The sequence below is a fragment of the Pseudonocardia sp. ICBG1293 genome, from assembly GCF_020131355.1.
In the GTDB taxonomy this organism is placed as follows: domain Bacteria; phylum Actinomycetota; class Actinomycetes; order Mycobacteriales; family Pseudonocardiaceae; genus Pseudonocardia.
Window position 1 is genome coordinate 166200 of record NZ_JAHLEL010000006.1, and the last position, 57090, is coordinate 223289.

49 protein-coding genes and 6 pseudogenes (2 of these 55 running past the window's edge) are annotated in these 57090 nt (G+C 74.5%); 26 read left to right on the forward strand and 29 right to left on the reverse strand.

Features of this window, described 5'->3' with window-relative positions:
- Positions 1 to 567 carry the 5' portion of a LysR family transcriptional regulator gene (locus KPF47_RS01400; protein WP_224386387.1) on the reverse strand. 354 nt of this gene lie to the left of the window's left edge, so the window shows 567 of its 921 coding nt (coding positions 1–567); it begins with the start codon at positions 565 to 567; its stop codon lies beyond the left edge, outside the window.
- Between the two features lie 108 nt (positions 568 to 675).
- Positions 676 to 1854 (reverse strand): FAD-dependent monooxygenase, encoded by a 1179-nt coding sequence (locus KPF47_RS01405; RefSeq protein WP_224386388.1) that lies wholly within the window; start codon positions 1852 to 1854, stop codon positions 676 to 678.
- A gap of 165 nt (positions 1855 to 2019) precedes the next feature.
- Between KPF47_RS01405 and KPF47_RS01410 the strand changes: the two genes are divergently transcribed.
- Positions 2020 to 2736, forward strand: coding sequence for an alpha/beta fold hydrolase (locus KPF47_RS01410; RefSeq protein ID WP_224386389.1), 717 nt, complete (start codon positions 2020 to 2022; stop codon positions 2734 to 2736).
- Positions 2737 to 2954: 218 nt separating this feature from the next.
- Here KPF47_RS01410 and KPF47_RS01415 read toward each other — a convergent pair whose 3' ends face one another.
- A complete protein-coding gene (locus KPF47_RS01415; protein ID WP_224386390.1) occupies positions 2955 to 5429 on the reverse strand; it encodes a hypothetical protein in 2475 nt (824 codons plus the stop codon).
- A 336-nt stretch (positions 5430 to 5765) separates the two neighbouring features.
- Here KPF47_RS01415 and KPF47_RS39650 point away from each other — a divergent pair, with 336 nt between their 5' ends.
- The 4 genes from KPF47_RS39650 (at position 5766) to KPF47_RS01440 (ending at position 11121) form a co-directional block, all read left to right on the forward strand.
- Positions 5766 to 7034 carry a MarR family transcriptional regulator gene (locus KPF47_RS39650; protein WP_308015286.1) on the forward strand — a complete coding sequence of 423 codons (1269 nt, stop codon included), beginning with the start codon at positions 5766 to 5768 and terminating at the stop codon, positions 7032 to 7034.
- Between the two features lie 172 nt (positions 7035 to 7206).
- The gene (locus tag KPF47_RS01430) at positions 7207 to 8166 is read left to right on the forward strand and encodes an MBL fold metallo-hydrolase (RefSeq protein WP_224386391.1); all 960 of its coding nucleotides are present in this window, start codon (positions 7207 to 7209) and stop codon (positions 8164 to 8166) included.
- A gap of 23 nt (positions 8167 to 8189) precedes the next feature.
- A complete protein-coding gene (locus KPF47_RS01435) occupies positions 8190 to 9947 on the forward strand; it encodes an FAD-dependent monooxygenase (protein WP_224386392.1) in 1758 nt (585 codons plus the stop codon).
- Positions 9922 to 11121 (forward strand): homogentisate 1,2-dioxygenase, encoded by a 1200-nt coding sequence (locus tag KPF47_RS01440; RefSeq protein ID WP_224386393.1) that lies wholly within the window; start codon positions 9922 to 9924, stop codon positions 11119 to 11121. The genes KPF47_RS01435 and KPF47_RS01440 overlap by 26 nt, the downstream gene beginning before the upstream one ends.
- Before the next feature lie 12 nt (positions 11122 to 11133).
- Here KPF47_RS01440 and KPF47_RS01445 read toward each other — a convergent pair whose 3' ends face one another.
- On the reverse strand, positions 11134 to 11877 hold the full coding sequence (locus KPF47_RS01445) for an arsenic resistance protein (RefSeq protein ID WP_308015287.1): 744 nt from the start codon (positions 11875 to 11877) through the stop codon (positions 11134 to 11136).
- Between the two features lie 29 nt (positions 11878 to 11906).
- A complete protein-coding gene (locus KPF47_RS01450) occupies positions 11907 to 12938 on the reverse strand; it encodes a serine protease (protein ID WP_224386394.1) in 1032 nt (343 codons plus the stop codon).
- A 338-nt stretch (positions 12939 to 13276) separates the two neighbouring features.
- On the opposite strand from KPF47_RS01450, the gene KPF47_RS01455 reads away from it, so the two are divergent.
- Positions 13277 to 14716 (forward strand): DUF11 domain-containing protein, encoded by a 1440-nt coding sequence (locus KPF47_RS01455; RefSeq protein ID WP_224386395.1) that lies wholly within the window; start codon positions 13277 to 13279, stop codon positions 14714 to 14716.
- 291 nt (positions 14717 to 15007) lie between these two features.
- Here KPF47_RS01455 and KPF47_RS01460 read toward each other — a convergent pair whose 3' ends face one another.
- Positions 15008 to 15925 carry an SDR family NAD(P)-dependent oxidoreductase gene (locus tag KPF47_RS01460; protein ID WP_224386396.1) on the reverse strand — a complete coding sequence of 306 codons (918 nt, stop codon included), beginning with the start codon at positions 15923 to 15925 and terminating at the stop codon, positions 15008 to 15010.
- Positions 15926 to 15997: 72 nt separating this feature from the next.
- Positions 15998 to 16900 (reverse strand): annotated as a pseudogene (locus KPF47_RS01465) (SDR family NAD(P)-dependent oxidoreductase).
- A gap of 100 nt (positions 16901 to 17000) precedes the next feature.
- Here KPF47_RS01465 and KPF47_RS01470 point away from each other — a divergent pair.
- Complete coding sequence (locus tag KPF47_RS01470) at positions 17001 to 17666, forward strand: TetR/AcrR family transcriptional regulator (RefSeq protein ID WP_224386397.1); 666 nt, start codon at positions 17001 to 17003, stop codon at positions 17664 to 17666.
- A 300-nt stretch (positions 17667 to 17966) separates the two neighbouring features.
- Here KPF47_RS01470 and KPF47_RS01475 read toward each other — a convergent pair whose 3' ends face one another.
- Together KPF47_RS01475 and KPF47_RS01480 are read right to left on the reverse strand one after the other, a co-directional pair.
- Positions 17967 to 18410, reverse strand: coding sequence for a TetR/AcrR family transcriptional regulator (locus KPF47_RS01475; RefSeq protein WP_224386398.1), 444 nt, complete (start codon positions 18408 to 18410; stop codon positions 17967 to 17969).
- A 9-nt stretch (positions 18411 to 18419) separates the two neighbouring features.
- Positions 18420 to 18911, reverse strand: coding sequence for a nuclear transport factor 2 family protein (locus KPF47_RS01480; RefSeq protein ID WP_224386399.1), 492 nt, complete (start codon positions 18909 to 18911; stop codon positions 18420 to 18422).
- A gap of 176 nt (positions 18912 to 19087) precedes the next feature.
- Between KPF47_RS01480 and KPF47_RS01485 the strand changes: the two are divergent.
- The 5 genes and pseudogenes from KPF47_RS01485 to KPF47_RS01505 form a co-directional block, all read left to right on the forward strand.
- Positions 19088 to 20757: pseudogene (locus tag KPF47_RS01485) on the forward strand (FAD-binding dehydrogenase).
- A 56-nt stretch (positions 20758 to 20813) separates the two neighbouring features.
- Positions 20814 to 21794: a 2Fe-2S iron-sulfur cluster-binding protein gene (locus KPF47_RS01490; RefSeq protein WP_374108785.1), complete on the forward strand. Its 981-nt coding sequence runs from the start codon at positions 20814 to 20816 to the stop codon at positions 21792 to 21794.
- Between the two features lie 37 nt (positions 21795 to 21831).
- The gene (locus tag KPF47_RS01495; RefSeq protein ID WP_308015288.1) at positions 21832 to 23016 is read left to right on the forward strand and encodes a cytochrome P450; all 1185 of its coding nucleotides are present in this window, start codon (positions 21832 to 21834) and stop codon (positions 23014 to 23016) included.
- A 58-nt stretch (positions 23017 to 23074) separates the two neighbouring features.
- Positions 23075 to 23972, forward strand: a pseudogene (locus KPF47_RS01500) (IS5 family transposase).
- A gap of 93 nt (positions 23973 to 24065) precedes the next feature.
- A pseudogene (locus KPF47_RS01505) lies at positions 24066 to 24644 on the forward strand (IclR family transcriptional regulator); the annotation flags it as partial.
- 101 nt (positions 24645 to 24745) lie between these two features.
- On the opposite strand, the gene KPF47_RS01510 reads toward KPF47_RS01505, so the two are convergent.
- Entirely contained in the window at positions 24746 to 25576 is an 831-nt protein-coding gene (locus tag KPF47_RS01510; RefSeq protein WP_224386401.1) for an alpha/beta fold hydrolase, read from the reverse strand.
- Positions 25577 to 25646: 70 nt separating this feature from the next.
- The gene (locus KPF47_RS01515; protein ID WP_224386402.1) at positions 25647 to 26870 is read right to left on the reverse strand and encodes a CdaR family transcriptional regulator; all 1224 of its coding nucleotides are present in this window, start codon (positions 26868 to 26870) and stop codon (positions 25647 to 25649) included.
- 124 nt (positions 26871 to 26994) lie between these two features.
- On the opposite strand from KPF47_RS01515, the gene KPF47_RS01520 reads away from it, so the two are divergent.
- Complete coding sequence (locus KPF47_RS01520; RefSeq protein WP_224386403.1) at positions 26995 to 27774, forward strand: SDR family NAD(P)-dependent oxidoreductase; 780 nt, start codon at positions 26995 to 26997, stop codon at positions 27772 to 27774.
- Positions 27775 to 27798: 24 nt separating this feature from the next.
- Here KPF47_RS01520 and KPF47_RS39810 read toward each other — a convergent pair whose 3' ends face one another.
- Together KPF47_RS39810 and KPF47_RS01525 are read right to left on the reverse strand one after the other, a co-directional pair.
- The gene (locus KPF47_RS39810; protein WP_308015289.1) at positions 27799 to 27933 is read right to left on the reverse strand and encodes a hypothetical protein; all 135 of its coding nucleotides are present in this window, start codon (positions 27931 to 27933) and stop codon (positions 27799 to 27801) included.
- Positions 27934 to 28014: 81 nt separating this feature from the next.
- Positions 28015 to 28431: a TetR/AcrR family transcriptional regulator gene (locus tag KPF47_RS01525; RefSeq protein ID WP_308015291.1), complete on the reverse strand. Its 417-nt coding sequence runs from the start codon at positions 28429 to 28431 to the stop codon at positions 28015 to 28017.
- 154 nt (positions 28432 to 28585) lie between these two features.
- Here KPF47_RS01525 and KPF47_RS01530 point away from each other — a divergent pair, with 154 nt between their 5' ends.
- Positions 28586 to 29380: an SDR family NAD(P)-dependent oxidoreductase gene (locus KPF47_RS01530; RefSeq protein WP_224386404.1), complete on the forward strand. Its 795-nt coding sequence runs from the start codon at positions 28586 to 28588 to the stop codon at positions 29378 to 29380.
- A 28-nt stretch (positions 29381 to 29408) separates the two neighbouring features.
- Here the strand turns inward: KPF47_RS01530 and KPF47_RS01535 are convergent, their stop codons facing one another.
- Positions 29409 to 30221 (reverse strand): YhjD/YihY/BrkB family envelope integrity protein, encoded by an 813-nt coding sequence (locus KPF47_RS01535; protein ID WP_224386405.1) that lies wholly within the window; start codon positions 30219 to 30221, stop codon positions 29409 to 29411.
- A 36-nt stretch (positions 30222 to 30257) separates the two neighbouring features.
- Here KPF47_RS01535 and KPF47_RS01540 point away from each other — a divergent pair, with 36 nt between their 5' ends.
- A complete protein-coding gene (locus KPF47_RS01540) occupies positions 30258 to 30956 on the forward strand; it encodes a CDP-alcohol phosphatidyltransferase family protein (protein WP_224386406.1) in 699 nt (232 codons plus the stop codon).
- Here the strand turns inward: KPF47_RS01540 and KPF47_RS01545 are convergent.
- Together KPF47_RS01545 and KPF47_RS01550 are read right to left on the reverse strand one after the other, a co-directional pair.
- Positions 30838 to 32421, reverse strand: coding sequence for an NAD(P)/FAD-dependent oxidoreductase (locus tag KPF47_RS01545; protein WP_224386407.1), 1584 nt, complete (start codon positions 32419 to 32421; stop codon positions 30838 to 30840). The genes KPF47_RS01540 and KPF47_RS01545 overlap by 119 nt on opposite strands.
- Positions 32418 to 33644 carry a glycosyltransferase family 2 protein gene (locus KPF47_RS01550; RefSeq protein WP_224386408.1) on the reverse strand — a complete coding sequence of 409 codons (1227 nt, stop codon included), beginning with the start codon at positions 33642 to 33644 and terminating at the stop codon, positions 32418 to 32420. Before KPF47_RS01550 ends, KPF47_RS01545 begins: the two co-directional genes overlap by 4 nt.
- Positions 33645 to 33682: 38 nt before the next feature.
- Between KPF47_RS01550 and KPF47_RS01555 the strand changes: the two genes are divergently transcribed.
- From KPF47_RS01555 to KPF47_RS01565, 3 genes are read left to right on the forward strand one after another with little or no spacing between them, the layout of a single operon-like run.
- Positions 33683 to 34537, forward strand: a complete 855-nt coding sequence (locus KPF47_RS01555; RefSeq protein ID WP_224386409.1) for a carotenoid biosynthesis protein — start codon at positions 33683 to 33685, stop codon at positions 34535 to 34537.
- Positions 34534 to 36081 (forward strand): FAD-dependent oxidoreductase, encoded by a 1548-nt coding sequence (locus tag KPF47_RS01560; RefSeq protein WP_308015292.1) that lies wholly within the window; start codon positions 34534 to 34536, stop codon positions 36079 to 36081. Before KPF47_RS01555 ends, KPF47_RS01560 begins: the two co-directional genes overlap by 4 nt.
- An 8-nt stretch (positions 36082 to 36089) precedes the next feature.
- On the forward strand, positions 36090 to 36884 hold the full coding sequence (locus KPF47_RS01565; protein ID WP_224386410.1) for an endonuclease/exonuclease/phosphatase family protein: 795 nt from the start codon (positions 36090 to 36092) through the stop codon (positions 36882 to 36884).
- Between the two features lie 5 nt (positions 36885 to 36889).
- Here the strand turns inward: KPF47_RS01565 and KPF47_RS01570 are convergent, their stop codons facing one another.
- Complete coding sequence (locus KPF47_RS01570) at positions 36890 to 37579, reverse strand: TVP38/TMEM64 family protein (protein ID WP_224386411.1); 690 nt, start codon at positions 37577 to 37579, stop codon at positions 36890 to 36892.
- Between the two features lie 312 nt (positions 37580 to 37891).
- On the opposite strand from KPF47_RS01570, the gene KPF47_RS01575 reads away from it, so the two are divergent.
- On the forward strand, positions 37892 to 38308 hold the full coding sequence (locus tag KPF47_RS01575) for an STAS domain-containing protein (RefSeq protein WP_224386412.1): 417 nt from the start codon (positions 37892 to 37894) through the stop codon (positions 38306 to 38308).
- A gap of 89 nt (positions 38309 to 38397) precedes the next feature.
- Here KPF47_RS01575 and KPF47_RS39815 read toward each other — a convergent pair whose 3' ends face one another.
- The 3 genes from KPF47_RS39815 to KPF47_RS01590 form a co-directional block, all read right to left on the reverse strand.
- Positions 38398 to 38967 (reverse strand): C40 family peptidase, encoded by a 570-nt coding sequence (locus tag KPF47_RS39815; RefSeq protein WP_308015293.1) that lies wholly within the window; start codon positions 38965 to 38967, stop codon positions 38398 to 38400.
- Positions 38968 to 39116: 149 nt separating this feature from the next.
- Positions 39117 to 39851, reverse strand: a complete 735-nt coding sequence (locus tag KPF47_RS01585; protein WP_224386413.1) for a hypothetical protein — start codon at positions 39849 to 39851, stop codon at positions 39117 to 39119.
- A gap of 112 nt (positions 39852 to 39963) precedes the next feature.
- A complete protein-coding gene (locus KPF47_RS01590) occupies positions 39964 to 40332 on the reverse strand; it encodes a hypothetical protein (RefSeq protein ID WP_224386414.1) in 369 nt (122 codons plus the stop codon).
- Positions 40333 to 40486: 154 nt separating this feature from the next.
- On the opposite strand from KPF47_RS01590, the gene KPF47_RS01595 reads away from it, so the two are divergent.
- On the forward strand, positions 40487 to 41332 hold the full coding sequence (locus tag KPF47_RS01595; protein ID WP_224386382.1) for an IS5 family transposase: 846 nt from the start codon (positions 40487 to 40489) through the stop codon (positions 41330 to 41332).
- A 31-nt stretch (positions 41333 to 41363) separates the two neighbouring features.
- Here KPF47_RS01595 and KPF47_RS01600 read toward each other — a convergent pair whose 3' ends face one another.
- Positions 41364 to 41957 (reverse strand): plasmid pRiA4b ORF-3 family protein, encoded by a 594-nt coding sequence (locus KPF47_RS01600; RefSeq protein ID WP_224386178.1) that lies wholly within the window; start codon positions 41955 to 41957, stop codon positions 41364 to 41366.
- Positions 41958 to 42137: 180 nt separating this feature from the next.
- Between KPF47_RS01600 and KPF47_RS01605 the strand changes: the two genes are divergently transcribed.
- From KPF47_RS01605 to KPF47_RS01625, 5 genes and pseudogenes are all read left to right on the forward strand, one after another.
- The gene (locus tag KPF47_RS01605) at positions 42138 to 42980 is read left to right on the forward strand and encodes an IS5 family transposase (protein WP_224386276.1); all 843 of its coding nucleotides are present in this window, start codon (positions 42138 to 42140) and stop codon (positions 42978 to 42980) included.
- Between the two features lie 130 nt (positions 42981 to 43110).
- Positions 43111 to 43404 (forward strand): annotated as a pseudogene (locus tag KPF47_RS01610) (transposase); the annotation flags it as partial.
- 63 nt (positions 43405 to 43467) lie between these two features.
- Positions 43468 to 44532 carry an IS630 family transposase gene (locus tag KPF47_RS01615; protein ID WP_255658826.1) on the forward strand — a complete coding sequence of 355 codons (1065 nt, stop codon included), beginning with the start codon at positions 43468 to 43470 and terminating at the stop codon, positions 44530 to 44532.
- Positions 44533 to 45093 (forward strand): annotated as a pseudogene (locus KPF47_RS01620) (transposase); the annotation flags it as partial.
- A 260-nt stretch (positions 45094 to 45353) separates the two neighbouring features.
- Entirely contained in the window at positions 45354 to 46196 is an 843-nt protein-coding gene (locus tag KPF47_RS01625; RefSeq protein WP_224386276.1) for an IS5 family transposase, read from the forward strand.
- A gap of 148 nt (positions 46197 to 46344) precedes the next feature.
- On the opposite strand, the gene KPF47_RS01630 is transcribed toward KPF47_RS01625, so the two are convergent.
- The 8 genes from KPF47_RS01630 to KPF47_RS01665 all read right to left on the reverse strand — a co-directional run bounded on the left by KPF47_RS01630 (position 46345) and on the right by KPF47_RS01665 (position 56198).
- Entirely contained in the window at positions 46345 to 47640 is a 1296-nt protein-coding gene (locus KPF47_RS01630) for a HAMP domain-containing sensor histidine kinase (protein ID WP_224386415.1), read from the reverse strand.
- Positions 47637 to 48335, reverse strand: a complete 699-nt coding sequence (locus KPF47_RS01635) for a response regulator transcription factor (RefSeq protein WP_224386416.1) — start codon at positions 48333 to 48335, stop codon at positions 47637 to 47639. The genes KPF47_RS01630 and KPF47_RS01635 overlap by 4 nt, the downstream gene beginning before the upstream one ends.
- 48 nt (positions 48336 to 48383) lie before the next feature.
- Positions 48384 to 49913: an APC family permease gene (locus tag KPF47_RS01640; RefSeq protein ID WP_224386417.1), complete on the reverse strand. Its 1530-nt coding sequence runs from the start codon at positions 49911 to 49913 to the stop codon at positions 48384 to 48386.
- Positions 49914 to 50060: 147 nt separating this feature from the next.
- Entirely contained in the window at positions 50061 to 50465 is a 405-nt protein-coding gene (locus KPF47_RS01645; RefSeq protein WP_224386418.1) for a hypothetical protein, read from the reverse strand.
- A gap of 120 nt (positions 50466 to 50585) precedes the next feature.
- Positions 50586 to 53447 carry an FAD-binding and (Fe-S)-binding domain-containing protein gene (locus tag KPF47_RS01650; protein ID WP_224386419.1) on the reverse strand — a complete coding sequence of 954 codons (2862 nt, stop codon included), beginning with the start codon at positions 53445 to 53447 and terminating at the stop codon, positions 50586 to 50588.
- A gap of 53 nt (positions 53448 to 53500) precedes the next feature.
- Positions 53501 to 54307, reverse strand: a complete 807-nt coding sequence (locus KPF47_RS01655) for an enoyl-CoA hydratase/isomerase family protein (RefSeq protein WP_224386420.1) — start codon at positions 54305 to 54307, stop codon at positions 53501 to 53503.
- 23 nt (positions 54308 to 54330) lie between these two features.
- Positions 54331 to 55068: an SDR family NAD(P)-dependent oxidoreductase gene (locus KPF47_RS01660; RefSeq protein WP_224386788.1), complete on the reverse strand. Its 738-nt coding sequence runs from the start codon at positions 55066 to 55068 to the stop codon at positions 54331 to 54333.
- A gap of 116 nt (positions 55069 to 55184) precedes the next feature.
- Positions 55185 to 56198, reverse strand: coding sequence for a tetratricopeptide repeat protein (locus tag KPF47_RS01665; protein WP_224386421.1), 1014 nt, complete (start codon positions 56196 to 56198; stop codon positions 55185 to 55187).
- Positions 56199 to 56555: 357 nt separating this feature from the next.
- On the opposite strand from KPF47_RS01665, the gene KPF47_RS01670 reads away from it, so the two are divergent.
- Positions 56556 to 57090 carry the beginning of a hypothetical protein gene (locus tag KPF47_RS01670; RefSeq protein ID WP_224386422.1) on the forward strand. 1244 nt of this gene lie beyond the right edge of the window, so the window shows 535 of its 1779 coding nt (coding positions 1–535); the start codon lies at positions 56556 to 56558; its stop codon lies beyond the right edge, outside the window.

A 57090-nucleotide genomic window follows, 5' to 3' on the forward strand; every position in this document is an offset into this window, starting at 1 on the left:
GCCGCGCAGCTCGGCCAGCGTGACCGTCCCCGCACCGGCGAGCCGGTGGGTGGCGGGCAGCGCCGCGATCAGCCGCTCCTGGGCGATCGGGCGGACCGACATCTCCGGGCGCACCACCGGGGGGCGCAGCACCGCGAGGTCGATGCGGCGCTCGTCGAGCGCGTCCTCCTGGGCCGCGGTGAGCAGCCCGGGCAGGAACTGCAGCGAGACACCCGGCATCCGGCGGGTGGCGACCCGGGCCAGCCGCGGCAGCAGCCGGTAGGCGGCGAGGTCGGTGGCGCCGACGGTCACCACGCCCTCGGTGCCCGCGGCGACCTGTCCGACGCGCCGCCGGGCGTCCTCGACGCCGGCGAGGATCCGCCGGGCGTCCTCCAGCAGCGAGGCGCCCGCGGGAGTCAGGTCGACCCGGCGGGTGGTGCGCTCGAACAGGGTGGCGCCGACCTGGCTCTCCAGCTGCCGGATGGCCTGGGAGAGCGGGGACTGGGCCATGTGCAGCCGTTCGGCGGCGCGGCCGAAGTGCCGCGTCTCGGCGACCGCCACGAAGTAGCGGAGCTGTCGCAGGTCCATGCCTCACCCCCCTCGGTCCCGCCGTGTCACCTCACGGTAGGCGGGAGACTATGTCGGCACAAAGACCGGAATACGCGCGATCCAGATATCGTGCAGCTGGATCGGGCCTCAGGCGGGCACCGAGCGGGTCCCGGCCCGTGCGTCGACGCCGTGGATCCAGGTGAGCCACGGGTCCAGACCGGCGAGCCCCGCGTTGCGGGTGTCGGCCTCCGGCCCGTCGGGCAGGTGCAGCAGCTCGCTGGTGACCAGCGAGCTGCGCTGGATCGACCGGGTCCGAGCCCGGCGCAGACGCTGGTAGCGGTCGAAGACGTCGGTGTGGCCGCCGTCGAGCGCACCGGGCGTGGCGAGCAGGTCGGCGAGCACCGCCGCGTCCTCGATGGACTGGTTCGCGCCCTGTCCGTGGTGCGGCAGCATGGTGTGCACCGCGTCGCCGAGAAGGACGACGCGGCCCCGGGACCAGCGCGTCATCGGGGGCAGCGTGTAGAGCGGCCAGTGCGGGGACTGCGGCACCGTCGTCAGCATCTGCACCACGCCCGGCGCCCAGCCGTCGAACGCCCGCGCGAGGGTGCCCGGCTCGGTGTCGGTGGGACCGGTCCCGCCGGTCCACGGGTCGGGTCCCTCCAGCACCGCGAAGAAGTTGACCTGTTCGGCGTGCGGGCCGATCGCGTAGTGGAGCACGTGCGCGTCCGGGCCCATCCAGAACTGGATCGCGCCGGGGTCGGGCAGCAGCGGGACGTCGGCGACGTCGACGATCCCGCGGAAGGCCGAGGTCCCGGTGTAGCGCGGGTGCGCGCCGGGGTCGACGACGGAGCGGACGCGGGAGTGCACGCCGTCCGCGCCCACCACGACCGCGCCGCGCAGCTGCTCGCCGGAGGCGAGGACGACGGTGCCGTCCGGGTCGACGGCGGTGACCTCGCAGCCGAGGCGGACCATCCCGTCCGGACAGGCCCCGGCCAGGACCCGCTGGAACTCGGCCCGGTGGATGCCCAGGTAGGGGGCGCCGAACCGGCGCCGGTAGCTGCCGTCGGAGCCGACTGGGAACGCGGTCACCCGCTCGTCGTCGCGCCAGCCGCGGTGGATCAGCTCGGTCGGCTGGGCCGAGACCTCCTCCAGCTCGCCCAGCAGGCCGAGCTCGTCCAGCGGACGCAGCCCGTTCGCCGACAGTGCGACGGCCGCGCCGACCTCGCGCAGCTCGGCCGCCCGCTCGAGCACGGTGACCCGGACGCCGCGGGCGTGCAGCGAGAGGCCCCCGATCCCGGCACCGACGATCACCACTGATTCGTCCATACTCTGATCCTGACACGGATACCGAGGGGGTATTCCTCTACGGATCGTCTCAGTCGGGACCCCTTTCGGCTCGACCCCGTCGGCCCCTTCTCCGGGCTCCGCGGGTCCGCCACGCTCACCCGGCCGGGGCCGTCGCCCCGCGCCGATCTCGACGAGGAGTGAGCGATGAGCGAGACGTTCGTGCTGGTGACCGGCGCCTGGCACGGGGGCTGGGCCTGGCGCCCGGTCGCCGAGCGGCTGCGTGCGGCGGGACACCGCGTCCTGACCCCCACCCTGCCGGGGCTCCACGACGGTGACGACCCGACCCGCTACCACCTGTCCGACACCGTGGACGCGGTCGTCGAGCTGATCGAGTCGGCGGACCTGACCGACGTGACGCTGGTCGGGCACAGCTGGGGCGGCTACGTGATCACCGGTGCGGCGCACCGGGTCGCGGCACGGCTGCGCAAGCTCGTCTACTGGAGCGCCTTCGTACCCGCGGCCGGCCGCTCGCTCGACGACGAGGTGCCACCGTCCTACCGGGAGCTGTTCGCGGCCCAGGCCTCGAAGTCGGGGAACAACTCGGTCGCGCTGCCGTTCGAGGTGTGGCAGGGCGCGTTCATGAACGACGCCGACGAACCGGTCCAGCGCCTGGTGCACGAACTGCTGGTGCCGCAGCCGATGCAGTACTTCACCGAGACCGTCGAGCCGATCGACCCCGCGACCCTGGGGGTGCCGGTCGCCTACGTGCTCTCCACCGACGACCTCGCGCTCCCGCCCGGCGAGTACGGCTGGGACCGCTTCGCCGCCCGGCTCGGGGTCACCCCGGTGCGCGCACCCGGGAGCCACGAGGGCTGCTTCACCGCCCCCGACGGGCTGGCCGAGGCCCTGCTGAAGGCCTGATCCCCGCCGCCGCACCGCGTCGGCCCGTCCCTCGCCGGCGCACCGCGCCCGCCCTGGACCCGGCGTTGCGCACCGCGTCCGACCCGGCCCGGCGTTGCGCACCGCGCCGGCCCCGGCCCGGCGTTGCGCACCGCGCCCGCTCGGCCCCCGGCGTTGCGCACGAACGGGCCCTTCGTACGAAAGGTTCGTACGAAGGGCCCGTTCGTGCGGGGCCGGGGTCAGCCGGTGGGGGACTCCTGGGCGTCGTCACCCGGGGCGGGGTCCTGGCCGAGCTGGTTCGGCGGGAACCGCAGGGGCGGGAGCTGCTGCAGCGGGGCCTGCGGGGCGTTGCCCAGCTCCGCGGGCACGGGGGCGCCCTGCAGCGGGTTGCCCAGCGGCTCCAGCGGGTCGGCCGGGGCGAACGTGGCCGGCCTGGCCAGACCGCCGGAGTCGGTGCCGTCGAAGGACTCGGTCCGGTCGCAGCCGTCGAGCATGACGGTCAGCGGGCCGTCGGTCCGTACGTCGAGCCGGGCGTCGCAGCCGACGCCGGCCCGCTCGGGGTCGGCCGTCACCGTCCCGACGCCGGCCGAGCGGATCTCCAGCACGTTCTCCGCGTCGGCGTCCACCGGCTCGTCGAGGTGGCGGAACTCCCGCAGGTACGGGTTGACCGGGGAGAACGTCCCCTCGGTCTGCCCGAGCTCGGACCCGGCGGCGGGGACCGGTGCGGCGTCCCGGCTCTGGCCACGGGTGATCACGTCGACCGCGCCGAGCTCGGCGGGGTCACGGCTCTGGATGCCGGACAGCCAGTAGGCGTGGTCGCCGACGAGGCCGGCCTGCGGGTCGACCGCGCGACGTTCGTCGCCGAGCCACTCGGTCGCGAGGTCCCACATGCCGTTCTTGCACATCACCAGGTGCTCGGCGCCGAGCCCGACGTGGCTGATGAACTCGTAGTCGTAGTCCCCGGACCGGTAGAGGTCCGCGCGCTCGCGGGTGATGTTGTACGGGATGAAGTCGTCGTTGACGCCCGCCCACTCCATCACCGGCTGGTTGCGACGGCTGGGCAGCAGCTCGGAGATCTTCGAGCCCGGCTCGTGCGTGGTGACGGTGTCGATCCCGGCGGTCTCGGCGACCTCGTCGGCCACCCCGTTCACGCCCGGCAGCGACGGCGCGACGTTGAGCCCGTCGCAGATGAACGCCTTGCTGAACACGTCGGGGAAGGTCAGGGACAGCTTGTTCGCGGTGTAGGCGCCGGAGGAGAAGCCGCCCATCGCGGTGCGCTCGCGGTCGAGGTCGTAGTGGCGGCGGGCGTCGGCCAGCGCCTCGAAGACGATCGCGCCGCCCTCGCCGTAGCCCCAGTTGTCGGCGCCGCGGAAGTCGACGTCGATCACCATCGTGGGGTCGCCCGGCCGGTCGGCGAACTGGCGGTACAGGTCGCGGTCACCGGCGACGTCGTCGCCGGGACGGAGCGCGTAGCCCTGGGTCCACACCATCGAGGCGTAGCCGTCGGACGGCGCGGGGGCCTCGGGGACGTAGACCATGTAGCGCTGCATCCGGCCCGGCAGGTCGGGGACGCAGTCGTCGCGGCAGGGGTAGCCGAACGACAGGCTCGGCCGCTGGTCACCGGAGCCCTCGCCGGAGCCGGTGGCGATGCCGCCCTGCTGCAGGCCGGTGCCCGGTGCGGGGCCGCCCGGGTCGGACGGCAGGCGCCTGCCCTGCTCCTTCTCGGAGTGCGAGGCGAACACGCGGGTCTGGTAGCCCGAGGTGGGGACGCCGGACTCGTCGTCGGCCCCGGCGCGGAGCCTGCCGAAGTCGACGTCGGCGGAGAACGCGGAGAGGTCGCCGTCCGCGATCGCGCGCTTCTGGTCGTTGTTGCGGTAGGGCGCCTCGAAGGGCTCCTGGAAACGGAACGCCGCGTCGAAGAACGCCGACGGCGTCGGGTCCCCGACCACCGCGCCGCCCGGGTGCGTCCGGTCGGCGGTGGTCTGCGGGACGAGGTAGGCATCGGCATCGCGGTCCCACAGCCCGGCTGCGGCGGCGATGCGCTGCGTACCGTCCGCGGGGTCCCAGGCGGAGCGCGGGACCCGGATCTCGACCTGGCGCCGCTCGACGTCGACCCGCACCTGCGGTGCGTCGGACAGGGTCTGCCCGGTGGCCGCGTCGGTGATGTCGCCGGACTCGCCGTGAACGGTCACGAACCGCTCGGCGGGCAGCACGGTGTTCGCGCCGTGCGGGGCCTCGCGCGGGGTGTCCGAGCTCCCGAGCGCCAGGGTCAGGCCCAGCAGCCCGGGGTCGGTCATCGTGTTCATCGTGACCCGGAACGCGGTCGCGTCGTCCTGCGGCTTCGCGCGGACCTCGAGGATGTCCGCCGCGTTGCGCCGGTAGGCGGCGTCCTCGGGGTAGGTGTAGTTGCGGAGCAGGGTGTCGTTGGGCCAGCGGTACTGGTTGCCCCCGCCCTCGTCGTCGTAGACGCAGCCCTGGTGCACGTACTCGCCCTGCCGGTAGGCGCTGGTCATGCAGATCCCGATCGGGTCGGCGGACCAGATGCCGGTGTTCTGCAGCTGAGGAGCGTCGACGGCGGGAGCGCGCAGCAGCTCGGGGCCCGCCGTGTCCGCCCGCCCCTCCGGCGCCGCGAGCGCCGCACCGGCGCCGACCGCCGCGCCGGCGAGCAGGCCGGCGACGACGAGCGCGACACCGGCTCGCTTCGTCTTCTTCATCTGGGGGAGCCCTTCACCGGCGCCGCCCGGTCGCGCCTCGTCGCGCGACGGGGTTCGAGCGGCCCCGTTTCCCCCTCAACTGATCCACCACGACCGCGGTGACGTGCGAGGACGACTTAGAGGTCATTTCAGAACGAGGTCGACGTGTCTGTTGTAGACGACAAGCGGCTATCTGACCTGCCGTTTGATCTGTCGTCGAGGGGTCAATGGAAACTCGACAAGTCGTTCTGAAACGACCTCTTAGTGTTAGCCCGAATGGACTAGGATGGTCCGGGTCTGGAAGTGACGAAGATGATTCTCCTGGTGTAGAAAAAAGACCTACTGCGAGGAGTGGCCGTGCCGAAGCGGGTGGACCACGAGCGGCGCCGGGGCGAGATCGCCGACGCGGCCTGGCGGCTCATCGGCGAGGGCGGCCCCGAGTCGCTCACCCTGCGGGAGGTCAGCGTCGCGCTGGGCGTCGCCCCCGGGGCGCCGGCGCACTACTTCGACGGCCGTGCCGCGATCGTCGAGCACGCGTTCCGCCGAGCTCTCGACCGGGTCGACGCCCGGGTGGCCCGGCGTACCGCCGCGCTGTCCGGGACGGCGGCGCTGCGGGTGTTCTGCGAGGAGGTCACCGCGCACGCCGGGGTCCCGTTCGCCCGGGTCGCGGCGTCCGGGCCGGAGCCGGCCGCGGTCCTGGCCGAGGCGACCGCGCGGTGGCGGGTCCGGCTGGCTACCCGGCTGGACGAGGGCCGCCGGGCCGGCGAGGTCGTCGTCGGAGTCCGGGACGAGGTGCTCGTGGAGCAGCTGCTGGCACTGCTGCACGGTCTGCAGGCGCTGGCGCCCCCGGGTGCCGGGACGGTGGACGCGGCGCGGGGGCCCGGGGGAGCGGACGCGGCACCGGCACCGGCGGAGGTTATCTCGGCGTTCCTCGGGGGGCTCGGTGGAGCGGCCCGGAGCGGGACCGCGCGCCCGGACGGGGCGGGCACGGGGGCGGTGCCGCGGTCGCCGGACCGGACGGCGGCCGCACCGGGCGGTGCGGGTGCCGGCGGCGCCGGGGAGGTCGTCGGGCCGGACGGGGGCACGGTGGGTGCCGCGCCGGGGGGCCGCGCGGACGGCTTCCTCGCGCTCACCGACGTCGCGCTCACCCGCACCGGCGAGCGTCTGCCCGGCACCGACCGCGCGGCGATGGCGCTCGTGCTGAACCTGCACCGGATCGCCGGCTCCCTGGTGTACGACCTGGAGTCGACCGTGCACCGCCCCGCCGGGTGGAGCTGGTCGGCGTTCCGGCTGCTGTTCACGCTGTGGGTGGCGGGCGGGCAGGAGGCGGGCCGGGCGGCGGAGCTGTGCGGGATGAGCCGGGCGGCCGTGTCCAGCCTGGCCAACACCCTGGCCGCGGCGGAGCTGGTCCGCCGCAGTCCCGCCGCCGGTGACCGGCGGGCCGTCCAGCTGTCGCTGACCGACGCCGGGACCGCTCGGCTCGTCACCGCGTTCGGCCGCCACAACCGTCGTGAGTCGCAGTGGGCCGCGCTGCTCGACACCGACGACCTCGCGGCCCTGAACGCCCTGCTCGTCCGCCTCGCCCGCGCCGCACACCGGGCGGACTGGATCAACCGGCGGACCTGAGCCGCTCGGCGCACACCGCCGGAGCGGCCCTGGCGCCGTGACACGCGGCCCTCTAGCGTCCCGGACAAGTGCTTCAACCTTTGATCGTCCGCGTACCCGGCCGGTCGGAGGTCCCGACGACGGGACGCCACGGTCGCCGCCCCGTCTCCCGGCTCCCGAGAGGACACCCGCCGTGGCCAAGCCCTTCGCCTCCGCCGCCGACACCGCCGCCAAGGAGCAGACCCTCGAGGTGCTCGCGGACGGTGTCTACGCCCTCACCGCCGAGGGCGACCCGAACATCGGCGCGATCGAGGGGGAGGACTTCGTCGTCTGCTTCGAGGCCCTCGCCACCCCGGTCGCGGCGCGGAAGTGGCTCGCGATGCTGCGTGAGCACACCGACAAGCCGGTCCGCCACCTGGTGCTGTCGCATTACCACGCGGTCCGGGTGCTGGGCGCGAGCGCGTTCGACGCGCAGACCGTCGTGGCGCACGAGACGACTGCGGCGCTGATCGCCGAGCGGGGGATGGAGGACTGGGCCTCGGAGTTCGCGCGGATGCCGCGCCTGGCCGAGGCCGCCGACTCGGTCCCGGGCCTGACCTGGCCGACGCTGACCTTCGCCGACCGGCTTACCCTCGACCTCGGGGGCGACCGCGGCGAGCTGGTGCTGCAGTTCCACGGCCGCGGCCACACCGAGGGCGACATCACCGCCTGGCTGCCGCGGCACCGGATCCTGTTCGCGGGCGACCTCGTCGAGGCCCGGGCCGCGCTCTACACCGGTGACGCGTTCCACCGGGAGTGGGCCACCGGCACCCTCGACCGGCTCGCCGCCCTGGGTGCCGAGCAGCTGGTCGGCGGGCGCGGAGCGGTCAGTCGCGGCCGCGCCGAGGTCGACGCCGCGATCGGCCAGACCCGCGCCTTCCTGCAGGTCATGCTGCGTGAGGTCGGGGCGGTGCAGGAGCGCGGGGGCACCCTGAAGGAGGCGTTCGAGGCCACCCACGCCGCACTCGTCGACGACTACGGGCACTGGCCGATCTTCGAGCACTGCCTGCCGTTCGACGTCTCCCGGCTGTGGGACGAGCTGTCCGGGGTGGAGCGTCCGGTGATCTGGACGGCGGAACGCGACCAGGAGGTCTGGGCCCGGCTGCAGGGCTGAGGCGCGACGGGGAGGGGGAGGGCATGTCGACGTCCGCCGCTCCGCGCTGGCCGCTCCCGCCGGTCCTGGTGATCGGCGCCGGGCCGGTCGGGCAGACGACCGCGCTGCTGCTGGCCCGCCACGGCGTCCCGACCGTGGTGCTGGACCGTCGCCCGGAACGCGACCGGGCCGGATCCCGGGCGCTCTGTCAGCAGCGCGACGTCCTCGACGTGTGGGAGTCGGTGGGCGCCGGCCGGCGGATCGCCGACGAGGGGGTCACCTGGACCACCGCCCGCACCTTCCACCGTGACGCCGAGCTGTTCGCCCACACCTTCGCCGAGCCGGGTCGGCCCACCTTCCCCCCGTTCGTCAACCTCTCCCAGGCCCGCACCGAGCAGATCCTCGACGAGCGGATCGCCGACGAGCCCCTGGTGGACCTGCGCTGGGGACACGACGTCGTCGGCGTCGAGCGGGCCGCCGACGGCGTCACGGTCACCGTCGACGGCGGCGAGCGGGTCGCCGGCAGCTTCGCCGTCGTGTGCACCGGGGCCCGCAGCGACGCGCTGCGTGCCCTGCTCGGGGTCACCTTCGAGGGCACCAGCTTCGACGACCGCTTCCTGATCTGCGACGTCCGCGCCGACCTCCCGGGGTGGGTGGCCGAGCGCCGCTTCCACTTCGACCCGCCGGGGAACCCGGGCCGCCAGGTGCTCGTCCACCCCTGCCCGGACTCGACGTTCCGGATCGACTGGCAGGTGCCGGCCGACCACGATCTCGCCGCCGAGACGGCCTCGGGCGCGCTGGACGCCCGCATCCGCGGGGTGATCGGCGACGTCGACCACGAGGTGGTCTGGTCGTCGGTCTACCGGTTCCACTCACGGGTGGCGGACCGCATGCGGTGCGGCCGGGTCCTGCTCGCGGGCGACGCCGCCCACCTGGTGTCCCCGTTCGGGGCCCGTGGCCTGAACTCCGGCGTGGCCGACGCCGAGAACGCCGCCTGGAAGATCACCTGGGTCGGTCACGGCTGGGCACCGGAGGAGCTGCTGGAGAGCTACCACGCCGAACGGCACGCCGCCGCCATGGAGAACATCGCCGTCACCACGGCGACCATGGAGTTCCTGGTCCCGCGCGACGCGGAGCAGGAGCGTGCCCGCGCCGAGGTCCTCGCCGCCGCGGCGACCGACCCGGCCGCCCGGGCCCGGGTCGACTCCGGCCGGCTGTCCGAGCCGTTCTGGTACGTCGACTCCGCCCTGACCACCGCCGACCCCCGCCGTCGGTTCGCCGGGCGGCCCGCCCGGGGCGAGGTCCCGCCCGCGGGCCCCGGCGTGCTCGTCCCGGACGCCCCGGTGCGCACCCCGGCCGGTCCGGGGCGCCTGCGCGCACTCGCTCGCGACGGGTTCCTGCTGCTCACCGGCCCGCAGGCCGATGCGGGAGCCGTCGCCGCCGCCGCGGCCGGGGCGCCCGGCCCGGTCCGTGTGCTCGCCCTCGCCGAGCTCGACGGCCGCGCCGGCGCGGGCTCCGGCCGCAGAGCCGGATCCGGAGCCGGGGATCGAGCCGGAGCCGGGGACGGAGCCGGAGCCGGAGCCGGGGACGGAGCAGGGCCGACGGTGACGGCGGCGCTGGCCGCCCGGCCCGACGAGGTGTGGCTGCTCCGCCCGGACGCCCACGTCGCCGCGGTGCTCGCCGCCCCGGGCCACGACGACGTCGTGGCCGCACTCGCCCGCGCGACCGCGCGCACCACCACGACCACCCCACCGACACGACCGGAGGAAGGCCAGGATGGCGTACTACAGGCGAGCCGGTGACGTCCCGCCGAAGCGGCACACCCAGCACCGTCGTCCCGACGGGACGCTCTACCACGAGGAGCTGATGGGGGAGGAGGGCTTCTCCTCGGACTCCTCGCTGCTCTACCACCGCGAGATCCCGTCGGCGATCGTCGACGCGACCCCGTGGGAGTTGCCCGACCAGGGACTGCACGAGAACCGTCCGCTGGTTCCCCGGCACCTCAAGCTGCACACTCTCGGCGCCGAGGACTGGAAGCGGGTCGACCCGGTGACCGGGCGCCGGCTCGTCCTCGGCAACGCCGACGTGCGGATCTCCTACGTCGTCGCCGGTGAGTCGAGCCCGCTCTACCGCAACGCCGTCGGCGACGAGGTCGTCTACGTCGAGTCCGGCACCGCAACGGTCGAAACGGTGTTCGGGGCGCTCGACGCCCGACAGGGCGACTACGTCGTCCTCCCGCGGGCGACGACCCACCGCTGGGTGCCGACCGGGTCGGAGCCGCTGCGGGCGTACGCGATCGAGGCGTCGTCGCACGTCGCGCCACCGAAGCGCTACCTGTCGCGCTACGGGCAGCTGCTCGAGCACGCCCCGTACTGCGAGCGCGACCTGCACGGACCCACCGAGCCGCTGCTGGTCGAGCAGGTTGACGTCGAGGTGCTGGTCAAGCACCGCGGCGGGCCGGACGGGATCACCGGCACCCGCTACGTGGTCCCCACCCACCCCTTCGACGTCGTCGGCTGGGACGGGTGCCTGTACCCGTACACGTTCAACGTCGCGGACTTCGAGCCGATCACCGGCCGGGTGCACCAGCCGCCGCCGGTGCACCAGGTCTTCGAGGGCTCCGGCTTCGTGATCTGCAACTTCGTGCCGCGCAAGGTCGACTACCACCCGCTGGCGGTGCCGGTGCCCTACTACCACGCCAATGTGGACTCCGACGAGGTGATGTTCTACTGCGGCGGCGACTACGAGGCCCGCAAGGGCTCCGGGATCGGGCAGGGCTCGATCAGCCTGCACCCCGGTGGACACAGCCACGGCCCGCAGCCCGGTGCGGTCGAGCGCGCGCTGGGTGCGGAGTCCTTCGACGAGCTCGCCGTCATGGTCGACACGTTCCGCCCGCTGGGGCTCGGTGAGGGCGGTCTGGCGAGCGAGGACCCGTCGTACGCGTGGAGTTGGGCGGGACGCGGCCCGAGCCGGTGACGGGCCGCCCGCTCACCGGTGGGGGACGAGCCGCGGCACCAGCCGTACCAGGACGACCAGGGCGACGAGCTCGACCAGGGTCTGGGTGACGACCGCGAGCGGGGCGAGGGCGAGCGTGCCGGGCAGCGCGAGGGCGAGTGGCAGCACGACCAGCGAGTTGCGGGTCGTCACCGAGAACACCACCGCCCGGGCCGCCGGGACGTCCAGGCGCGTCACCCGGGCGGCGAGCAGCCCGACCACGACCGCCGCGACGACGAACGCCCCGTAGAGCGGGACCAGCCGCACCAGGGTGAGGGCCTGCTCCCCGACGGCGGCGATCTGCGACCCGACGACCGCGGCCAGGGTGGCCGCCATCAACGGCACCATCGCCCCGGCGAGGGCCTGTTCGACGCGGGCGCCCGCACCGTCGGGACGACGCCGCCGCCGGTACTGGACCAGGGCGGCGGCGGCCAGCGGAACCAGGACCAGCACCACGAACGCGTGCACGAACGGCCCGGCCCGCACCACGGCGAGGACCTCCGGCCCGGCGGCGAGCCACAGGTACCCGGGGAGCATGAGCAGCTGCGCGACCATCAGCAGCGGTGTCGCGGCGAGCAGCTGCGCGCGGGCACCGCCGGCGAGCCCGGTGAACACGACGACGTAGTCGATGCACGGGGTCAGCAGCACCAGCAGGACACCCACGAGCAGGCCGCGGTCGTCGGCGACCCACCGTGACAGCCCGATCGCGATCGGCGGGACCACGACGACGTTGGTCACCAGCAGGGTGAGCAGGAACCGGGCGCCGGTCAGCGCGCGCGACGTCGACGAGGGGGACCGCGAGGAACGTCGCGAACAGCAGCAGGGCCAGCAGCGGGGTGACCGACGCGGCGAGCGCGGGGGCGACCCGGGGGGCGCCGAGACCGAGGAGCGCCCCGGCCAGGATCGCGGCGAGGTACAGGGGGACCTGGTGGCGGTCCCACCAGGCGACGACCCGGCTCATCCGGTCCCGCCGGCCGACCGGTACGCCGACCGGGCGGCCGGGCCGAGGTCGGCGCCGTAGGAGACGTCGGGGGATGCTGGTAGCCCCCGGTGACGGTCAGGATCTCCGAGTCGTCCGGGCCGGTCAGCCACGGGCCACCGCTGGCGCCCTGGTCGAGGCCGGGACGCTCCAGCTCCCACTGGCCGTCCCCGAGCGTCCCGGCGGTACCGGAGACGGTCGTCGCGGCGGAGTCGTCGTCGTTGTAGCCGACCGCGGTCACCGGGGTGTCGTCGCCGTCGTCGGAGGAGGTGAACGCCAGCCGGTAGGCGCCGGTGAGCTGCTCGATCGGCGGTGCACCGGCCCGGGACACGGTCAGGAACGCGACGTCGGAGCCGGGGTCGCCGCTCTGCAGCCAGCCCGGTGGGACCGCGGCCGCGGTGACGGTCCAGTAGCCGAACGGCGCGGTGTCGTCGTCGTAGCCGGGTGCGAAGCTCATGCCCGTCCGGGCGGGGGTGCCGTCCCCGTCGGCGACGCAGCGCGCGGCGGTCACGACCAGGTCGCCGCCGGCGGACCCGACCACAGAGCCGGAGCAGAAGTGGTCGCCCGGGTCCCCGGCCGGACCGTCGAACAGGGCGCCGGTCGCCCGCCGCGGGACGGGGGCACCGTCGTCGGTGGCGACCGTCCCCGGGGGGAGCGCGGGGACGACGGTGGCCGGGACCGCGGCGGCGCCGGTGGCGGCGGTCGTCCCCGCCGGGGAGGGCACCGCGACCGCGACGGCCGCGGCCGTCGCCAGCGACGCGGCCAGCAGGGCGATCATGGTCCACCGCGGGCCGTACCCGGTCCGGGGGTCGGTCCCCACGTCCACCTCCCGGGCTCGCCTCCGCCGACCGGGTCGACGGTAGGGGGCGCTCCTGTGCCCGGCCGGTCCGGCCGCTGTGGACCCGCTGTGGATCCCGGTCGAGGGTCCGACGCCGGGCCCGCACCCGGGCCCGGCGTGCTCGGCCCTCCCCGCCGCCGCACGTTCCCGCAGGCCGGCGGGGGGTGCCCCGACCGGACGGCCCGGCGATGCTCCGGGTGGCTCATCAGACCTGATGACAGGGTGTAGCGACCGTGACCGCCACCGCGACACACGGGCCGTCGGGCGCACAGGGGCCCGGCGCGGACGGCCCGGGGACGGGCGGAGCGGTGGAGGCAGTCATGGGACGTCGGCTCGGGGAGCGCGGAGCACGGGTGGGCGGGCGACGCCTGGCTTCGGCCGCGCTGGTGGCGGCGGTCGGGTTCGTCCCGCTCGCCACCGGCACCGCCGCCGCCGCGGACGGCGTCCGGGTCGGCCGGGACCAGATCCCGGTCTGTGTGGCGACGGCGAGCCCGACCGGGTACTGCGCGGCCGTCCGCGACGCCGGCACCGCCACCGTCGTCGACGACGAGCGGGCCCGCACCGGGCGTGGCTACCTGCGCCTGGACACCCCCGGTGGCAACGACAAGGTCACCGTGTACGCCCAGGCCTTCGCCGGGCGCAAGCTCTCGGACATCACCGACCTCGAGTACTCGACCCTCGTCGAGCAGGGCAACGGCACCCGGCAGGTGCCCGCCCTGAACATCCCGGTCAACCCGAACAAGGCCGGATCCACCTTCACCACGCTGGTGTTCGAGCCCGTCTACACCGCCACCACGCCGCGGCAGGACGGGACCTGGCAGACCTGGCCGGCGTCGAGCACCGGCGGCGGCTGGTGGGCCAGCGGCACGGACCCGGTCACCGGTGTCTCCAACAAGTACGGCTTCGACAGCTACACCGCCGACTTCGCCGCGGTGAAGGCCGCGCTGCCCGACGCCGTCGTCGTCGGTGGGATCGCGGTCAACCAGGGCAGCGGCAACCCGGGTCTGCGCTCGGGCGTCGACGACCTGCGCATCGACGGCACCACGATCGACTTCGACAACCCGGTCCTCCCGACCGCGCTCGCCGCGACCGGCGGCGACGGGCAGAGCACCCCGGTCCGCACCGCCTTCGCCCGGCCGCTGTCGGTCGCCCTCACCGGAGCGGGCGCCGCCCCGGTGGCGGGCCAGGTGGTCACCTTCACCGTGGGCAACGGCAGCGCCGCCTTCCCCGGCGGGGCGACCGCCACCGCCACCACCGGCGCCGACGGCGTCGCCACCAGCCCGGCGCTGTCCGCCGGCGACACCGCGGGCCCGGTGACGGTGACCGCCACCGCCGGCGCGCTGAGCACCACCTTCGCCCTCACGGTCACCCCCGCACCGGTCGTCGCGCGCGAGGCCGACCTGTCGGTCGCGCTCGGCGTGCCGGGCACGCTGAAGGCGGGCACCACCGCCCCCGTCACCGTGACCCTCCGCAACGCCGGCCCGGCCGCGGCGACCCGGGTCACCGGGGCCGTCACCCTTCCGCAGGGCCTCCGGGCCACCTCCGCCCCGGGCGGGATCGTCGGGGGCAAGGGCCGCTCGGTCGCCTACCTGGTCCCGGGCATCGCCGCGGGCACCGCGTCGACCTTCACGATCACCGTGACCGCGGACCGCACGGTGACCGGGCCGCGGACCCTCGAGGGAGCCGTCGCCCCCTCCTCGGTCCGTGACCCGAAGCTCGCGAACAACGCGACCCGGGTGACCACGACGGTCGTGCGCTGACCCCGGGGCCCGGCGGGCGGACGGCCACGAGATGCCGGCCGGCAGCCCGTCGGGACCCGGTGGTCGCGCAGCTCCCCGCCGGGCCGGTCGGAACCGGATCGTCCAGGGCGCCTCGCCCCGGTGGACCGGCCCCGTCGGTGCCGCCGGGCTCGTGGCGACGCCCTGACCACACTCGCCCCTGCACCTGCTGCCGCCGTCGCCGCACCCGGCGCACCGACGAGCCAGGACGTCACGGCCACCGGGTGACGCACGCCGATGCGCCGCCGAGCCGGTGAGCGGTTCTGAGTGGTATCAGGGCTGCATGCCGGTCAGCTCCGCGCTGAGCTGCCAGAGGGCCTCGCAGCGTTCGGGGGAGAGCGTGTGGTCGGGGGTGGCGACCTCCTTACGGTCCACGAAGAAGCGTCCGTTCACTCCGTGCAGGCCGGGATCGGTCGCCACCCAGACGGGGTTCCCCGCCCCCTGGTCGGGCGTCTTCCTGAGGGGGTTGAGCCGCACCATCGTGGTCAGCGCCCTCTCCAGTCCGTGTGCGCCGCGGGAGAGGCCCGTGTGGGCGATGACCCCGGGATGGGCTCCGTTGACGGTGATGCCGCCGCCCGTCAGCCGGCGCGCCAGGCTGTGGACGAACATCGTGTTCATGTTCTTGGAACGTGCGTAGGCGGCGAAACGGCGCATGCTGGGGACACGGCTGAGCGCACGGGCGTTCTGCGCGTGGAGGTCGTCGAGGTCGACCGGGAAGCGCTCCAGCACGGCGGGATCGGCGCCGACGACCACGAACCGGGCGCGTGCGTCCCGGAGCGACCCGGACTCGGCGAGAGTGCGCATCAGCACGGAGGGCGCCAGGTGGTTGGTGGCCAGGGTGAGCTGGATGCCCTCGTCGGTGTGCGCGCGGACGTCGGCGGTGACCGCGGCGTTGTTGATCACCACGTCGGGAGATGTGGTCTCGGCGAGCCGGTCGGCCAGTGCGCGCACGTCCCGGACCAGGGACAGGTCGGCGCTCTCCGGACGGAGGTCCGCGCCGGGGACGGCCGCACGTATCCGGTCGGCGGCCCGGCGCACGGTCGTGTCGCTGCGGCCGACCATGACCACACTCGTTCCCCGGGCGGCGAGCCGACGGACGACGGCCTCCCCGATACCGCGGGTGCAACCGGTGACGATCGCCTGCCTGACCTCGGGGACCGGTGATCCGGATTTCTCGGACGGATCGGACATGGGCCTCGCCTCGTTCGTCGGATGGGGGTGTCCGCGGGAGCAGGGGCCCTCCGCGCGGGCGGGGCTGCCGGTTCATCGAGCGGGAAACGTCACCCCGGTCAGTTCCTCGGAGGCGGCCCACAGGCGCTGCTGGGTGGCCCGGTGATGGGAGGCGGGGCTGGAGGAGACCGGCTTCGGGTGGCCCCGGAGCTCACCCCGGCTGCCGGGACCGTAGTACTGCCCGCCGGTGGCTGTGGGATCGGTGGCGGCGCGAAGGGTGGGCAGGGCCCCCATCTCGGCCCTCTGGGTGAGCAGCGGTGCGAGGAAGGTGAGGGGCAGGCGGAGCGCGGTCGGTGTGTTCCGGGCGAGTTCGGTGTGGGACACGCCGGGATGGGCGGCCAGCGCGACCGTGGAGCCGTGTGGGGCCAGCCGACGCTGCAGTTCGTAGGTGAACATCAGGTTGGCGAGTTTCGACTGCCCGTAGGCGGCGACGCGGCTGTAGGAGCGCTCCGACTGCAGATCGTCGACGTGGATGGCGGCCCGGATGCGGTGACCGGTGCTGCTGACCGTCACGACGCGGGAACCGGGTACGGGCAGCAGTCGGTCCAGCAGGAGGCCGGTCAGGGCGAAGTGGCCGAGATGGTTGGTGCCGAACTGCAGCTCGAAGCCGTCGTGGGTGGTCCGCCGTGGGGTGTACATCACGCCGGCGTTGTTGATTAGAAGGTCGATGCGCGGGTGGGCGGTGCGCAGGTCGGCCGCGGCGGACCGGATCGAGTCCAGGGAGGCCAGGTCGAGGGCCTGGACGGTGGCGTCGCCGGTGATGCGGGCGGCCGCCTGCTTGCCCTACTCGACATCGCGGACGGCCAGGACCACCGTCGCGCCGCGTTCGGCGAGCATCCGGGCGGTCTCGAAGCCCAGACCGGTGTTGGCGCCGGTCACGATCGCCACCCGGCCGTGCTGACCGGGGATGTGGTGCTCGGTCCAGTTGTTGGTCATGGCCCACTTCCTAAGGAATCGGCGGTCTGTTAATGGCAACCGTAAGAGACCGGCGGTCTTCAGTCAAGAGACCGATGGTCTCCACGGTAGGCTTGGGGGCGTGACGTTCCAGCGGGCCCGGAGCGAGGAGCAGCGGGAGATCCGCCGCCGGGCGATCATGGACGCGGCGGCGGCGATGCTCGACGAGATGCCCGTGGCCGAGGTGAGCCTCAACGAGCTCAGCCGGCGGGTGGGCCTGGCCAAGTCGAACGTCCTGCGGTACTTCGAGTCGCGCGAGGCGGTGCTGCTCGAACTGCTGGACACCTTCCTCGAGAACTGGCTGGCCGGACTGGCCGACGACCTGGCCCAGGGCATCGACGCGCACGAGGCACCGGAGGCGCGGGCGGCCCGACTGGCCGAGATCCTCAGCGGCTCACTGGCGAGCCGGGTGGTGCTGTGCGACCTCTTCGGCGCGCAGGGCGACGTCCTGGAGCACAACGTCTCGGTCGAGGTCGTCAAGCGACACAAGCGGTCCTCCCTCGGCAGGCTCGCGGTCATGACCGAGCTGGTACGTCGTCACCTGCCCGAGCTCGGCGACGGCGCGCAGCTGTTCTGCCTGATGAGCCTGGTCACGGCGGGTGCCCTGTCGGCGTACGTCCCGCCGCCGCCCAGCGTCCTCGCCGCCTATGCGGACGAACCCGCCCTCGGCGTGCTCCACGTGGAGCTGCGTGACGCTCTGCGGATCTCTCTCACCTCGGCGCTGCTGGGTGTGCTGCCGCGCACCTGAGCCGCTCGGTCCGCCGTCGCACGCGATGATGGCGCCGGGGGGCGGTGGGACGTCGCGGGCCCCCCGCGGTGCACGCCGATCCGAGGTGTCACACCACGGACCGGCTCGGTGGGGGAGGTCCACGCCTCCGCGTCGCCCGTCGAGGTCCGGCGTGCCCTCCACGCCGTCGACGTCCGCGTCCCCGCCACCCGGCGCGCGGGCGGCACGGATCCGACAGCGCCGAAGGGACCTCGGCCGCCCGTTCACCGATCGGGTGGCGACAACCGGTCCGGCCGGCGGCTGTGCCGTCCCGGCGTCGGATCATCGATCGCTGAGGGTGCGCGCCCACGGCTCGTCCAGCTCGGCCAGGCCGAGCACGGCGACCACGTTGTCGAGCATTCCGGCACCGAACCAGCGCCGCACCTCGGCGTCGTTGTCCAGCGGCTGCCGAACGGCGTCGACCTGCGTGGCGTAAGACCGACACACGGCCCGCTCGATGAGCGGTTCACGGCTGAACCCGATGCCGGCCGGTTGCACGGCCAGGGTCCCGGTCATGTCGACGGACACGTGATCCACCGCCGCCGCGAACAGGGCTTGCTTTTTCGAGTACAGGCGGTAGAGATACGGCTGCGAGATGCCGACCGCCTCGGCGATCTCGTCCGTCGTCGTACCGTAGAAGCCCTTCCGGGCGAAGCAGTCGATCGCCGCTGCGACCACCGCACGCCGTCGTTCGTCGCTCTTCGTGCTGGCGCCGTGGGTGGGCATGGGCACCAGTCAAACCCGACCGCTCTCAGCTGCCGAAAGGCACGCCGAGGTCGGAGCCGGGCGGCACGTCGTCCGGTGTGAACGCCTCGATCGCCACCAAGGGGTTCCAGTGGTCCAGGTAGTGGATGATGCGGGCGTCGTCATCGGTCCGGACGACCGAGATGTAAGTGTCTGCTCGTACGGCTCGCCGGTCGGCCGCGCCGTACTTGTCGAGCGGAACTCGGCGACCACGAGACTCGGATCGACGGTCTCGTGGAACACCAGGTCGACGAACTCCACGTCGAAGGGCTCGGGAAAGCGGCTCATGCGCGCGATCAACGCATCGCGCCCGGTGACCCGTGGCGACACTCCGACCGGGGCGAACGGGAACTCGGGCACCGCGTCCGGGGCGAACAGCTCCACGCATTCGTCGACGCGTCCCGCGGCGGTCAGGCGCAGGTGCTCGACCACGGCGTGCGGGGCACCCGCACGACGGCCGGCGATGTCGTCCTCGGCTGTCATCTCGACTCTAAGTTAGTGATCGACCTATAACCTTTCGGTCGCGGCGGCCTCGTCGAACGTCGGTCGATGTGGGGACGGCCCGGCCCGTCACCCGTTCCCGGGGCCGGATCTGATACGTCTGTTCCTACCGGCCGCCCCGGTACGGGTGCGGCGGGCCGGCGACGAACGGGAGTGGCATGGACGCGGACGTGATCGTCGTCGGGGCGGGACTGGCCGGTCTGGTCGCCACCCACGAGCTGACCCGGCGGGGCCACCGGGTCGCGGTCGTCGACCAGGAGGGGCCCGTCGACCTCGGCGGGCAGGCGTGGTGGTCCTTCGGCGGCATCTTCCTCGTCGACAGCCCCGAGCAGCGCCGCATGCGGGTGCACGACTCGGTCGAGCTCGCCTGGAGCGACTGGCAGGGCAGCGCCGGGTTCGACCGCCTCGACGACGAGGACTCCCACGCCGTCCGCTGGGCCCGCGCCTACGTCGAGTTCGCCGCCGGGGAGAAGCGCTCCTACCTCACCGGGCTGGGCGTCTCCTTCCTCCCGACGGTGGGCTGGGCCGAGCGCGGCGACCTCACCGCGACCGGGCACGGCAACTCCGTGCCCCGTTTCCACGTGAGCTGGGGGACCGGCACCGGCGTCGTCGGACCGTTCGTCGACTCCGCCCTGCGGGCCGCCGAGGCCGGGCTCGTGACCTTCCACCACCGCCACCGCGTCGACGACCTGGTCCGCACCGACGGTGCCGTCACCGGCGTCCGCGGCGCCGTCCTGGCCCCGACGACTCGCCGCGCGGCGCCCCGAGCAACCGCGACGTGACCGGGGAGTTCACGCTGTCCGCCCCGGCGGTGGTGCTGGCCACCGGCGGGATCGGCGCGAACCACGAGATGGTCCGGCGGTACTGGCCGGAGCGGATGGGCACGCCGCCGTCGTCGATGATCACCGGGGTGCCGGCCTACGTGGACGGGCGGATGCTCGACATCGCCGCCGCCGCCGGCGTGCGGCTGGTCAACCGCGACCGCATGTGGCACTACACCGAGGGCGTCGTCAACTGGGACCCGGTCTGGCCCCGTCACGCCATCCGCATCCTGCCCGGGCCGTCGTCGATGTGGTTCGACGCGCTGGGGCGGCGGCTGCCCGCGCCGTACCTGCCCGGCTACGACACCCTCGGCACCCTGCGCCACCTGCGCACCACCCCGGACATCGCGGGCTACGACCACTCGTGGTTCGTGCTCACCCAGAAGATCGTCGAGAAGGAGTTCGCGCTGTCGGGCTCCGAGCAGAACCCCGACATCACCTCCGGTCGCCGCAGTGCCTTCCTCCGCGAACGGCTGCTCAGCCGGGGTGCGCCCGGCCCGGTCGAGGCGTTCACGACCCACGGGGAGGACTTCGTCGTCGCCGACACCCTCGACGAGCTCGTCGCGCGGATGAACGCTCTCACCGACGCCCCGCCGCTCGACCCGGCACTGCTCCGCGGCCAGATCGAGGCCCGCGACCGGCAGCTGGCCCACCCCTACAGCAAGGACGCCCAGGTCCAGGGCATCCACAACGCCCGTCGCTCGCTCGGCGACCGCATCGGCCGGGTCGCCACGCCGCACCGGATCCTCGATCCCGCCGCCGGCCCGCTGATCGGGGTGAAGCTGCACGTGCTGACCCGCAAGACCCTCGGCGGGATCCAGACCGACCTGGGCTCCCGCGCCCTCGACACCCACGGCGAGCCGATCCCCGGGCTGTACGCGGTGGGCGAGGCCGCCGGGTTCGGCGGGGGCGGGGTGCACGGGTACAACGTGCTGGAGGGCACGTTCCTCGGCGGCTGCATCTTCTCCGGCCGGGCCGCCGGGCGGAGCCTCGCCGGATCGCTGTAGCAACCCGGTGTCTCGCTGAGCGAGAGTCGGCTTCCGCAGCGGTGGCGCCGCGACGGATGCTCGGCTCCTCGACGACGAGGGGAGCAGCGGTGACCGGTGCCGAGAACCGCACGGTCCGGGTCGCGGACCGTCGCCGGGAGGCCGACGGGGTGGTGTCGCTGGAGCTGGTCGCCGTCGACGGCGGCCGGCTGCCGGACTGGACCCCCGGCGCGCACGTCGACCTCGTGCTCCCCGGTGGCCGCACCCGGCAGTACTCGCTGTGCGGGGACCGATGGGACGCCCACCGCTACCGCGTGGCGGTCCTCCGCGAGCCGGGCGGGCGCGGCGGGTCGGCCTGGGTCCACGACCGGCTCGCCGTCGGTGACGAGATCGGGCTGGGCGGGCCACGGAACAACTTCGGGCTGGTCCCGGCCCCGCGCCACCTGTTCGTCGCGGGCGGTATCGGGATCACCCCGATCCTGCCGATGATCACCACGGCCGCGCTGCTCGGCTCCGACTGGGCGCTGCTCTACGGCGGGCGCACCCGGGCGTCGATGGCGTTCACCGCCGAGCTCGCGGTCCACGGGGACCGGGTCCGGACCGTCCCGCAGGACGAGTGCGGGCTGCTCGACCTCGCCGGGTTCCTGGGACGGCCCGCACCGGGCACCCGGGTGTACGGCTGCGGTCCCGCCCCGCTGCTCGCGGCGCTGGCCGACGCCACGGCCGGGTGGCCGTCGCACACGGTGCGGACCGAGCGCTTCGTCCCGCGCGCGACCGGCCCGGTCCGCGACACCGCGTTCGCGGTCCACCTCGCCCGCCGCGGGACCGACGTGACCGTGGCACCCGGGCGCAGCGTCCTCGACGCGGTCACCGACGCCGGCGTCGACGTGCTGTCGTCCTGCCGGCAGGGCACCTGCGGGACCTGCGAGACGACCGTGCTGGCCGGCGAGCCGGACCACCGCGACTCCGTCCTCGACGACGACGAGCGCGCCGCCGCCGACTGCATGCTCGTCTGCGTCTCGCGCTCGCTCGGGCCGCGCCTGGTCCTCGACCTCTGAGCCCCGTCCGACCCGATCCGACCGGAAGGCAGCGCCCATGACGGCCGCGCTCGACCACCTGCCCACCACCGACGTCGACCCGTTCGCCCCCGAGGTCCTCACCGATCCGCTCGGGTTCCAGGAGGAGCTCCGCGCCGCGGGCCCGCTGGTCCGGCTCACCCGCCACGACGTGCTCGCCCTCGGCCGCTACGCCGAGGTGCGGGCCGCGCTGGTCGACTGGCAGAGCTTCCGCTCCGGGGCCGGGGTGGGGCTGGCGAACTTCCACACCGAGGCGCCGTGGCGGCCGCCGTCGCTGCTGCTGGAGGCCGACCCGCCGCACCACGACGCGCCCCGCCGGGTGCTCGGGAAGGTCCTCGGGCCGCGCGCGCTGCGCACGCTGCGGGACCGCTGGGCGGCCGACGCCGAGGCCCTCGTCGACGAGGTGCTGGCCGGTGGCGACGAGTTCGACGCCGTGCCCGCGATCGCCGAGGCGTTCCCGCTGCGCGTGTTCCCCGACGCCGTCGGGCTGCCCGAACAGGGCCGGGAGAACCTGCTGCCCTACGGCGACCTGCTGTTCAACGCGTTCGGTCCGCGCAACGCGCTGCTGGAGGAGAAGCTGCCGCGGCTCGGGGAGCTCTCGGCCTGGGTGAACGCGCAGTGCGCCCGCGAGGCACTGGCGGGGGAGGGCTTCGGTGCCGACATCTGGGCCGCCGCCGACCGCGGCGAGCTCACCCCCGAGCAGGCCCCGCTGGTCGTGCGGTCGCTGCTGTCGGCCGGGGTCGACACCACCGTGACCGGGCTCGCCGCGGTGCTGCACGCCGTGGCCCGGCACCCGGAGCAGTGGGCCCGGCTGCGCGCCGATCCCGGGCTCGCCCGCGTCGCGTTCGACGAGGCCGTGCGCTGGGAGTCCCCCGTGCAGACCTTCTTCCGCACGACGGCGACCGACACCGAGCTCGCCGGCGTGCGCGTCCCGGCCGGGCGCAAGGTGCTGATGTTCCTCGGCTCGGCGAACCGGGACCCGCGGCACTGGGGGCCCGGTGCGGGCAGCTTCGACCTCGACCGTGACCCGTCGGGCCACGTATGGGCCTGCACCAGTGCGTCGGCCAGCACGTCGCCCGGCTGGAGGCCGAATCGGTGCTGCGGGCGCTCGCCGCGCGGGTCACGACGATCACTCCCGCCGGTCCGCCGCGCCGGCGACCGAACAACACCATGCGGGCCTGGGCGTCGATGCCGCTGCGGGTGACGCGGGCCTAGGGCGCGTCTCCTAACCCGGCTGGTCGGGCCTGCGCGATGATCAGTAGGTGTCGCGCCGTGCCGTCCTGACCGATGCCCAGTGGGACCGACTCGAGCCGTTACTGCCCTCGTCGGACGGGATGCCAGGGCGCCCGTTCGCCGATCACCGCAGAGTGATCGAGGGGATCATCTACCGGTTCCGCTGCGGGCTGGCCTGGCGTGATGTCCCGGTCGAGTTCGGGCTGTGGCAGACCCTATGGAAACGCCACCGCCGCTACTGCGGTGACGGCACCTGGGACCAGGTTCTCGCAGCTCTGCTCGCCGATGCCGACTCCGCCGGTCTCGTGGACTGGGCCGTGTCGGTCGACTCGACGATCATCCGCGCTCACCAACACGCCGCGACCCTGAAGCGGGACACAGGGGGCCGGATCGAACTACAAGAATCTGCTGATCGAGCCGCCCGATCACGCCTTGGGCCGCTCCCGCGGAGGGCTCGGCACGAAGATCCACCAGCTCGTTGACGGACACGGCCGCCCGCTGGTCGTACTGGTCGGCCCTGGCCAGGCCGGTGACGCCCCGATGTTCGCGCACCTGATGTCACATCTGAGCGTCGGACGGGTCGGTCCGGGCCGACCGCGGACCCGGCCCGAGCGGGTCCGCGCAGATAAGGCCTACTCCTCACGCGCCATCCGCGCCCACCTGCGCGGACGACGGATCGTCGCGGTCATCCCGGAGCCGGCTGACCAGCAGGGACACCGGAAACGACGCGGCACACGCGGCGGTCGACCACCGGCGTTCGACCGGGTCGACTACCGCGGCCGCAACGTCGTCGAACGCGGGTTCTGCGAGGTCAAGCAGTGGCGCGGCCTCGCGACCCGCTACGACAAACTCGCCCTGACCTACCGCGGCGGAGTTGCACTGAAGGCCATCGTCACCTGGTTGCGCACTTTAGGAGACACGCCCTAGGTGCAGACTCCTCCCGTGGCCGCGGGCGAACCGGTGCTGGCCCGGGCCGTGCGGATCCTGTCGGTGTTCGAGCCCGGGCGGTCCGAGCTGGGCGTGGCCGAGATCGCCCGGGCGTCGGGTCTGCACGTCGCCACCGCGTCGCGGCTGGTCGGGCAGCTCGTCGAGCAGGGTCTGCTCACCCGGACCGGCTCCGGACGCCTGCGGATCGGGATGCGGCTGTGGGAGCTGGGGCAGCGGGCGTCGCCGACGCTGACCCTGCGGGCCGCGGCGCTGCCCTTCCTCGGGGACCTGCACGCCGTGGTGGGGCACCACGTACAGCTGGGTGTCCTCGACGGCGACGACGTCATCTTCCTGGAGCGGCTCTCCGCACCCGGGGCGGTGGTGAACCTGACCCGGATCGCCGGGCGGCTGCCGCTGCACGTCTCGTCCTCGGGTCTGGTCCTGCTCGCCCATGCGCCGCCCGAGCAGCAGGAGCGGGTGCTCGCGGCGCCGCTGGAGCGCCGGACCCCCGCGACCGTGACCGACCCGGCCCGGCTGCGGGTGCTGCTCGCGCGCGTCCGGCGCGAGGGGTACGTCGTGACCGACGGCCACGTCCACCCGGACGCGACGGGCGTCGCCGTCCCGGTCCGCGGGCGCGAGGGCACCGTGGTGGCGGCGCTGTCGACGGTGCAGCCGCACGACGGCCGGGCCCGCACACTCGTCCCCGCCCTGCGCGCCGCGGCCCACGGCATCGCGCGGGCGCACGGCGGGGGGACCCCGCGCCGTGAGGGCGCTCAGCCCAGGAACTTCTCCACCACCGCGTCGAACGCGGCCGGGTTCTCCAGGAACACGAAGTGCGAGTTCGCCTCGTCGGAGGTGAACACGTGCAGCGTCGCCCCGGGGACACGGTCGGCGATCCAGCGCTGCGACTCCGGGCTCACGTGGCTGCCCTCGCAGCCGATGACCAGCGTCGGGACGTCGATCCGGGGCAGCACGTCGCGCCAGTCCTGCGCGCAGTGGTCGAACAGCAGCGGCACCCCGGCGTGGGCGGGGGTGCGGGTGATCTCGCGGGCGACCAGGGACCGGACGTCGTCGGCGGGGGTGCCGGAGAACATCGAGCGGACGAACGCCTCCCGCACCCGCGGACCGTCCGGGCCCGCGAGGTCGGCCGCCAGTCCGAGCAGCCCGCCGACGTCGAAGATCGCGCCCGAGCCGGTCTGCTCCTCCTCCGACATCCACGGCACCGCGGCGACGGCCGCGGGCTGGTCGACCAGCACCAGCCTGCCGATCCGGCCGGTGCCGTGCGTGTCGATGTGGCTCCACAGCACCGAGGCGCCCATCGACCAGCCGAGCAGGTCGGCGCGGTCGAGGCCGAGGTGGTCGAGCAGCTCGACGAGGTCCTGGGCGAGCCGGGCGATGCGGTAGCCGTGGTGGGGCTTGCCGGACGCGCCGTGCCCGCGCTGGTCGTAGGTGATCACGCGGCGCCGGGCGCCGAGACCGGCGAGCTGGTGGGCGAACATCGTCCGGGTCTGGCCCCAGCCGTGCAGCATCACCAGCGGGACGCCGTCGCCGCCGGAGTCGTGGTAGTCGAGTGCCACGCCGTCGGCGGTGGTGAAGATGGCCATCGGTCCTCCTCGGTCCGCGGAGGATTCTGGGCGGCTGTGGCCCCGGTCACCACCGCCGGTGGACGAGGGATCAGGCCCGTCCGTGCTCCGTCTGTCGAACCGATGCCCGCTTCCGTGCCTCGACGACGTCGAGCACACCGAGCCCCAGGTGCAGTGCCAGCCGGGTGGCGCCGTCGGACATGTCGAGGCCGGTGAGCCGGGTGACCCGGTCGAGCCGGTAGTAGAGCGAGGTCCGGTGGATGTGCAGCCGGGCGGCGGCGGCCGGTCCGTTGCCCGCCTCGTCGAGGTAGGCGCGGACCGTCGCGACCAGCCGCCCGTCCGGGTCGGCGGCGCGGAGCCTGTGCAGCTCGTCGGGCAGCGTCTGGTCGGTCAGCGCGTCCGGTGGGGCCGCCAGCAGCGGGCCGAGCGCCCCGAGCTCCGCCCACCGGGCCACCGGGGGGCGCAGCCCCAGCTCCGCGGCCGCGCAGGCGGCCCGTGCCTGCGTCACCGAGGCCGCAGGCAGCTCCGGCGCGGTCACCGGCCCGCCGATCCCGGCGACACAGCGGAACCGGCCGTGGGCCAGCTCGCCCACCCGGTCGACGACCCGGCGCACCTGCCCGGGCAGGTCACCCGACCCCGTGGTCGCCGGGTCCGCGAGCAGGACCGCGGTGCCCCTCCCGACCGCGCCCGGCCATCCGCCCGGCTCGTCCCGGCGGCGTCCGGACAGGGCCGTGCGCAGCGCGATCGCGGCGTGCTCGTCGTCCGCACCGGCCCCCGGCACCGCCACGACGACGGCGACCGCCCCCGGTCCGGGGACGCGCCCGAGCCCGGCGAGCGCCCTGCTCCGGGCCACCGGGTCGTCGCCGAGCAGGTCGAGCACCCGCCGCTCGTCCGCGCGGGCCGCGTCGGCGGTGCCCGCCAGGTCCTGCAGCGACAGCGCCAGCCGGTCGGCGACCTCGGTGATCCGCCCCAGCTCGCCCGTGGTGAGCGAGCCGTCGGCGTCCATCACCATCACCAGCGCCAGCAGCCGACCCTCCCAGCGCACCGGGACGCACACCCGGGCGTGCATCCCCAGCTCGTCGCTGGCCGGGATGATCCCGGCGCGGGTCCAGGACAGGACCCCCTGGGCGAGCACGTAGCCACGGATGCGGGGACCCGCGCCGTGGTTGAGCACCGCCGCGACCCGGGTCTCGTCGGCGTCCCCGTAGTGCGCGCTGGCGTAGAGCACCTGCACGGCGGGGTCGTCGACGACCACCGACCGGGACAGCTCCTCGGCGAGGTGGTCGATCAGCGCCGTCGCGGTCTCGCCGAGCACCCGACGATCCTACAGACGGAGCACGCCGGTGCCGCCGTGCTCGTCGGTGGTCGGTGTCGGTGTCGGTGTCGGTGTCCGGGCCGCGGGCGCAGGGTGACGGGGACGACGACGCGAGGAGGGGCCGGTGCGGGAGCTGGAGGGTCGGGTGGTCGTGGTGTTCGGCGCGGGGTCCGCCGGACGGGGACCGAGCAACGGTGAGGCCGCGGCGCTGGCCTACGCCGAGGCCGGCGCCCTGGTGGCCGCGGTCGACCGGGACGGCGGCGAGGCGGCCCGGGTGGCGGAGGAGATCGCGGGCGCGGGCGGCACGGCGCTCGCCGTCACCGCCGACGTCACCGACGAGGACGCCGTCGCCCGCGCCGTCGCCCGGGTCGTCGACACCCTCGGCGTGCCGCACGTGCTGCACAACAACGTCGGTGCCGTGGTGCTGGGCGAGGTCACCGGGCTGGACCTCGCGGACTGGAACCGCGGGCTCGCGGTCAACCTGACCAGTGCCTACCTGACCTGCCGGCACACCCTGCCGCACATGCGCGCGGCCGGGCGCGGCGCGATCGTGAACGTGTCGTCGCTGGCCGCGATCCGCGACACCGGCTACGTCTATCCCGTCTACAACGCGGCGAAGGCGGGTCTGGACCAGCTCACGGTGTCGCTGGCCCTGACCTACGCGCGCGACGGGATCCGGGCCAACGCGGTGCTGCCGGGGCTGATCGACACCCCGATGGTGCGCGAGCAGGTCGTCGACGACCACGGTGCGCTGGCCGCACGGCACGAGATGAGCCCGACCGGCCGGATGGGGTCGCCACACGACGTCGCGCAGGCCGCGGTGTTCCTGGCGTCGGACCGCGCGGCCTACGTCAACGGGGTCTGCCTGCCCGTCGACGGGGGGCTGTCCGCCCGGTCGCGGTGAGGACCGGGGCCGGGTGCGGCCGGGTCAGGCGCCGGTACCCGCCCCGACCGGCGCCGGGCGCAGCGTCAGCGGGAGCAGATCGCGCACCTCGGTGCGCAGGGTGTCCAGCGCGTGCGGGTCGTCGCCGACCAGGAACCCCAGCAGGGCCTGCTGGAACACCCCGTCGACCATCCCGTAGGCCGCGTGCGGGCTCAGCGCGACCGCGGTGCCGGTGAGTTCGGCGTAGCGGGTGACGACCCGCTACACCATCTCCTCCAGCGTCCGGTCGATCTGGCCGACGGCCTCACGCAGGGTCGGTTCGAACATGCTCTGCGCCCGCAGGTCGTACCAGAGGCGGTGCATCGGGGCCTCGTCGACGATCGTCTCGCACAGCTTGTCCGCGAACGCCGTGACCAGGCCGTCGGGTGTGGTCGCCTCGGCGACGGCGCCGTCGTAGCGGGTCACGCACACCGCCTTGTACTGCCGCACGCAGTAGACGATCAGCTCCAGCTTGTCGGTGAAGTAGTAGTGGACCACGCCGTGGCTGTACGGGGAGTTCTGGGCGATCTCGCGCAGCGACGCCCGGGCGTAGCCGAGCTCGCCGAGGGTCTGCAGCGCCGAGTCCGCGAGCGCGCGGCGGCGCGCGTCGTGCTTGTCGACCGGGTTCGCCCGTGCCACGCGGCCACCTCCCGTCGCCGGACCGGGGGCCACTGTAACCGACCGTTGCGTCCTCGACGTCGTCGTTCTGGACACCCGCCCGACGATGTCTTGACAACTGGTCAGAGATCGCGGCAGCCTGTGGCCCACATCACCGATCGACAGTGGAGTCGCCGTGACGCAGATCGACCTGACCGGACGCACCGTGCTCGTGACCGGGGGCGCGCAGGGACTGGGCGAGGGGATGGCCCGTGCGCTGGCCGACTCCGGTGGACGGGTCGTCGTCGCGGACCTGCAGGACGAGGCGGGCGGCACGCTCGCGAAGTCCCTCGGCGAGCAGCACGGCTTCGTGCACCTCGACGTCACCGACGACGCGTCGTGGACCGCCGCCGTCGCGGAGACGGTGGAACGCTTCGGCGGCCTCGACGTCGTGGTCAACAACGCGGGCGTCGAGGTCACCCAGCTGCTGGCCGACACCGAGCCCGACGACGTCCGCCGGATGCTCGAGATCAACCTGCTCGGCACGATGCTCGGCATCAAGCACGCCTTCCGGGCGATGCGGCCCGGCGGCCCGGCGGGCCGCGGCGGCGCGGTGATCAACGTGTCCTCGGTCGCCGCGACCATCGCGTTCCCCTCCATCGGCGGCTACTCCGCGACCAAGTCCGGCGTCGACCGGCTCACCCGGGTCGCGGCGATGGAGTCGGGCAAGCTCGGCTACGGGGTGCGGGTCAACTGCGTCTACCCCGGGCTCGTCCCGACCGCGATGGGGCAGAAGCTCGCCGTGGAGACCGCCGGTCTCGGGCTGTTCGAGAGCCCGGAGGCCGCGGTCGGCGCGGTCGTCGAGCTGACCCCGTCGGGCCGGCTGGGCGAGGTCGCCGACATCGCCGATGCGGTCGCGTTCCTGGCCTCGGACGCCGCCCGGTTCGTCAACGGTGCCGGCCTGCCGGTCGACGGCGGCATGGGCATGTGAGACCGGCGGAGGTCCGCGCCGCCCGGGATCACCGGTCCCGGGCGGCGCGGACCTCGTCGAGCACCACGGTGGCGCGGAACCCGCACAGCACCAGGATGTGCAGCAGGTAGAGCCAGAGGACCAGGGCGGACACCGTGCCGACCACCGGGAGCCCGGCGAACGGCGCCGACCACTCGATCGGGATGGCCAGGAACAGCAGGAAGCCCTGCAGGAACCCGGCCAGCACCGACCCGGTGCCGAACGCGCCGAGCACCAGGGCGCGCCGGCCCAGCCGGCCCGGCCCGACCAGGCCGAACACCGCGAGCAGTGCGGTCGACAGCGTCACCCACACCACGTGGAACGCGACGACGACCCCCCACACCAGCGACCAGCCGCCCGCGGCGTAGAGCGGCCCGACGTACGGCGCCGCGGCGAGCACGACGAGCACCAGGAACGGCGCGACCGCCGCGACCCCCAGCAGGCCCGCGCGGCCGCGCCACCCGGTGAGCCGGTCGCGGGTCGCGGACATCTGGACGAACGCGCGGCGCAGTCCCTCGCCGTAGAGGCTGGCCGGGAACAGCACGACCAGTGCCTGCCACCAGGCCATCGACAGCGACACCGCGGCCAGCGTCCGCAGCGCCTCGGGGGTGCCGTGCCAGCCGGGCAGCCCGCCGACCGCCGCCTCCATCGCCGTGGTCACCGTCCCCGGTCCGGCCAGCGCCGCGCCGCCCCACAACGCGACCATCGCCAGCGGGACCAGGCCGATCACCCCGAAGTAGGTCGCGCCGGCCGCCCACAGGGCGATGTCGCTGCCGGGGAAGGTCCTCCCGAGGCGGCGCGCGAGGACGCGCGCCCGGTTCACGGCGCGCCCCCGGTGCCGCCCTGGGACGCTGGTCCGATGACGACCCGGGACGACGACGGCTGGTCGGCCCTGCACGGCGGCATCCGGCCGTCCCCGGTGGTACGCGGCTGGTTGCGGATGGTGCGGGTCCTCTCCTCGGGCCCGGTGGCGCGGGTCCCGCCGGACGTGCTGTCGCTGTCCGGTGTGCTGGTCCTGGCCGGGGCGTGGGCGGTGGCGCTCGCCGGCGCCCCGTGGACGGCGGTGACGGCGGCCCTCGTCGTCGCGGCCGGGGTGCTCGACGGTCTGGACGGCGCCGTCGCGCTGCGCACCGGGCGGGCCCGGCCACTGGGCGCGGTGGTCGACGCGGTCGCCGACCGCATCGGGGACCTGCTGCTCGGTGCGGTGCTGGTCGCACTCGGCGCCTCGACCGGCTGGGTCCTCGCGGCGCTGGCACTGGTGTTCGTGCACGAGTTCCTGCGGGCCAGGGCCCAGTCGGTCGGGATGCCGGGGGTGGGCGCGGTCACCGTCGCCGAGCGACCGACCCGGCTGGTGGTCGTCGTGCTGCCCGCGCTCGGCGCGGCGGTGCTCCCGGCGGGCCCACCGCTCCTGCCGCTGTCGTGGGGGACGGTGTTCGCGCTCACCTGGACGATCCTGGGTGCGGTCGGGCTGGCGCAGCTCGCGGCCGGCGTGGTCCGGACGGTCCCGCCGCGGTTCCCCGGGCCCCCGACGGGTCCGGCCCCGTCGCCGGGCCGATGAGCCCGGCGACGATCTCGGCCGACATCAGCACCAGCGGGATCCCGCCACCCGGGTGGGCGGAGCCGCCCACCAGGTGGAGCCCCGGCAGCGGGCCGCGGTTGGCGGGGCGGCGCAGCGCCGCCCGGGGACCGTGCGACGCGGTGCCGTAGATGGCGCCGCCCGGGGACCCCGTGCGCCGTTCCAGCTCGGCGGGGGTCAGGACCTCGGCGAACCGCACGCGGTCGCGCACGTCGGCGCCGCGGGCGGCGAGAACGTCGAGCACCCGGTCGCGGTAGCGCCCCGCGAGCCCGGGCTCGTCCCAGTCCACTCCCCGCCCCGGGTCGTGCAGTGGGGCGTTGACCAGCACGAACCAGCCCTCCGATGCGTCGTCGGGACGCAGCGCGGGGTCGTCGGGGGCGTGCACGTACACCGTCGGGTCGGGAACCGGGCGCGGCTCGCGACCGAAGATCGCGTCGAACTCGGCGTCCTGGTCGCGCGGGAACCAGACCCGGTGCGCGGGCCCCGGCTCGCGGCCGGACAGCCCGAGCAGCAGCACGAACCCTGCGGTCGAGCGGGGGATGCGGCGCAGCCGTCGCCGGGCCCGGCGCGCTGCGTGGAACCTGGGGTCGCGGGGGAGCAGCCGTTCGTGCAGCACCTGCGCGTCCACCCCGGACACGACCACGTCGGCGCGCACCGCGCGGCCGCCCGCCCGGACCCCGGCGGCCCGGCCACGCTCCACGATCACCTCGTCCACGGCCGTGCCCGGCTCCAGCGCGACCCCGAGTGCGACACAGCGCTCCACGACGGCGTCGACGATCCGGCGCAGCCCGCCCGGTACCCACCAGGCGCCGAACTCCTGCTCGACGAAGGCGGTCACCGCCAGCACCGACGGGGTACGGCGCGGGTCGGAGCCGGAGTAGGTGGCGTAGCGGTTCAGCCAGGTCCGCAGCCGCGGGTCGGCCAGCGCCCGCCTGCCCAGCCCGTCGAGGGAGCGCCACGGCGCGACCGCGCGCAGATCGGCGGGGCGGACGCTCATCCGGGCGAGCGCCGCCGTGGTCAGCGGGCGGCGCAGGACGGGCTCGGCGACGAGGTCCCACAGCCGCCGCGAGTGCGCGTGCAGCGCCGCCCACGACGCTCCGGCGCCGGCTCCGAGGGCGGCGTCCAGCGCGGCCGGGACCGCGGCCGCGGCGTGCGGCAGGTCCAGCCGGGTGCCGTCGGCGAACACGTACCTGCAGGCCGGGTCGACCGGTGTCACGGGCAGGTCCGCGGGGCCGCCGGTCGCGGTGAACAGGTCCTCCAGCAGGCCCGGCATCGTGAGCAGCGACGGCCCGGTGTCGAAGGTGAACCCGTCCCGGCGCACGACACCGAGCTTGCCGCCCGGGGTGTCGGCCTGCTCGAACACGGTGACCTCGTGCCCGGTGGCGGCGAGGCGTGCCGCCGTCGCCAGACCGCCCAGCCCGGCCCCGACGACGACCACCCGGCTCACAGCGCCCGCCCCTTCCAGCTCAGCGTGCCGCGCCACCGGCCCGTCCAGGAGGACGCGAGCAGCCCGAGCAGGGCCAGCACCGACACCGGGTGGGCGAGTGCGTCGACCCGGCCCCCGCGGACCGAGGGGCCGACGACCCACCGCCGGGCGGGCACCCGCCCGGCGACGGCGGCCGCGTACCCCAGCAGGCCGACGCGCGACCCGGTCAGCGCGGCGACCGCGGGCAGCACGTGGACGACCAGCAGACCGGCGCCCACCGCGACCGCGCCGGCGGGCGAGCCGAACGCCGCCCACAGGGACTTGCGGTAGCCCGCACGCAGCTCGGCACCGGTCGCGTACATCCGGCAGGTCGCGACCGCCGACCCGTCGGCGATGCCGGTCCGGCCCCCGGCTGCGCGGACCGCCCTGGCGAGACCGATGTCGTCGAGCACGGCGCCCGAGACCGTCGCCCAGCCGCCCGCACGGGTCAGCGCGTCCGCCTCCACCAGCAGGAACTGCCCGTTCGCGACGGCCATCGACACCCGTCGCGACCGCTCGGCCACGGCCAGCGGCAGCGTCGTCAGCCAGGACCAGGCCAGCAGCGGCTGCACCAGCCGGCCGAGCAGCCCGGAGGCGATCTGCCGCGGCCACGGGCAGAGCAGGTCCAGCGGCCGGTCCCGGTCGCGCAGCAGCGCCACCGACCCCGCGACCGCGTGCGGGGCCAGGACGACGTCGGCGTCGACGAAGACCAGGATCTCGCCGCGGGCGGCGTCGGCCAGCGCGGCGCAGGCGTGCGGCTTGCCGAGCACCCCGGGCGGGGGCGGGGTGCCGGTCAGCACGCGCAGCCGGGGGTCCCCGCTCGCGGCGGTGCGCACGACGTCGGCGGTCCCGTCGGACGAGCCGTCGTCGAGGACCAGGATCTCGACGTCGGCCAGGCCCCGCTGCCCGGTCAGCGCCCGCACCGTCGGCGCGATCCGGTGCGCCTCGTCGCGGGCCGGGACCAGGACCGACACCGCAGCCGTGACCGTCGGCGGTACGGCGGACGGGCGGCGCAGCCCCGCCCGGTTCACCCAGGCCAGCACCGACCCCGCGGCGGCGAGGACGGATCCGGCGGCCACGACCGGACGGACGGCGCGCAGCGACCGGCGGGGGAGCACCCGGACGACCCTACGGAGGGCGCGGTCCGGCCGCGCGGCGATCGTCGCCGGGGCGGACGACGCGCGGGCGTGCCCGGGTGGTGGCACCGTGGGACCCCCCGACCGGACCGTGTGGAGGTTCCTGCGTGGCGTTGGCCGCTGCCCCCCGGGCACTGCGCACGACCCTGCCCGCCTGGGTGCTGGTCGCGGGAGCGGTGACCGTGCAGGTCCTCTACCCGCTCACCCCCGAGCCGCTGCGGACGCCGGTGACGGTGCTCAGCGTGGCCGTGTTCTTCCTGGCCTCGGTCGCCGACGTCGTCCGGGTGCACGGCACCCGCGGCGGGCTGCTGCTGCTCGGCATCGCCGGTGGCGGGGGTCTGGTCGCCGAGTCCGTCGGTCTGGCCACGGGATGGCCCTTCGGCGGCTACGCCTACACCGGGACCCTCGGCGCGGAGGTGGCCGGCGTCCCGCTCGTGGTCCCGATGGCGTGGGCGATGATGGCGTGGCCCGCACTGGTCGTGGGCCGGACACTGGCCCGGCGCGGGCCGGGCGTCGTCGCCGTCGGGGCGTTCGCCCTGGCCGCCTGGGACGTGTTCCTCGACCCGCAGATGGTCGACGCGGGCCACTGGGTCTGGATGCGGCCCGACCCCGGGCTGCCGCTGGTCCCCGGCATCCCGCTGACGAACTACGCGGGCTGGCTGCTCGTCTCGCTGCTGATCGTCGGCATGCTGCACCGGTCGCTGCCCGAGGGTCCCCGGCGGTCCGGTCCCGCGGCGGCGCTCTACCTGTGGGTCTACGCCTCGTCGGTGCTCGCGCACCTGGTCTTCTTCGGCCTGCCCGGCTCGGCGGTGGCGGGCGGGGTGCTGATGGGGCTGGTCGCGGTCCCGTACGCGCTCGTCCTGCATCGCGACCGCGCCGCCCACCGTCCCGCCGCCCACCGTCCCGGCGCCCGGCACCCCGGCCGACCCGGTCCGCACGTCCGTCCCGGAGGGACCCCGTGAGCGATCCGCTGCGCCACCGCGCCGCGCCCTTGCGCATGCGCCGGCGGCGACTCGTGACCCCCGACCCGCTGCTGCCCCGCGAGGTGCCGGCCGGGTCGGAGGCGGTCGTCGTCGGGGGCGGGATCGCCGGGGTGTCCGCGGCGGTGGTGCTCGCCGAACGCGGGGTGCGGGTCACCGTGCTCGAGGCGGCCGACCACCTCGGCGGGCGGCTCGGTGCGTGGCCGCACACCCTGCCCGACGGCAGCGTGCAGCAGGTCGAGCACGGGTTCCATGCCTTCTTCCGGCAGTACTACACCTGGCGGTCGATCCTGCGCCGCGCCGACCCGCAGCTGTCGTTCCTGCGTCCGGTCGAGCACTACCCGGTGATCTCCGCGCGGTGGCCCGACGAGGACCTGTCGGGGCTGCCCGCCGCGCCGCCGTTCAACCTGCTCGCGCTGGCCCTGCGCAGCAGGAGCCTGTCGCGGCGCGAACTCACCTCGGCCGACCCCGACGCCGGGCGCGCCCTGCTCGCCTACGACCGGGCCACCACCACCGCCGAGCTGGACGGCGTCGACGCCGCGTCCTTCCTGGACCGGCTCGGGATGACCGAGCGCACCCGCAGCATGCTGTTCGAGGCGTTCGCCCGGTCGTTCTTCTGCAACCAGGGCGACCTGTCCGCCGCCGAGCTCGTCGCGATGTTCCACTACTACTTCCTCGGCAACCCCGAGGGCATCGGTTTCGACGCCCCGCGCACCGACCACGCGACGGCCGTGTGGCACCCGCTGTGGCGGTACCTGACCTCGCTCGGTGCGCACGTCCGTACCGGTGCCCGGGTCAGCGCGGTGCACCCCGACGGAGCGGGCTGGCGGGTCGAGGGTGCCGGGACGCTCCGCACCCGCCACCTCGTGCTCGCCCTCGACCCGGGCGGGCTGCGCACGGTCGTCACCGGTTCGCCCGGGCTGGAGGCGACGGCCCCGCGGCTGCACGGGCAGTGCGCGGCGCTGCGGGTCGCACCCCCGTTCGCGGTCAGCAGGCTGTGGCTGGACCGCGACGTCGCGCCGGGGCGGGCGGTGTTCAGCGCCGTCAGCGGGCAGCCGACCCTGGACTCGGTCACCGTCTACTCCCGGCTCGAGGAGCCCTCGGCACGGTGGGCCGCCGCGACCGGCGGGTCGGTGCTGGAGCTGCACTCCTACTCCTGCGCCGAGCCCGACGCGGCGTCCGCGGCGGCGGCGCTGCGCGCCGAGCTGGCCGTGCTGTGGCCGGAGACCGCGGACGCGGCCGTCCTCGACCGGCTGGAGGCGACCGCGCCGGCGTTCCCGCCCGGGACGGCGGGCACCCGGCCGGGGGTGCGGACCGACGCCCGCGGGCTGCGGGTCGCCGGTGACTTCGTCGAGATGCCCTATCTCGCCGGGCTGATGGAGCGCTCGTCGATGTCGGGGGTGCTCGCCGCGAACGACGTACTCGCCGAGCTGGGCGCCGCCGCCGAGCCGGTCGACGGGATCCCGCAGCGCGGGCTGCTCGCCGGGGTCCCGGCGGTGCGCGGTCGCCGCGCCGCGGCCGGCTGAGCCCGCCCGTGCGGGTCGCGTCGCTGAACCTCGCCTCCGGCCGCGGCCCGGGTGGGCGGTACCTGGCCGGGGCCGCGCTGGGGGCGGCCGTCGCCGGGGTGGGGGCCGACGTCGTCGCGGTGCAGGAGGTCGACACCGGCCAGTCCCGCTCGCACGGTGACGACCAGCCTGCGGTGCTCGCGGCCGGGCTCGGCGCGGTGGACTGGCGCGCCGCAGCGACGATGGCCGGCGAGCCGCGGCCGGACCCGCTGCCGTCGTGGTCGCCGGTCGGGCCGGTGGTCCTGCGCGGACCGGGCGACCCCGCGCCCGGTCCGCGCTACGGCATCGCGTTGTTCTCCCGGGTCCCGGTGCGCCGCTGGCACGTGCTCGGGCTCGGCGCCGGGCGGGCCCGGCTCCCGGTCCCGGTGCCCGCCGACGGCGGCGGGACCCGGATCGCGTGGTTCCCCGACGAGCCGCGCGCCGCCGTCGCCGCGGAGCTGGGCACGCTGACGGTGGTCGCGGCCCACCTGTCGTTCGCCCCGCCGACGGCGCTGCGTCAGCTCCGCCTGCTGCGCCGGTGGGCCGCAGGGCTGCCCGGGCCGGTGCTCGTCGCCGGGGACCTGAACCTGCCCGGCTCGGTGCCCGCGCTGCTCACGGGCGGACGGCGGCTCGTGGACGGGCCCACGTTCCCGGCGTCGGCCCCGCGGGTCCAGCTCGACCACCTGCTCGCCCTGGGCGGGCTGACCGGGACCGGCCCCGCCGTGCTGCGCCTCGGCGTCGGTGACCACCGGGCGGTCGCCGCGACGGTGACCTCCGCCGGCTGAGCCCCTCAGCCCCCCGGCGGCGGGGCGGCCCGGGACCGGGCCAGGCGGCGCCGCGCCAGCACCACCCCGGTCAGCACGACCACCGCGAGCCCCACGACCGACACCAGGAACGGCAGCGACCCCGGGTCGGTGCCGAACGCACCGACCGCGACCAGCGCCGTCGTGCCCGGGGTGACGCCCAGGACGGTGCCGAGCAGGTAGTGCCGGAACCGGACCGCGGTCAGCCCCCACAGCAGGTTCAGCACCGAGTACGGCAGGACCGGGGCGAGCCGGACGCCGACCACGGCCAGGATCCCGCGCCGGCGCACCAGGTCGTCGACGACGGCCATCCGCTCCGCGCCGCGCCCGGAGCGGTCCAGCAGCCGCAGCACGGTGTCCCGGCCCAGCCTGCGGGCCAGGGCGAACCCGATCGCGGCACCGACGAACTTCCCGGCCAGCGTGGCCGGCAGGCCCTCGCCGAACCCGAACAGCACTCCGCCGAGCACAGCCAGCAGGCTGACCGGCACCGGGGTGAGCGACAGTCCCGCGTAGAGGGCCGCCCACAGCAGGGGACCCGCCCACCCGGCCCCGGCCAGGGTGCCGCGGACCTGCTCCACCGACGGCACCCCGACCGCGACGGCGACGACCACCGCGATCCCCACCAGCGTCACGAGCAGGACGGGACGCCAGACGCGGGCGGGGGCGGGCCCGGTCACCGGTCCCCGGTGGACGGTCGGGACGTGGTGGCCCGGGGGCCCGGCGGCGCGGTCGGCATCGTCGCGAGTATCCCCGCCGGGGCGCCCCGGCGCCGGGGGAGCGCCCGCGCCCTGGACACCCGGTGCCGCCGGCGGCTACGGTGACGGGCCGGGCCACACCAACCGTGTCGGGCCCGCTCGTCGCACCTCCCGGGCGACGTACCCCTCGGGTCCGTCGCCGTCCGACCGTCCGGTACAGCTCCGTGCTCCGACGGCATCACGGGCCGATCGTCCCCGCGTCCGGGGCGGGCCCACTCTCTGTCTGGCGGACCCATGACCGCACCCTCGCCTTCCCGTCGTCTCCTCCCCGTCCCGACCGTCGACACCGTCACCACCGACCCGCAGGTCCGCGTCGGTCGCGGCAGCGCGACGACCGTCGTCGTCGGCGTGTCCGGCGAGCTCGACCTCGCGACCGGTCCCGCGGTCGAGACGCGCGTGCTCGCGGCGGTCGACACCGCGGCCGGTGGCCGGGTCGTGCTCGACCTGAACGAGGTGCGCTTCCTCGGGCTGCGCGGCGTGACCATGCTCCGCGCGGCCGCGGACCGCGCCCGGGCCACGGGCACCTCCCTGGTGGTGGTGCTGGACCCGGCCGCGCCTGCGGCGCGGGCCCTGCGGCTGGCCCCGGGGCACGGTCTCACCGTGGTCGCGGCCGACGCCGCCGTCGCGGTCCCCGTCGCCGACGCCTCCTGACCCGCTCGGCGCGACCCGGTCCGACGCCCACCGCGGGCCGCCCGGCGCGACCCGGTCCGGCGCCTGCACCGCGGGCCCCGGCCGTGCGGTCAGCGGGGCAGCGGCGGTGCGGCCGGGGCGTCGAACCAGGTGTCGTCCGGGATCGACGGGTCCGGGGTCTCGCGCACCGCGGGGTCCGGGACGCCGTCGGCGGCCCGGGACGGCCGGGTCGCGCCCAGGTAGTCGTCGCCGCGCCAGCGATACCACGAGGTCTGCACCGGCAGGCCGAACGTCGGGGCGCTCACCATCCGGTCCTGACTGACGAACAGCCCGACGTGGTGGACCTTGTCCACGGTGCCGTAGAAGACCAGGTCACCGGGGAGCAGCGGGGACCCGCCCGGTACCCGTGGGCCGCGCCGGTACTGGGCGTGCGCGGTCCGCGGCAGCACGACGCCCGCCTTGCCGTAGGCGAAGGCCGTCAGCCCGGAGCAGTCGAAGCCGCGGTCGCCGTTCTCGGGCCCGTTGCCACCCCACACGAACGGCAGCCCGACCTGGCGCAGTGCGACGTCGACCGCGACCGCGGCCCGCTGCTCGGGCGTCGTCGCGACCGCGGCCCCACCGGTCGTGAACAGCAGGACCAGGGCGACCAGGGGCGCCACGAGCGGGGACCGACGGGGCACGGGGGATCCTCCCGGTCGCCCGCGGGTACGGGACGCGGCGGCGCCACCGGGTGGTGACCCGCGTCGAACCTAGGGACGCGCCGGGAGTACCGGAAGCACGGCCGACCGAGCGGGTGAACGGTGCGACCCGGTCGGTGCCGCCGGACGGGTCAGCCGCCGAGCCCCGGGATGCCCGGCATCTGCGGGAGGACCGGTGCCGAGGCGAACAGGTCGAGGTACATCCCGCCGGAGACCAGCAGCCCCAGGACGCCGAGCACCAGGCCGCCCAGGGCGACCGGGCGGACCCAGGCCCCCACGGCGGGCCGGGCGGCCGGGCCGAGGACCAGGACGAGCCCGAGAAGCACCGCGACCAGGGCGACGACACCGTTCACCACCGCGGCGACGTCCCAGGGTGCGCCGTAGAACGACTCGATGGTGTCGCTCGGGCTGCCGGTCGCGGCCTGGATCTGGCCGACGAGCGACTCGCGCTCGCGCAGCATGTCACCGACCGAGGTGCCGGTCAGCGAGGCGAGACCGAGCCCCGCGGCGACGACGGCACCGGCGCCGGCGACACCGCCGTCGGTGGTCCTGGCGGGGGTCGGCGTGCCCGTCGCCGGGGTGTCGGCCGGGGTCGCGGGGGTGTCGGACCCGGCCGGGGCGGGTGCGGCCGCGGCGGCACCCGTGCCCCCGGTGCGGGTCGCGGCCGGCGCCCCGGCGGAGCCGTCGGTGGCGGAGGTCGTCGTCCCGGGGGAGTCGGTGGTGGGGGAGTCGGTGACGGCGGAATCGGTTCCGGTGGAGCCGGTCGTGGTCGCCCGGTCCGTCGCGACGGAGCCGGACGCATCGTCGGTCCCCGGGGTACCGGTCGCCGTGCTGCCGTCCGTGGGCCTGCTCGTGTCGGAAGCCATGGGCCGCACCGTACGCGAGGTCAAGATCGCCGCGACGGCCCCCCACCTGGGCGGATACGCCGTCGTGTCCGTTCCGCCGGACCCGTCACCGGATGGGGCGGGTGACCGCCCGTCAGCCGACGGTCGCACTCGGCGCGGTCCGGCCCGCCGGCTCACCGGTCCCGGCCAGCACGGTGACCCCCTCGGCGGGCGAACCGGCACCGACCCGTCGCACGGGGCCGTCGCGCAGCCCGGACAGGACCACCTCGACCCGGTCCAGGACCGCCGCCCTGGTGCGTCCGTCGACCCCGGTGACCTCGACGACCACGGTGCCGAGCGCCGCCGTGCCCGAGGCCGCCCACTCGCCGGACCAGCCGAGCACGATGCCCGGTCCCGCCGGTGGTGGCTCCGACCCGACGGTGTGGTGGTCGAAGCCGAGGGACCGCAGGACCGGGTCGGTGCCGAGCGCGTCGCGGATGCACTGGTCGGGCGTCGTGGTCATGCAGGCCTCCCGTTGCCGGCCGTCGTCGATCACGTCGGTACCGACGGTAGGCAGGCCCGGTGCCACGGGGGATGAGCCGCAGGTTAGAGGTCGTTTCAGAAGTCGGCGTGTCGGTCCTGTGTGGATCGGCGCTGGTAGCTGATCATGTCCGGTCGTGGCGCGGCGATCTTGTGTCGAGCGATTGGTGAGCGACGAGCTGTGGGCGCTGGTGGAGCCGCTGCTGCCCAAGCCGCGCAAGCACAAGCGGGGACGGACAGGCCGTCCGCGGGTGCCGGATCGGGCCGCTCTGGCCGGGATCGTGTTCGTGCTCAAGACCGGGATCAGCTGGAACGCGCTGCCCGCCGAGCTCGGCTGTGGGTCCGGAGTGACCTGCTGGCGGCGGCTACGGCAGTGGCAGCAGGCCGGGGTCTGGGCCCAGCTGCACCGGGTGATGCTCGACCGCCTCGCCCAGCAGGGCCTGCTGGACTGGTCGCGGGCGGCGGTGGACAGCGTGAGCGTGCGGGCCAAGCGCCGCGGCGAGGCCACCGGGCCCTCGCCGACCGATCGCGGGAAGGCGGGCAGCAAGTACCACGTGCTCTGCGACCGAGGCGGGCTCCCGCTGCATGCGCTGGTCACCGGGGCGAACGCCCACGACAGTCGGATGCTCGCCCCGCTGCTGGACACCAACCCCGGCGTCCGCGAACGGGCGGGACAGCCGGGGCGTCCGCGACGTCGGCCGGACAAGGTGCACGCCGACAAGGGCTACGACTATCCCCGCTGCCGCCGCTACCTGAGTGGGCGTGGGATCGGGGTGCGGATCGCCCGGCGCGGGATCGAGGACTCCACCCGGCTCGGGCGGGTCCGCTGGGTCGTCGAGCGCACCATGTCCTGGCTGCTGGACTTCCGCCGCCTCGCGCTGCGCTACGACCGCGCCGAATCCACGATCACCGCGCTGTTATCGCTGGCCTGCGCCCTGATCTGCCACCGCCGCCTCACCAAGCCGAAGCCGAAGCCGAAGTGATGGTCGACCCAGCCCTCGCTGAGGCACTCGCCTACGAGGTCGGGGCCAGCGGCCGCCAGGCCAGCCACTCCAAGGCCCGGTCGGCCTCGTCAGGGTCGAAGCGGTGCGGGTCGAACGGCCCGCCCGCCCACTCCAGGCGCTCGGCGCGGTCGGGATGGTCAGGGTCGGCGAGCACGGCCTGGAAGTCCTCATACCCCCCGATCCCGCCGACGTCCTCGGGCGGGCACGCCCCCTGCCCGGCGACGCATCGCGGATAGCACACTCCCGGCTCGACGGCCGCGACCGCCTCGACGGTGATCTCGTGGGCCCAGTTGTCACCGAAGTCGTAGACGTAACCGAACCGGTCACCAGCCTTGACCAGCCGAAACAGCTTCTCTTTCGTCTCGTCGGCGACATCCTGTCCGGGCCAGTCCGGGTCTGGGATCCCGTAGCGGCGCCCGACGATCTCGAACTCGTGCAGATGAGAGTTCGTCCAGCCCATCACTGACTGCACCACCTCGTGTAACACCGCCAAGTCGACCTCGCCCGGCACCTGCACCCGACGCCGGACCGCCGGCACCACCTCGGTCAGGACGATCTCCAACTCGAAAATCTTCGTCTTCTCAGACACACGAGGCGCGACCATCAGCCGATGCTGCCAGCCCCGCCGTCACCGGCAGAACCGGGCCCACCACTTCTGAAACGACGTCTTAGAGGTCGCGCGGATTGGTCACAGCTTGGCCGCGGTCGAGTGTCTGGGGGCGAGGGCGGGTACGGGCCTGCCGATCATGAAGTTATCTACGCTTCGTGATCGTCTGGAGGCCGCGTGCCCACCCTGCCATCATGGCTGACCGAGCCGTTGTGGGACCAGTTCACCGCGCTGCTGCCTCATCGAGACGAGTTCGATCCCACCCATCCGCTGGGCTGCCATCGCCGCCGGATCGCGGATCGGATCGTGTTCGACAAGCTCCTGCAGGTACTGCGGTTCGGCTGCTCGTATGAGGGCATCGCTGACAGCACCTGCTCGGCGACCACCATCCGCGATCGTCGTGACGAGTGGATCAGGCTCGGGGTCTTCGCCCAGCTGCGTCGGATCGTCCTGGACGCCTACGACCGCATCGTCGGTCTGCTGCTGCACGACATCGCCGTCGATGGCGCCATCACCAAGGCCCCCGGCGGCGGCGAGGTCGCCGGTCCGTCGCCGGTGGACCGGCGCAAACAGGGTATGAAACGTTCGGTGCTCGTCGAGGGATACGGCATCCCGCTGGGCCGAGTCCTGGCCGGAGCCAACCGGCACGACTCCCCGCTACTGGGCCCCACCCTCGACCGCCTCGATGCTCTCGGCCCGCTGCCCGACGACATCACCGTGCACCTCGACGCCGGCTATGACTCCGGCAAGACCCGCGACACGCTGGCCGAACGAGGCCTGCACGGCGAGATCGCGCACAAGGGTGAGAAAGCGCCGATCCAGGCCACCCGCCGCTGGCACGTCGAGCGGACCAACGCTTGGCACAACAGCTTCAACCGGCTGCAGCGCTGCTACGAACGACGAGAAATCGTCGTCGACGCGTTCTTCGACCTCGCCGACACGATCGTCACACTCCGTAGCTTGATTCGGCAGGCCTGGACCACACACCGCTGGAACGCCCGACCTGCACGACGTCCATGATCACCAACCAATCCGCGCGACCTCTTAGAGCGTCCGGCAGTAGAGGTGGCCGTGTGTCGGTGTTGGTAGAGACACGGACCTGCAAGTGATCATGGGATTGCTGATGTCCTGATGGTCGCCTGGAGGGTCCGTGCCTCTATTGCCAGAATCGCTGATCGACCCCCTCTGGGTCGAGTTCGCTGCCCTGATCGAGGCAGAGCGGCGCCCGGAGTTCGACCCGGCCCATCCGTGGGGATGTCACCGCCGCCGTATCCCCGACCGCCTGGTGTTCGAGCACGTGCTCGCGGCGTTGGTGCACGGCAGCGGCTACGAACGCATTGCCACCCCCGGCTGCTCGGACCGCACGATCCGCCGCCGTCTCGCCCAGTGGGCCGCCGCCGGCGTCGGGGAGCAGGTCCTTCGGGCCGCGCTGGCCGGCTATGACTAGTGTTGCGGTAACTAGGTTACTTTACTCACGGGCTGGTTTACGGGATCATGAGCTGTGCCGTTGACTGTGACCGTGGACGTTCCGGCCGCCGACCGCGAGGTGCTGGAGTCCTGGCTGCGTTCCTCGTCGGTTTCGGCGGGACTGGCCCGACGGGGCAGGATCGTGTTGCTGGCCGCGGACGGGGTGGCGGTCAAGGACATCGTCACACTGGTCGGGGCGTCGAAGGCGACGGTGATCGGGTGGAAGAAGCGTTACGCCGCTGAGGGGATCGCCGGGCTGGCCGACCGGCCCAAGGCGGGCCGGCCGCCGGTGATCGACGAGGTCGCGGTCGTGCTCGCCACGCTGGAACCGCCGCCTGAGCGGCTCGGAGTCACGCACTGGTCGTCACGGCTGCTCGGTGCCGAGCTCGGGATCTCCCACGTGTGGATCGGCAAGATTTGGCGGCGGTGGGGGCTGCAGCCGTGGAAGTCCGAGACGTTCAAGTTCTCCACCGATCCCGAGCTCGAAGCCAAGGTCCGCGACATCGTCGGGTTGTATCTGAACCCGCCGGACAAGGCCGTCGTGCTCTGCGTCGACGAGAAATCCCAGGTCCAGGCCCTGGACCGGACAGCGCCGATCCTGCCGATCATGCCCGGTATCCCGGAGAAACGGACGCATGACTACGTCCGTCACGGCACCACCACGCTGTTCGCGGCGTTAGAGGTCGCGACCGGGCGGGTCGAGCAGGCGTGCCTGCCGCGGCATCGCCATCAGGAGTTCCTGCGGTTCCTCAAGCAGGTCGCGAAGGCCTACCCGCGGCGCAAGCTGCACCTGGTGGTGGACAACTACGCGACCCACAAGCACCCCGCAGTGAAGGCCTGGCTGGCCCGCAACCCGCGGATCACCCTGCACTTCACCCCGACCTCGGGATCGTGGCTGAACATGGTCGAGGTCTTTTTCGGGGTCATCACCCGCCAGGCCATTCGCCGTGGCAGCTTCGGCAGCGTCAGAGAACTGATCGGCGCGATCGGCCGGTTCATCGACGGCTGGAACGAACGCTGCCACCCGTTCATCTGGACCAAACCCGCAGACCACCTACTCAACCACTGCCGACCCGGTCAAAGAACATCGTTTACGCGACACTAGATGATCGGTCTCGACCTCGACGATCTGTCTGCCGACGGAGCGATCACCAAGGCTCCCTGCGGTGGCGAGGTCGCCGGCTGTAACCCGGTCGACCGGGGCAAACAGGGCACCAAACGCTCCGTGGTCTGCGACGGTGCGGGGATCCCGCTGCACCTGATCAGCGCCCGCGCCAATGACCACGACTCGCCGTTGCTGAAACCGACCCTGATCGGGATCTACGACATGATCGGGCCGCTGCCCGAGCGACCGTGCCTGCACCTGGACCGGGGCTATGACTCAGGCAAGACCCGCGATCTGCTCGAACGACTCGGGTTCGACGCACAGATCGCCACCAAGGGCCGGCCCGCCCCGATCCAGGTCGGTATGCGGTGGCCGGTCGAGCGCACCCATTCCTGGATGAACGGCTACGGCAAGCTGCGCCGGTTCACCGATCGCCGGAAGATCATCGTCGAGTTCTACCTCGACCTCGCCGCCGCGCTCACCGTGATCCGCCGGCTGATCAACCGTGCCCGCAGCCGCTACCGCTGGACAACCCGACCCACGACCCGTCGACTCCGATAACCATCAATCGCCGGACGCTCTTAGAGGTCGTTTCAGAACGACTTGTCGAGTTTCCATTGACCCCTCGACGACAGATCAAACGGCAGGTCAGATAGCCGCTTGTCGTCTACAACAGACACGTCGACCTCGTTCTGAAATGACCTCTTAGAGGTCGCGCGGATTGGTCACAGCTTGGCCGCGGTCGAGTGTCTGGGGGCGAGGGCGGGTACGGGCCTGCCGATCATGAAGTTATCTACGCTTCGTGATCGTCTGGAGGCCGCGTGCCCACCCTGCCATCATGGCTGACCGAGCCGTTGTGGGACCAGTTCACCGCGCTGCTGCCTCATCGAGACGAGTTCGATCCCACCCATCCGCTGGGCTGCCATCGCCGCCGGATCGCGGATCGGATCGTGTTCGACAAGCTCCTGCAGGTACTGCGGTTCGGCTGCTCGTATGAGGGCATCGCTGACAGCACCTGCTCGGCGACCACCATCCGCGATCGTCGTGACGAGTGGATCAGGCTCGGGGTCTTCGCCCAGCTGCGTCGGATCGTCCTGGACGCCTACGACCGCATCGTCGGTCTGCTGCTGCACGACATCGCCGTCGATGGCGCCATCACCAAGGCCCCCGGCGGCGGCGAGGTCGCCGGTCCGTCGCCGGTGGACCGGCGCAAACAGGGTATGAAACGTTCGGTGCTCGTCGAGGGATACGGCATCCCGCTGGGCCGAGTCCTGGCCGGAGCCAACCGGCACGACTCCCCGCTACTGGGCCCCACCCTCGACCGCCTCGATGCTCTCGGCCCGCTGCCCGACGACATCACCGTGCACCTCGACGCCGGCTATGACTCCGGCAAGACCCGCGACACGCTGGCCGAACGAGGCCTGCACGGCGAGATCGCGCACAAGGGTGAGAAAGCGCCGATCCAGGCCACCCGCCGCTGGCACGTCGAGCGGACCAACGCTTGGCACAACAGCTTCAACCGGCTGCAGCGCTGCTACGAACGACGAGAAATCGTCGTCGACGCGTTCTTCGACCTCGCCGACACGATCGTCACACTCCGTAGCTTGATTCGGCAGGCCTGGACCACACACCGCTGGAACGCCCGACCTGCACGACGTCCATGATCACCAACCAATCCGCGCGACCTCTTAGAGGTCGTTTCAGAACGACTTGTCGAGTTTCCATTGACCCCTCGACGACAGATCAAACGGCAGGTCAGATAGCCGCTTGTCGTCTACAACAGACACGTCGACCTCGTTCTGAAATGACCTCTTAGGAGGAGGTAAGGGATCGGCCGTCCCGGACCGGTCCGAGCGGCAGCAGCAACGTGACCACCGACGGGGCGCGGCGGGCGGTGAGCCGGCCGCCCTCGGCCTCGGCGAGCCGCCGGGCGAGCGCGACACCGAGGCCGCGACGGCCCTCGCGCCCCGACAGGTCCTCCTCGGCCACCCCGGGTCCCTCGTCGCCGACGTCCACGGCGACGGCGTCCGGCCCCGCCTCCCGGGCGGTCAGCGTGACCGCCCCGATCCCGTGCTGCAGCGCGTTGTCGAGCAGCGCGGCGACGATCTGGCGGACCGCCGCCGCGGCGGCGGGCGGGTCGGGCAGGGCGCCGTCGCGGGACACCGAGAACGTCCGCCCCGCGCGAGCCAGCCGGTCACCCCACTCGGCACTCGCCTCGTCGAAGAGCCGGGCGAGGTCGACCGGCACCGTGTCGCGGCTGCGTTCGCGGGCGAGCAGCAGGAGCTCGTCGATGGTGCGCTCCAGCCGGTCGACCGAGGCCAGCCCGTCCTCGACCGTCGCGGGACGCAGCAGCGCCGGGTCGTCGAGGGCGGACTCCAGCCGCAGCCGCAGCCCGGCCAGCGGGGTCCGCAGCTGGTGCGAGGCCTCGGCGGAGAACGCCCGCTCGCGGGCCAGCAGGTCGTCGAGCCGGCCCGCGGTGTGCCCGAGTGCGGACCCGACACGGTCGAGCTCCCCGATCCCGGTGGGGGCGGGCCGGACCCCGAAGTCGCCCTCGCCGAGCCGGGCGGCGTCGCGGGCCATCGACTCCAGCGGCGCCGTCAGGTGCCCGGCCAGGCGCATCGCGAGCGCCCACACCGCGACCAGGACCAGTCCGGCCAGGGCGACCATGCCGACGTAGAGGGGCAGCAGCGACGACCACACCGCCGAGGCGGGCCGGGCCGCGCGCACCACCCCGACGACGTCGTCGCCGTCGGTCACCGGGGAGACGGCCACGAGCTGCCCGGGCGGGGAGGAGGACAGCCCGCGGTCCAGGACCCGGTCGACGCCCTCGTCGCCCTCCGGGGGGCCGTCGCCGGTGGTGCGGTCACCGTCCTCGTCGTAGAGCGCGACGGCGGTGTCGTCGTCGCGACCGTCGGGCAGCCGGGCCGGTACCCGGTCGTGGACGACGTCGTCGTAGACCGAGCGGGCGGCGAAGTCCGCGATCCGCTGCAGCGACTCACGCTGCTGGGCGACGGTGTAGCGCTCCAGCCCGGCGGCGAGCGGGACGCCGAACAGCACCAGGGTCACCCCGACCGCGACCAGGGTGAGGCGCACGATGCGGCGCCTCACCCCGGCTCCCCGGGCAGCTCCAGGCGGTACCCGTGGCCGCGCAGCGTGGTGATCACCGGGACCCGGGGGCCGTCGTGGCCGGCGAGGTGGCGGCGCACCGCGGCCACGTGCACGTCGAGGGTCTTGGTGGAGCCGAACCAGTGCGCGTCCCACACGTCGGTCATCAGCACCTCGCGGCTGAGCGCGCTGCCGGGGTCGGTCGCGAGCCGGGCGAGCAGGTCGAACTCGCGGGTGCGCAGCCCCAGCTCCCGCCCGGCGACGGTGGCCCGGCGCGCCCCGGTGTCGACGCGCAGGTCGCCGACCTCCAGCACGTCCCCGGCCCGGTCGCCGCCGGCCCGGCGCAGGTGGGCCCGGATCCGGGCGAGCAGCTCGGTCAGGCGCACCGGCTTGGTGAGGTAGTCGTCGGCGCCGGCCTCCAGGCCCAGCACCACGTCCATCTCCGCGGTGCGGGCGGTCAGCACGACGAGCACCGCGTCCGGGCGCAGCGCGCGCAGCCGCCGGCACACCTCGACGCCGTCGAGGTCGGGCAGGCCCAGGTCGAGCAGGACCAGGTCGAACGGGGTGTGCTCGGCCGCGGCCAGCGCCGCCCCGCCCGCCTGCTCCCACCGGACGTCGTAGCCGTGCCCGCCCAGGCTCCCGCGCAGGACGTCACCGATCGTGCGGTCGTCCTCGACGAGCAGGATGCGGGCGTTCACCGCCCCGATCATCGTCCACCCGGCCGGGCCGGCGCACCCCGTGCCCGGTCAGGAGCCGCCGTAGGGCGGTTCGCCGGTCTCCGGGACGAGCACCGGGGTGTGCTCGTCGAGGGTCTCGCCGCGGAAGAACGGTCGCAGCCGCACCGCGCAGGCCAGCATCAGCGGCACGCCGAGCACGATCATGCCGACCCCGATCACGAACACCCCGCCGCCCGGGCCGAACGTCGTCTCGCCGTACCCGGGGTCGAGCATGTCGACCGAGCTCTGCACGAACGCCCACACCATCACCACGCCGCCGAGCAGCGGCACCAGCCCGCGCAGCAGCAGGTCGCGCGGCGAGCGGAGCAGGGTGCGCCGGAAGTACCACACGCAGGTGAAGGCCGTGATGCCGTAGTAGAACGCCACGGCCAGGCCGAGGGAGGCGACGGTGTCGAGCAGCGCGTCGGAGCTCACCAGCCCCAGCACCAGGTAGAACACCACCGCCGAGAGTCCCATGACGACGGTGGCGAACCCGGGCGTCGCGAAGCGGGGGTGGACGCTGCCGAAGCGGCGGGGGACCGCCCCGTACACGGCCATCGCCAGCGCCCCGCGCGCGGTGGGCAGGATCGTCGTCTGGGTCGACGACGCCGCCGAGACCGCGACGGTCAGCAGCAGCACCGCGGTGAGGACCGTGCCGCCCATCGGGGCCCCGAGCAGGGTGAGCACGTCCTCGGAGTGCTCGGGGTTGGCCAGCCCGATCCCGGTCGCGCCGAACCCGGCGTAGGACGCCACCGCGACGGCGACGACGACGTAGATCGCCAGCAGGATCACCGTGGCGAGCAGCGCGGCCCGGCCCGGGGTACTCGTCGATCCACGGGTCTCCTCCCCGACGGCCAGGCAGGCGTCCCAGCCCCAGTACACGAAGATGCACAGGATCAGCGCCTGCGCCGCGGCGGAGCCGGAGATCCCGGTCGGGTCGAACCAGCTCCAGCTCGGCAGCACGGCCTGCGGTCCGGCGTCACCGGAGTACACCAGCCACAGCGCACCGGCGGCCAGCACGGCGAGCACCACGATCTGGAAGACGATCAGCGCGTTCTGGAACCGCTCGGACAGCACGATCCCGCGATGGCTGATCCAGGTCATGACCAGGATGAACAGCACCCCCACGCCGACCTTGACCAGCGTGTTCTCCGCGGCGGCGGTCAACCCGACCGCCCGCAGGGTGTAGACGGCGGCGATCTCGGCGACGTTGGCCAGGACGATGATCGCCGACACCGCCACGCCCCAGCCGCCCATCCAGCCGACCCACGGCCCGAAGGCCTTGGTGCCCCAGGTGAACGTCGTCCCGCAGTCGGGGACGGCGCGGTTCAGCTCGCGGTAGGCGACGGCGACGAAGAGCATCGGCACGAACGCGACCAGGAACATCGCCGGAGCCTTCTCACCGACGGCGAGGACGACGTAGCCGAGCGTGGCGGCCAGGCTGTAAGCCGGCGCCGTGGCGCCGAGGCCGATGACGGTGTTGCCCCACAGGCCCAGTGCTCCGGTGCGGAGCCCCTTCGGCCCTGCCTCCACCAGGGGAGGCGGTGCGGCGGCGGTCAACCGCCGATCTCGGCGGTGAGGTGGTTCAGCACGGTCGTTCCCCGTCTCGTCGGCTCCCGCCCCGGCCGGTGGCGGCACACAGGATGCGGGACGGACGGGCCCGAACGGAAACGGCGGTGTCGCGTCTCACGCCCCCGACCCACCGGGTCAGAACTGGCGGGGCGGCGTCCCCCGGACGCTGAACCAGTACGCGCCGGCCTCGGCACCGCTGATCTCGGTGCGGACCTCCGCGGTGGCGGGGCGGCCGAAGCGACGCCGGATCGCCTTGCGGGCGGTCTTCTCGATGCGGGCGGCCAGCCGCTCCGGCTCGGAGTGCCCGGACATGGTCAGGACGGCGACGAAGGCGTACCGGGCCGGTCCCCGGCGCGGCCAGGGACCGGTGCCGTCGGCCAGCGACAGCTCGACGGTCATCGGGCGCTTGCGGTGTGTGTGCAGGGCCCGGGTCAGCTCGGCCTCCACGACGTCGGCCTCGACGCCCACCGGCGCCTCGATCCGGACGATCGCCATCACGGCGTTCGCCGCGGGCCCACCGGTCACCACGGTCACGGTCATGAACTCCCTCCGGGTGCGCGCCATCCCGACGGAACGCGCATCACAGACATTCATCCCCGGTCCCGGGGGGATCAAACAAGGACTTGACCGAAAAAGATGCGCCGAAATCACGAAAACAGTTCATCTCGTCACCCGTTCGAGCACCTCCAGGACGTGCTCGTAGTCACGGCCCGTGGCGCGGCTCATGCCGAGCTCGCAGGTCCGGTTGCAGGAGACGTGGGCGTCGGCGTCGATCCCGGCGAGCTCCCACGCCTGCGGGGCGGTGGCCGCCGCGGTCAGCTCGGGGTGCAGCATCCCGCGGTCCCCGGCGAACCCGCAGCAGCCCCACGAGTCGGGGACGACGACGTCGTCGGCGACGGCCCCGGCGAGGCGGCGCAGCGGGTCGAGCAGGCCGAGCTGGGTGGCCGAGCAGGTCGGGTGCAGCACCAGCCGGGCGAGCCGGTCGGTGACGGTGAGCGCGGGCAGGATCCGGTCGGCGGTGAACTCGACGACGTCGAGGACCCGCAGACCGCGGTAGCGCTGTGGGCCGGACGCGATCATCACCCGCAGCCCCTCGGTGCACGACGACGCGTCGGACACCACCGGGACCGCCCCGGCGCGGGTCGTCGTCCACAGCGCGGGCAGGACCCGCTGCGCCATGGCGGCGGCGCCGTCGGTGAGCCCCTTGGACTTCCACGGCGTGCCGCAGCACAGCGAGCCGAGGCCTGCGGGTGCGCTCACCCGCAGGCCCGCCCGGGCGCAGAGCCGGGCGAACGCCTCGCCCGCCCCGGGGCCCGCCGACCCGAACATCGCCCCGGTACAGGAGGAGAACAGCACCAGGTCGGCGTCGGTGGACACCAGGCCGTCGGGGATCCGCCGCCCGCCGCCGCGGGGCAGGTCGGGGCTCCACTGCGGGACCTGCTCGGGGTCGGCGACCCGGCGCAGCGCGGCCGAGACGGGTGCGGCGCCGGGCACCGCCCGCGCGAGGGTGAGGGCCAGCCCGGCGGCCCGGGTGGTGGCGCCCCAGTGCTTCGCCGCGAGGGTCCAGCCCGCGTCCGCGACGCCGTGGTCGCGTTCGCCGCGCAGTCGTCGCACCAGGTCACCGGTGTTGGTCAGGACGGGGCAGGTGGTGCCGCACATGCCGTCGACGGCGCAGGTGTCGACACCGTCGTAGGCGTAGTCGGCCTCCAGCTCCGCGAGCAGGGCGTGGTCGCCCGCGGCCCGGGCGGCGGCCATCTCCCGGCGCAGCACGATCCGCTGCCGCGGGGTGGTGGTCAGGTCACGGCTGGGGCAGACCGGCTCGCAGAACCCGCACTCCACGCAGCGGTCCACCTCGGACTCGACGGCCGGGGCGGACTTGAGACCGGCGAGGTGCGCGGTCGGGTCGTCGTCGAGGACGACACCGGGGGAGAGGATGCCCTGCGGGTCGCACAGCCGCTTGACCTCCCGCATCACCTCGTAGAGCTCGTCGCCGTACTGACGGCGGACGAACGGCGACATCATCCGGCCGGTGCCGTGCTCGGCCTTCAGCGTCCCGCCGTGGGCCAGCACGAGGTCGACCATGTCGTCGGTGAACCGGCCGAAGCGGTCCCGGCCGCCCGCCGTGCCCGAGTCGTCGAGGTCCTCGGTGAGCATGAAGTGGACGTTGCCGTCCTTGGCGTGGCCGAAGATCACGGCGTGGTCGTAGTCGTGCTTCGCGAACAGCGCGATCAGGCCCTCGCAGGTCGCGAGCAGGTCCGGGACGGGGACGGCGACGTCCTCCAGCAGGGCCGCGGTGCCCGGGGGACGTGCGCCGGCGACCTTGGCGTAGAGCGCCTTGCGCAGCGTCCACAGACCGGCCTTGGCGACCGGGTCCGCGGACAGCTCCCGCGGGCCCCGCAGCGGCAGCCCGGAGATCAGCCCGGAGGCGTCCCCGGCGAGCTGGGTGACCTCGTCGGCGGAGTGGCCGCGGTACTCCACGAGGAACGCGGCGTGCTGGTCGACGGTCAGCGAACCGAGGAAGGGGACGGCGTCGACCGCAGCCCCATCGCCCTGCCCGACCCGCAACGAGGTGGCATCGAGCAGTTCGATGGTCGCGGCGCCGGAGTCGACCAGGCCGGGCAGGGCGCGGTTGGCGGCGGCGAGGTCGTCGAAGACCAGCAGCCCGGTGCGGGTGTGGGCGAGCACCGGGACGGTGCGCATGGTGATCGAGGCGAGGAAGGCCAGCGTCCCCTCGGAGCCGACGAGCAGCCGGGCCAGGATCTGCACCGGGTCGTGGTGGTCGAGGAAGGAGTTCAGGCCGTAGCCCATGGTGTTCTTCAGGGAGAACTGGCGCTCGAGCCCGGTGCGCAGCGCCGCGTCGCCGCGGAGCCGGTCCCGGATCCGGGCCAGGCCCGCCCACAGCGCGGGCTCGCGGGCGCGCAGCTCGTCGTCGGCACCGGGCGCTCCGGTGTCCAGTGTGGTGCCCGAGGGCAGGACGAGCACGACCGAGTCCAGCAGCGCGTAGCTGTTCGCGGCGGTGCCGCAGGCCATGCCGGAGGAGTTGTTCGCGACGACCCCGCCCAGGGTGCAGGCGACCTCGCTGGCCGGGTCCGGGCCGAGCATCCGGCCGTGCCGGGCGAGACGGGTGTTGACCGAGCGCACCGTCGCGCCGGGACCGACCCGCACCCGGGCACCGTCGTCCAGGATCTCGACGTCGCGGAAGTGCCGGCGGACGTCGACGAGGATCCCGTCGGTGACGGCCTGCCCGGACAGGCTCGTCCCGCCGGAGCGGAACGTCACCGGCACCCCGCCCGCCGCCCGGAACAGCGCGGCGACCTCGGCGGCGCCGGACACCGTGACCACCGCCGCCGGGGTGCGGGCGAAGTGGGACGCGTCGTGCGCCATCCGCAGCCGGTCGATCGCCCGGGTGGCGACGGCGGCCGGCCGCACCGCGGCGGCGAGCCGGTCGTGCAGGGCGTGCACGGCCGGGCGGCCCGCCGGGTCGGTGACCGGGGTCTGGGCGGGGGATCCGGTGAGGGTCACGGTGGTGCTCCTGGCGTGTGGTGGGACGCGCGTGCACCCACCCTGCCCCAGGGTCAGCTCCGTGCCGAGGGGAAGTTCGGGGGACGCCGCTCGCGCAGCGCCGCCGCGCCCTCCACGACGTCGGGCCCCATGAAGGTCAGCATCTCGTAGGCGGCGGACTGCTCGAAGGTCGGTCCCGCGGTGTGCAGCCACGAGTTCAGTGCCCGTTTGGTGAGCCGGATGGCCTGCTGGGAGCCGGTGCCCAGGGCGTGCGCGACCCGCAGCGCCTCGTCGAGGACCTGCTCGCGCGGCACCGCCTTCGCCACCATCCCGAGCCGTTCGGCCTCGGCGCCGGTGACCATCTCGCCGGTCAGCAGGTAGTAGCGGGCCTTCGCCATCCCGGCGAGCAGCGGCCAGATGACCGCGGCGTGGTCCCCGGCGGCGACACCGAGCTTCACGTGGCCGTCGCCCAGCTTCGCGTCCTCGGCGGCGATCGCGATGTCGGCCAGCAGGGCGACGACGACCCCGGCGCCGACCGCGACCCCGTTGATCGCCGAGACCACGGGCTTCTCGCAGTCGACGATGTTCCAGACGAGCTCGGACATCTCCTTGAGCATGTGCGCGACGCGGTCGTGGTCGCCGGCCATCCGCTCGACCATGCCGAGGTCGCCGCCCGCGGAGAACGCCTTCCCGGCCCCGGTGATCACCGCCACCCGGGTGGCGGCGTCGGCGGACACGTCCCGCCAGACCCGGGCGAGCTCCCCGTGCAGGACCTCGTCGGCGGTGTTGTACTTCGCCGGGTTGTCGATGGTGATGAGCAGGACGCCGTCGTCGCGGCGCTCGAACCGCAGCTGTGTGTAGGTGCTCGGGTCGAGGGTCATGGGGTCCTCCCGGGGGACTGCGGTCAGAGCATGGACAGGCCGCCGCTGACGCTGACGGTCTGCCCGGTCAGGTAGTCGGCGTCGGGGGAGGCGAGGAAGGCGACGGTCGCGGCGACGTCCTCGGGGCTGGCCAGCCGGCGGAACGGGATCGCCCTGACCAGGGCGTCGCGCAGGCGGTCGTTGCCGTCGACGACGTCGGCGAACAGCGCGGTGTCGGTGGGGCCGGGGCACACGCAGTTGACGTTGACGCCGTGCCGGGCGACCTCGCGCGCGAGGGTCTTGGTGAACGCGATGACCCCGCCCTTGGCGGCGGAGTAGACCGCCTCGCCGCTGGATCCGACCCGGCCGGCCTCGGAGGCGAGGTTCACCACCGTCCCGGAGCCCTGCGCGATCAGGTGCGGGACGACGGCGTGCGCGGTATGCAGCACCCCGAACAGGTTGATCCGCACGATCCGGTCCCAGTCGGCCGGGTCGGAGTCGACGAACGCGCCGACCTTGTCCCAGCCGGCGTTGTTGATCAGCACGTCGATCCGGCCGAGGTCGCCGCGGACCCGCTCGACGGTGTCGCGGACGGCGTCGGGGTCGGCGACGTCGAGGGCGTACGCGGTCCCGGCCCCGCCCAGCTCCGCGGCGGTCGCGGCGGCGGTGTCACCGTCGAGGTCGGTCACCGCGACCCGGGCGCCCTCCCCGGCGAGCCGCAGTGCGGTGGCGCGGCCGATGCCGCGCCCGGCACCGGTGACGAGCACCGTCCGGTCGTCCATCCTGCCCACGGGTCGGTCCACCTCCTGGTCGCCGACACCGGTGTCGGACCCCTCCCACCATGACGACCCCGGCGCCCATGGTCAATCTCCGGCGGGGGAGCGGTGGCGCCGCCGCGTCAGCGCACCACGGGCAGCGGCCCGGAGGGCCGGTCGAAGAACAGCGGCTGGGTCTGCTCGCGCGGGTCGGGCGTGCGGGGGAGGACCCCGGTCGGGGGCTCGGCCCCGGCCACCCGGTCCGGACGACGCGTCCGGGGGAGCAGACCGGTCGGCGGCTCGCTCCCCTCCGACGGCGGTCGCATCCGCGGCAGGACGCCCGTGGGCGGCTCGGCCGGGTCGAGGGGCTCTCCGGCAGGGCCGGCGGTGGGCTCCGCGCCGGAGCCCTCGCCGTGGCCGATGACGGACCCCTCGCCGGGCTCCGTCGTGGACGGTGTGGTGGACGGCGCCGCGGACGGCGTGGTGGACGGCGCCGCGGACGTGGCCTCGGCTGCGGCGCGGCAGTCGGCGAGCAGCTCCCGCACGTCGCCGGTCACCGGGTGGCCGGCGCCCAGCGCCCGCTCGGCGTCGGTGAGCGTCGCGGCGAGCAGCCCGGCCGCGCCGCGCGGGTCCCCGGTGTCCGCACGGGCCAGAGCCAGCGCGGCCCGGGACGCGATCGTGCAGGGGTGGGTCCCCCCGAGCACCCGTGCGCGCCGGGTGATGACGTCCTCGTGCCGTCGGACGGCCTCCTCCGGATCCCCGCTCACCCGGTGGGCCGCCGCCACCGTGTCGGCGGCCGCGAGCGACGCCGGGTGGTCCGGCCCCAGCAACGCCTCGCGGGCGGAGAGGTTGCGGGTGGCGATCTCCAGACCCCCGGTCCGGTCGTAGCCCAGCAGCAGCGCGACCGCGAGACTCCCCTCGGCGACCAGCGTGTCGGCGTCGTCGGGGCCGAGGTCGCGCCGGGCGGCGGCGAGGACCTGCTGCACCCGCCGGGTCGCGTCCAGCAGAGCGGGCATGTCACCGGCGCGGCCCGCGGCGCGGACGTCGGTCGCGGCGCGGTCGTGGCGGTCGCGCAGGGCGGCGCGCAGGGGGTCGGTGGTCGTCGACCGGCCCGCCTGGTGGTGCGGGACGGTCACTCTCCGATCGGCCACGGACACCTGGCCTCCTCCTCGCTCGTCGACCGGCCGCAACTCACCCGGACGGCCCACATGATCGTCACTGAACGTACCTGTAACCGCCGGTACCGCGCGCGGTCCTGAGGCATCCGAGGCCAAGGCCACCCTTCTCGATCACAGTGCGTGGCAAGGGGTGGACCCATCGTTCCCGGGCGGCGTGCCCGGTGGCGTCCTCGTCCGGGGTGCGGCTTGTGGTCGCCGGGCGTCGGGCAAGTCCGGGTGGCGGCTCACCCGGCCGTGCGGTCCGGGTGCCCGGACGGGTGCACGTGGGGCGCGCGGCTGGAGCGCGGCCCCCGGGACCTCGACAATCGCGCGCACGCCGTGCGGAGAGGGGGCCTCGTGTCGGGGCAGGGGGACGCCGGCCACACCGAGGGTGGGGTCGCGGACGACGCCGGGGCGGTGGGGCGGCCGGACACCGGCGCCGATCCCGCCACCGGTGAGCGGACGGACCGGTCGGCGCGCCGACCGTCGCGGCCGCCACCTCCACGACCGCCGCTGCGGCGGTCCGCGCCGTTCCTGGGGGTGGGCCCGTCCACTGTCCCGGTCGGGGACGACCCCGGCCTGCCGGGGATCGAGGAGTTCGGCGCGGGTGCCACCGCTCCGGGTGCGACGGCGTCGGGTGTCGCTGCGCCGGATGCCGCCGACCCGGCGCCGGACCGTCCGGCGGCCGGCGTCGGTGTGTCCACCGACCCGGCTCCGGCCCGCCCGGGCGCCGCCGCGACCTCCGCCGCCCCGGCCCCGCGGGCGCCGGGCGCGGCCGGGGACGATCCGGCCCCTGCGGGGGCGGACGCCGTGGTACCGGACGGGGCGGGCGCTGCCACGGCGGCCCCGGCGGCGCCGGTCGCTGCCGGGCCGACCGCGGTCCCGGAGAGCG

What these genes read in the sequence shown, in the direction of transcription:
- KPF47_RS01410 (WP_224386389.1), top strand. Translation starts at nt 2,020, where the DNA reads ATGAGCGAGACGTTCGTGCTGGTGACCGGCGCCTGGCACGGGGGCTGG.
- KPF47_RS01540 (WP_224386406.1), top strand. Translation starts at nt 30,258, where the DNA reads ATGACGACCCGGGACGACGACGGCTGGTCGGCCCTGCACGGCGGCATC.
- KPF47_RS01415 (WP_224386390.1), bottom strand. Translation starts at nt 5,429, where the DNA reads ATGAAGAAGACGAAGCGAGCCGGTGTCGCGCTCGTCGTCGCCGGCCTG.
- KPF47_RS01660 (WP_224386788.1), bottom strand. Translation starts at nt 55,068, where the DNA reads ATGGACGACCGGACGGTGCTCGTCACCGGTGCCGGGCGCGGCATCGGC.
- KPF47_RS01600 (WP_224386178.1), bottom strand. Translation starts at nt 41,957, where the DNA reads ATGGTCGCGCCTCGTGTGTCTGAGAAGACGAAGATTTTCGAGTTGGAG.
- KPF47_RS01495 (WP_308015288.1), top strand. Translation starts at nt 21,832, where the DNA reads ATGACGGCCGCGCTCGACCACCTGCCCACCACCGACGTCGACCCGTTC.
- KPF47_RS01455 (WP_224386395.1), top strand. Translation starts at nt 13,277, where the DNA reads ATGGGACGTCGGCTCGGGGAGCGCGGAGCACGGGTGGGCGGGCGACGC.
- KPF47_RS01655 (WP_224386420.1), bottom strand. Translation starts at nt 54,307, where the DNA reads ATGACCCTCGACCCGAGCACCTACACACAGCTGCGGTTCGAGCGCCGC.
- KPF47_RS01440 (WP_224386393.1), top strand. Translation starts at nt 9,922, where the DNA reads ATGGCGTACTACAGGCGAGCCGGTGACGTCCCGCCGAAGCGGCACACC.
- KPF47_RS01405 (WP_224386388.1), bottom strand. Translation starts at nt 1,854, where the DNA reads ATGGACGAATCAGTGGTGATCGTCGGTGCCGGGATCGGGGGCCTCTCG.
- KPF47_RS01585 (WP_224386413.1), bottom strand. Translation starts at nt 39,851, where the DNA reads ATGGCTTCCGACACGAGCAGGCCCACGGACGGCAGCACGGCGACCGGT.
- KPF47_RS01475 (WP_224386398.1), bottom strand. Translation starts at nt 18,410, where the DNA reads ATGCCCACCCACGGCGCCAGCACGAAGAGCGACGAACGACGGCGTGCG.
- KPF47_RS01575 (WP_224386412.1), top strand. Translation starts at nt 37,892, where the DNA reads ATGACCGCACCCTCGCCTTCCCGTCGTCTCCTCCCCGTCCCGACCGTC.
- KPF47_RS01490 (WP_374108785.1), top strand. Translation starts at nt 20,814, where the DNA reads ATGCTCGGCTCCTCGACGACGAGGGGAGCAGCGGTGACCGGTGCCGAG.
- KPF47_RS01480 (WP_224386399.1), bottom strand. Translation starts at nt 18,911, where the DNA reads ATGACAGCCGAGGACGACATCGCCGGCCGTCGTGCGGGTGCCCCGCAC.
- KPF47_RS01435 (WP_224386392.1), top strand. Translation starts at nt 8,190, where the DNA reads ATGTCGACGTCCGCCGCTCCGCGCTGGCCGCTCCCGCCGGTCCTGGTG.
- KPF47_RS01645 (WP_224386418.1), bottom strand. Translation starts at nt 50,465, where the DNA reads ATGACCGTGACCGTGGTGACCGGTGGGCCCGCGGCGAACGCCGTGATG.
- KPF47_RS01590 (WP_224386414.1), bottom strand. Translation starts at nt 40,332, where the DNA reads ATGACCACGACGCCCGACCAGTGCATCCGCGACGCGCTCGGCACCGAC.
- KPF47_RS01460 (WP_224386396.1), bottom strand. Translation starts at nt 15,925, where the DNA reads ATGTCCGATCCGTCCGAGAAATCCGGATCACCGGTCCCCGAGGTCAGG.
- KPF47_RS01510 (WP_224386401.1), bottom strand. Translation starts at nt 25,576, where the DNA reads ATGGCCATCTTCACCACCGCCGACGGCGTGGCACTCGACTACCACGAC.